Annotated in this window: 42 protein-coding genes and 1 riboswitch (1 of these 43 running past the window's edge); of the genes, 27 read left to right on the plus strand and 15 right to left on the minus strand. The window is 58.4% G+C overall.

Annotated features, from left to right (window positions below):
• Nucleotides 1-83: 83 nt before the first annotated feature.
• The 7 genes from HMPREF2927_RS05215 to HMPREF2927_RS09040 all read right to left on the minus strand — a co-directional run bounded on the left by HMPREF2927_RS05215 (nt 84) and on the right by HMPREF2927_RS09040 (nt 9,546).
• A complete protein-coding gene (locus HMPREF2927_RS05215; protein ID WP_070686158.1) occupies nt 84-1,334 on the minus strand; it encodes a multidrug effflux MFS transporter in 1,251 nt (416 codons plus the stop codon).
• A 321-nt stretch (nt 1,335-1,655) separates the two neighbouring features.
• Nucleotides 1,656-2,324, minus strand: coding sequence for a nucleoside/nucleotide kinase family protein (locus HMPREF2927_RS05220; RefSeq protein ID WP_070686160.1), 669 nt, complete (start codon nt 2,322-2,324; stop codon nt 1,656-1,658).
• Nucleotides 2,321-2,800, minus strand: a complete 480-nt coding sequence (locus HMPREF2927_RS05225) for a low molecular weight protein-tyrosine-phosphatase (RefSeq protein WP_246827363.1) — start codon at nt 2,798-2,800, stop codon at nt 2,321-2,323. Before HMPREF2927_RS05225 ends, HMPREF2927_RS05220 begins: the two co-directional genes overlap by 4 nt.
• Nucleotides 2,801-3,001: 201 nt before the next feature.
• Nucleotides 3,002-4,372: a pentapeptide repeat-containing protein gene (locus tag HMPREF2927_RS05230; protein WP_070686164.1), complete on the minus strand. Its 1,371-nt coding sequence runs from the start codon at nt 4,370-4,372 to the stop codon at nt 3,002-3,004.
• Between the two features lie 239 nt (nt 4,373-4,611).
• The gene (locus HMPREF2927_RS05235) at nt 4,612-5,784 is read right to left on the minus strand and encodes a pentapeptide repeat-containing protein (RefSeq protein WP_005506770.1); all 1,173 of its coding nucleotides are present in this window, start codon (nt 5,782-5,784) and stop codon (nt 4,612-4,614) included.
• 173 nt (nt 5,785-5,957) lie between these two features.
• Nucleotides 5,958-8,021 carry a pentapeptide repeat-containing protein gene (locus tag HMPREF2927_RS05240; protein WP_083311190.1) on the minus strand — a complete coding sequence of 688 codons (2,064 nt, stop codon included), beginning with the start codon at nt 8,019-8,021 and terminating at the stop codon, nt 5,958-5,960.
• A 133-nt stretch (nt 8,022-8,154) separates the two neighbouring features.
• The gene (locus HMPREF2927_RS09040; protein WP_141754881.1) at nt 8,155-9,546 is read right to left on the minus strand and encodes a hypothetical protein; all 1,392 of its coding nucleotides are present in this window, start codon (nt 9,544-9,546) and stop codon (nt 8,155-8,157) included.
• A 662-nt stretch (nt 9,547-10,208) separates the two neighbouring features.
• Between HMPREF2927_RS09040 and dnaK the strand changes: the two genes are divergently transcribed.
• From dnaK to HMPREF2927_RS05275, 7 genes are all read left to right on the plus strand, one after another.
• On the plus strand, nt 10,209-12,041 hold the full coding sequence (gene dnaK, locus HMPREF2927_RS05245; protein WP_070686166.1) for a molecular chaperone DnaK: 1,833 nt from the start codon (nt 10,209-10,211) through the stop codon (nt 12,039-12,041).
• Between the two features lie 2 nt (nt 12,042-12,043).
• Nucleotides 12,044-12,622, plus strand: coding sequence for a nucleotide exchange factor GrpE (locus HMPREF2927_RS05250; protein WP_070686168.1), 579 nt, complete (start codon nt 12,044-12,046; stop codon nt 12,620-12,622).
• A gap of 342 nt (nt 12,623-12,964) precedes the next feature.
• Complete coding sequence (locus HMPREF2927_RS05255; RefSeq protein WP_070686170.1) at nt 12,965-13,942, plus strand: DnaJ domain-containing protein; 978 nt, start codon at nt 12,965-12,967, stop codon at nt 13,940-13,942.
• Nucleotides 13,943-13,945: 3 nt separating this feature from the next.
• Nucleotides 13,946-14,452 carry a heat shock protein transcriptional repressor HspR gene (locus HMPREF2927_RS05260; protein WP_070686172.1) on the plus strand — a complete coding sequence of 169 codons (507 nt, stop codon included), beginning with the start codon at nt 13,946-13,948 and terminating at the stop codon, nt 14,450-14,452.
• 419 nt (nt 14,453-14,871) lie between these two features.
• On the plus strand, nt 14,872-15,423 hold the full coding sequence (locus HMPREF2927_RS05265) for a Pycsar system effector family protein (RefSeq protein WP_070686174.1): 552 nt from the start codon (nt 14,872-14,874) through the stop codon (nt 15,421-15,423).
• Between the two features lie 10 nt (nt 15,424-15,433).
• Nucleotides 15,434-15,955 (plus strand): ImmA/IrrE family metallo-endopeptidase, encoded by a 522-nt coding sequence (locus tag HMPREF2927_RS05270; RefSeq protein WP_083311192.1) that lies wholly within the window; start codon nt 15,434-15,436, stop codon nt 15,953-15,955.
• Nucleotides 15,948-17,024, plus strand: coding sequence for a hypothetical protein (locus HMPREF2927_RS05275; protein WP_070686178.1), 1,077 nt, complete (start codon nt 15,948-15,950; stop codon nt 17,022-17,024). The genes HMPREF2927_RS05270 and HMPREF2927_RS05275 overlap by 8 nt, the downstream gene beginning before the upstream one ends.
• Nucleotides 17,025-17,240: 216 nt before the next feature.
• Here HMPREF2927_RS05275 and trmB read toward each other — a convergent pair whose 3' ends face one another.
• Complete coding sequence (trmB, locus tag HMPREF2927_RS05280) at nt 17,241-18,047, minus strand: tRNA (guanosine(46)-N7)-methyltransferase TrmB (protein ID WP_070686180.1); 807 nt, start codon at nt 18,045-18,047, stop codon at nt 17,241-17,243.
• A 498-nt stretch (nt 18,048-18,545) separates the two neighbouring features.
• On the opposite strand from trmB, the gene HMPREF2927_RS05285 reads away from it, so the two are divergent.
• Together HMPREF2927_RS05285 and HMPREF2927_RS05290 are read left to right on the plus strand one after the other, a co-directional pair.
• Nucleotides 18,546-20,012: an amino acid permease gene (locus HMPREF2927_RS05285; protein WP_070686182.1), complete on the plus strand. Its 1,467-nt coding sequence runs from the start codon at nt 18,546-18,548 to the stop codon at nt 20,010-20,012.
• Between the two features lie 461 nt (nt 20,013-20,473).
• Nucleotides 20,474-21,949, plus strand: coding sequence for an amino acid permease (locus HMPREF2927_RS05290; RefSeq protein ID WP_070686184.1), 1,476 nt, complete (start codon nt 20,474-20,476; stop codon nt 21,947-21,949).
• A gap of 145 nt (nt 21,950-22,094) precedes the next feature.
• On the opposite strand, the gene HMPREF2927_RS05295 is transcribed toward HMPREF2927_RS05290, so the two are convergent.
• On the minus strand, nt 22,095-23,714 hold the full coding sequence (locus HMPREF2927_RS05295) for a dehydrogenase (protein WP_070686186.1): 1,620 nt from the start codon (nt 23,712-23,714) through the stop codon (nt 22,095-22,097).
• Nucleotides 23,715-24,126: 412 nt separating this feature from the next.
• On the opposite strand from HMPREF2927_RS05295, the gene HMPREF2927_RS05300 reads away from it, so the two are divergent.
• Nucleotides 24,127-26,661 carry a helix-hairpin-helix domain-containing protein gene (locus HMPREF2927_RS05300; protein WP_210399826.1) on the plus strand — a complete coding sequence of 845 codons (2,535 nt, stop codon included), beginning with the start codon at nt 24,127-24,129 and terminating at the stop codon, nt 26,659-26,661.
• A 166-nt stretch (nt 26,662-26,827) separates the two neighbouring features.
• Here HMPREF2927_RS05300 and HMPREF2927_RS05305 read toward each other — a convergent pair whose 3' ends face one another.
• Both HMPREF2927_RS05305 and HMPREF2927_RS05310 read right to left on the minus strand, forming a co-directional pair.
• On the minus strand, nt 26,828-27,664 hold the full coding sequence (locus HMPREF2927_RS05305; protein ID WP_070686188.1) for an aldo/keto reductase: 837 nt from the start codon (nt 27,662-27,664) through the stop codon (nt 26,828-26,830).
• Between the two features lie 195 nt (nt 27,665-27,859).
• A complete protein-coding gene (locus HMPREF2927_RS05310) occupies nt 27,860-31,999 on the minus strand; it encodes a DEAD/DEAH box helicase (RefSeq protein ID WP_070686190.1) in 4,140 nt (1,379 codons plus the stop codon).
• A gap of 254 nt (nt 32,000-32,253) precedes the next feature.
• Nucleotides 32,254-32,388: riboswitch (SAM riboswitch) on the plus strand.
• Nucleotides 32,389-32,423: 35 nt separating this feature from the next.
• Between HMPREF2927_RS05310 and HMPREF2927_RS05315 the strand changes: the two genes are divergently transcribed.
• From HMPREF2927_RS05315 to HMPREF2927_RS05325, 3 genes are all read left to right on the plus strand, one after another.
• Nucleotides 32,424-32,651: a hypothetical protein gene (locus HMPREF2927_RS05315; RefSeq protein ID WP_005506796.1), complete on the plus strand. Its 228-nt coding sequence runs from the start codon at nt 32,424-32,426 to the stop codon at nt 32,649-32,651.
• A 10-nt stretch (nt 32,652-32,661) separates the two neighbouring features.
• Nucleotides 32,662-33,096: a PIN domain-containing protein gene (locus HMPREF2927_RS05320; protein WP_070686192.1), complete on the plus strand. Its 435-nt coding sequence runs from the start codon at nt 32,662-32,664 to the stop codon at nt 33,094-33,096.
• 118 nt (nt 33,097-33,214) lie between these two features.
• Nucleotides 33,215-35,635 (plus strand): cell division protein PerM, encoded by a 2,421-nt coding sequence (locus tag HMPREF2927_RS05325; protein ID WP_070686194.1) that lies wholly within the window; start codon nt 33,215-33,217, stop codon nt 35,633-35,635.
• Between the two features lie 12 nt (nt 35,636-35,647).
• Here HMPREF2927_RS05325 and HMPREF2927_RS05330 read toward each other — a convergent pair whose 3' ends face one another.
• Complete coding sequence (locus tag HMPREF2927_RS05330) at nt 35,648-36,220, minus strand: 4-hydroxyphenylpyruvate dioxygenase (protein ID WP_070686196.1); 573 nt, start codon at nt 36,218-36,220, stop codon at nt 35,648-35,650.
• 202 nt (nt 36,221-36,422) lie between these two features.
• On the opposite strand from HMPREF2927_RS05330, the gene purN reads away from it, so the two are divergent.
• The 5 genes from purN (at nt 36,423) to HMPREF2927_RS05355 (ending at nt 42,282) form a co-directional block, all read left to right on the plus strand.
• Complete coding sequence (gene purN, locus HMPREF2927_RS05335) at nt 36,423-37,004, plus strand: phosphoribosylglycinamide formyltransferase (RefSeq protein ID WP_070686198.1); 582 nt, start codon at nt 36,423-36,425, stop codon at nt 37,002-37,004.
• Between the two features lie 212 nt (nt 37,005-37,216).
• On the plus strand, nt 37,217-38,827 hold the full coding sequence (gene purH / locus HMPREF2927_RS05340) for a bifunctional phosphoribosylaminoimidazolecarboxamide formyltransferase/IMP cyclohydrolase (RefSeq protein WP_070686200.1): 1,611 nt from the start codon (nt 37,217-37,219) through the stop codon (nt 38,825-38,827).
• 225 nt (nt 38,828-39,052) lie between these two features.
• The gene (locus HMPREF2927_RS05345) at nt 39,053-39,634 is read left to right on the plus strand and encodes a TetR/AcrR family transcriptional regulator (protein ID WP_070686202.1); all 582 of its coding nucleotides are present in this window, start codon (nt 39,053-39,055) and stop codon (nt 39,632-39,634) included.
• 289 nt (nt 39,635-39,923) lie between these two features.
• On the plus strand, nt 39,924-41,198 hold the full coding sequence (gene glyA, locus HMPREF2927_RS05350; protein ID WP_070686204.1) for a serine hydroxymethyltransferase: 1,275 nt from the start codon (nt 39,924-39,926) through the stop codon (nt 41,196-41,198).
• A 205-nt stretch (nt 41,199-41,403) separates the two neighbouring features.
• Nucleotides 41,404-42,282: a bifunctional methylenetetrahydrofolate dehydrogenase/methenyltetrahydrofolate cyclohydrolase gene (locus HMPREF2927_RS05355; protein WP_070686206.1), complete on the plus strand. Its 879-nt coding sequence runs from the start codon at nt 41,404-41,406 to the stop codon at nt 42,280-42,282.
• 104 nt (nt 42,283-42,386) lie between these two features.
• Here HMPREF2927_RS05355 and HMPREF2927_RS05360 read toward each other — a convergent pair whose 3' ends face one another.
• Complete coding sequence (locus HMPREF2927_RS05360) at nt 42,387-43,220, minus strand: GntR family transcriptional regulator (protein WP_070686208.1); 834 nt, start codon at nt 43,218-43,220, stop codon at nt 42,387-42,389.
• Between the two features lie 80 nt (nt 43,221-43,300).
• On the opposite strand from HMPREF2927_RS05360, the gene HMPREF2927_RS05365 reads away from it, so the two are divergent.
• From HMPREF2927_RS05365 to HMPREF2927_RS05375, 3 genes are all read left to right on the plus strand, one after another.
• Complete coding sequence (locus tag HMPREF2927_RS05365) at nt 43,301-44,176, plus strand: exodeoxyribonuclease III (RefSeq protein WP_070686210.1); 876 nt, start codon at nt 43,301-43,303, stop codon at nt 44,174-44,176.
• An 86-nt stretch (nt 44,177-44,262) separates the two neighbouring features.
• Complete coding sequence (trpS, locus tag HMPREF2927_RS05370; RefSeq protein WP_070686212.1) at nt 44,263-45,327, plus strand: tryptophan--tRNA ligase; 1,065 nt, start codon at nt 44,263-44,265, stop codon at nt 45,325-45,327.
• 51 nt (nt 45,328-45,378) lie between these two features.
• On the plus strand, nt 45,379-45,957 hold the full coding sequence (locus HMPREF2927_RS05375) for a 2'-5' RNA ligase family protein (RefSeq protein WP_070686214.1): 579 nt from the start codon (nt 45,379-45,381) through the stop codon (nt 45,955-45,957).
• 104 nt (nt 45,958-46,061) lie between these two features.
• Here the strand turns inward: HMPREF2927_RS05375 and HMPREF2927_RS05380 are convergent, their stop codons facing one another.
• A complete protein-coding gene (locus tag HMPREF2927_RS05380) occupies nt 46,062-47,489 on the minus strand; it encodes a hypothetical protein (RefSeq protein ID WP_246827366.1) in 1,428 nt (475 codons plus the stop codon).
• Nucleotides 47,490-47,802: 313 nt separating this feature from the next.
• On the minus strand, nt 47,803-48,912 hold the full coding sequence (locus HMPREF2927_RS05385) for a mannose-1-phosphate guanylyltransferase (RefSeq protein WP_070686407.1): 1,110 nt from the start codon (nt 48,910-48,912) through the stop codon (nt 47,803-47,805).
• Nucleotides 48,913-49,258: 346 nt separating this feature from the next.
• On the opposite strand from HMPREF2927_RS05385, the gene sdhC reads away from it, so the two are divergent.
• The 6 genes from sdhC to HMPREF2927_RS05415 form a co-directional block, all read left to right on the plus strand.
• A complete protein-coding gene (gene sdhC / locus HMPREF2927_RS05390; protein WP_005506819.1) occupies nt 49,259-49,717 on the plus strand; it encodes a succinate dehydrogenase, cytochrome b556 subunit in 459 nt (152 codons plus the stop codon).
• A 3-nt stretch (nt 49,718-49,720) separates the two neighbouring features.
• On the plus strand, nt 49,721-50,206 hold the full coding sequence (locus HMPREF2927_RS05395; RefSeq protein WP_049338686.1) for a succinate dehydrogenase hydrophobic membrane anchor subunit: 486 nt from the start codon (nt 49,721-49,723) through the stop codon (nt 50,204-50,206).
• A gap of 51 nt (nt 50,207-50,257) precedes the next feature.
• Nucleotides 50,258-52,021, plus strand: coding sequence for a succinate dehydrogenase flavoprotein subunit (sdhA, locus tag HMPREF2927_RS05400; protein WP_070686218.1), 1,764 nt, complete (start codon nt 50,258-50,260; stop codon nt 52,019-52,021).
• Between the two features lies 1 nt (nt 52,022).
• A complete protein-coding gene (locus HMPREF2927_RS05405) occupies nt 52,023-52,811 on the plus strand; it encodes a succinate dehydrogenase iron-sulfur subunit (RefSeq protein WP_005508960.1) in 789 nt (262 codons plus the stop codon).
• A gap of 240 nt (nt 52,812-53,051) precedes the next feature.
• Nucleotides 53,052-54,302 carry an amidohydrolase gene (locus HMPREF2927_RS05410; RefSeq protein ID WP_070686220.1) on the plus strand — a complete coding sequence of 417 codons (1,251 nt, stop codon included), beginning with the start codon at nt 53,052-53,054 and terminating at the stop codon, nt 54,300-54,302.
• 248 nt (nt 54,303-54,550) lie between these two features.
• Nucleotides 54,551-57,671 carry the 5' portion of an ornithinee aminotransferase gene (locus HMPREF2927_RS05415; protein ID WP_070686222.1) on the plus strand. Its footprint extends 755 nt past the window's final position, so the window shows 3,121 of its 3,876 coding nt (coding positions 1-3,121); it begins with the start codon at nt 54,551-54,553; its stop codon lies off the right edge, out of view.

Here is a 57,671-nt window from a genome sequence, read left to right on the forward strand (position 1 = left end):
GTTTTGATGTCCAAGAAACGGGAGGCAGTTCACTTAGCAGGTCGCCCATCCGGGGCTTTAGCTACACAAAAATCAGCAACAGGCTAGTGGCCCGCCGCCGGGGCCTCGTGGCTCTCGCCGTCAGCCGAGTAGTCCGAATCCTTACGCGGCGTAGTCCACAGCACCAGCGCCGTCAGGACCGCGAAACCCAGAATGGAGAAGCCCATCGGCAGGTACTCATGCTCACCGGCAAACGACACCAGCGGCGCCGCCAACGCACCCAGCATCGCCTGAACTGTACCCATCACCGCTGAAGCACTACCCGCCATGTGGCGCGCCTCGTTCAACGCCAACGCCGAAGCATTACCAAAAATCAGGCCGCACGAGCTGGTCAGCAGGAACAGCAGAACCAGCGTGGGCACCAGCGAAATACCGACAAAGAAGCTGACCAACAGCAGCGAAGACACCGCCAACAGGCTAACCACGCCGACATTCACAATGTGACGCTGCGCCACACGACCAACCAGCTTCGTCGCAATCGCGCTGAACAGCACAATACCAATCGAGTTCACACCGAACACGATCGTGAACTCAGTCTCGGACATGCCCAGAATCTTCTGCAACACAAACGTCGAACCGGAAATATACGAGAACAGTGCACCAAACGCGAAGCACATCGTCAGCATGAAACCCAGGTAGCGGCGAATCTTGAAGACCTTCGGCAGTTCCGAGTACACGCTCAGGGCGGTACCCTGGTAGCGTTCCTCCACCGGCAGGGTCTCCTTAATAACGAAGATCACACCGAGCATCATGATCGCGGTAATCACGCCCAGCACATGGAAAATATCGCGCCAGCTACCCCACGACAGCACCCAGCCACCAAACAGCGGCGCAAGCACCGGCGCGAAGCCGTTAATCATCATCATGACGCCCATGAGCTTAGCGGTCGCCAGACCCTCAGTCGTATCAGCCACGATGGAACGCGCCAGCACCGCACCAATCGAACCGGCGAAACCCATCATGAAACGCGCAAAAATCAGCAGCTCAATATTCGGCGCGAAACCACACGCCACCGTCGCAATGAAACAGATGACCGCACCGATCAGCAGCGGCTTGCGGCGGCCCGTCTTATCCGACAGCGGACCCACGACCAGCTGGCCGAGCGCCATACCCACCATGAACCCGCTCAACGTCAGCGATGCGTTCGTGCTGGTAGTGTTCAGGTTCTCAGCGACTGCAGGCAGCGCCGCCAGGTACATGTCCGTAGCCAGCGGTGCGATAGCAGTCAGCAACGCCAAAACAACAATGAAAAGGGGCGATAGCCCGAAGGAGGTCTTAGTCGACTTCGAAGACATTAGTCTTAGTTTTTCTTTCTGCGTGATGCGCGTGCAACGGCGCCTGCGGCTCTACAAGACGTGGATGCGGCGGTACCGCCCCGGGGATGAGCTTGCGCAGGCTGGAGGCACAACTTGTTCACGGTAGCAGAATCGGGGGTGGCTTCGTAAGTTAAACGTTTGACATTTTTTAATTTGGGAGCGGGACGGGTACGCAGAGGGTATGCAGAAGGGACGGTGTTATCCACGCTCCTACAGGGGCACCCGTCCTCGCTTCGCTTCGGACACCCTGATGTCGCTTACGGATAACACCGCCCCTTCTTGGCGGTTACCGTGCGGCTGCTACTGCGCCGCGCTGTCGTAGATGAAGTCCACGGTCGCGTAGTCCTCCGGGATTTCGGCGAGCAGCGCCTCCTCCTGTGCCGCCCAGCGTTCCCAGTGCGGGCGGAACGTGTCACCGTCACGAGCCATGGCGCGTTCGTAACGCACCTCGTCCGGGGCGGTGGCGAGAATACGCACCTCGCAGGCGCCCGCAATGGCGCCGACACCCTCACAGATGATGACCTGCGTAGCCGCCGGGTCGACGGTGCGCACCTCACCGGGGGCGCCCGCCTCCCAATCCCACGGGGTGTAGGTTCCGGCAATACCTTCGGTCAGCTGCACGGATAGCGCGTCCCACGCCTCCACGCCGTCGAAGAGGCCGTCCCAGCCGGGGTAGAAGTCGTCCAGGTGCAGCACGTGCACGCTGTGCCCGGCGGCGGTGAGCTCCTGCTCAAGCTGCGCGGCGAGGCTGGTCTTACCGGTGCCGCTACGGCCGTCAATGCCGATAATCAGCGGGATCTGCGCGAAGTCCGCGAGGAACTGCTCACGGAATTCGGTGAATTCGGCGGTGTCCATGTCAAAGTCGTTGCCGATGCCGTGCTCCAGGCGCAGCATGTCTTTGCAGAGTTCCAGGATTTCGGTGGTGCCGGTGACGCGGCGGTTCTGGTTCAGGGGAATACGCTGACTCACTGCGCGTCGCCTTCCTGCTTGAGGTGGTTGATGAGGCCACGTGCGGCGGCGTCAATGAGTTCGGTGGTGTACACGAAGTCGCGTTCGCTACCGTACCAGGGGTCGTAGATGCCGAGCTGGTCCAGGTGGGTGGTGGTGACCTTCGGGTCGAAGCTGCGCATCATGCGGATCTTGGCCTTGTCGGCCTCGTTGCGGGCGAGGGCTTTGAGGCGCAGGTAGTGGGGTGCGTCCATGGCGAGGATGAGGTCGTTGCGGTCGAAGTCCTCGACAGTGTAGACGCTGGCGCGGTGCGCGGACGGGTCGATGCCGCGGGTGGTGAGCTGCGCGGCGGCGCGCGGGTCGATGGGGTTGCCTTCTTCTTCGTTGCTGATGCCGCTGGAGGTGACGGTGACGGGCACGCCGGCTTCTTGGGCGTGCTGGCGGATGAGGTATTCGCCGACGGGGGAGCGGCAGATGTTGCCGGTGCAGACAGTCATGATTCGGTACATGGTTCTAGTGTATCGGTGGGGTGCCGGGTGATTGGGCGTGGTGGGTGCTTGGGGCGGTTCTTTGGGGAAGGCGATGACGGGTGGAGGTGCTCGCCGCCGGGTGCTGCCGGTACCGGGTCCGGGCGCGCGAGGGTACGCGAAAGCCCCGCCGGTGTGGAGCCGACGGGGCCTTTTTAATGGTGAGCCTATTTAGTTGGTTTTTTCTTCCTCTGCATCGGAATCCTCAATTGGTTTTGCCGGCTCGCTGACACGAGTATATTTCTGCTTTTCTTCATCCCACGAATCAGGGTCGAAGAGGAAAGAATTTATTGGAAGAATTTTGGTAACTACCTCATTATTAGGCATAATAAGACTTGCAATTCCATACTTTGTTTCGGGCTTATATTTTTTCATTACAAATTGCCAGATATGTTTGCAATTGTGTGGAAAATAGGATTTTGAAAAATCCATATCATTTATGAATGATCCCCCAAAGTTTACACAACCTGTAAATTTTGAGTTGATGAAGTCGGCACCTTCTTCAAAAGTTGTGTCTGAAAAATCTGCTCCTTCATTAAAATATGCATTGTTAAATCCAATACCGTCGTTAAAATGCCCACCTGTAAAAGATGTTCTGCGAAGGAACTGTGATGATTCAAAACTTGTATCTCCAATAAATATTGCGAATGAAAAATCGGCTCCCGAAAAATACAAGTTTCTGAGCGGATAAAAAATTACTGACCTGGAAAAATCGTATGAAAAATTATTCCAATATTTTTGGTTATTTATGCTGAGATTTTCGTTGTGTATTCTTGAGCTTATCTCTTTAAATATGGATATTCTAGTGTCTTGTTCATCAATAAGTCTTGCTTGGTCTGCTCTATAATCTCCTTCGTAATCTTCTGGAGGCATATCGTAATTGATTCCGTCATAGGCCATAATATTGCCATCGATAGCGAGAGAGAAAGGCGAACGAATATAAGAGCAGAGACTATTGATAATAACCTGGCCTTCCTTTCGCTGATTTTCTGGGGTGAGAGTATCATCAGCAAGCCATTCATCTACCAGACCAACGAGTGTGTAAACGCCGCCTAAACGGATAGCGACTTTCTCGTCGCCTAACTGCTCTACGGCTTTGGCGTACCGGCTACGACGTTCACTCTGCACCTGACGAATATGGTCACGCTCGCTTTTTTGGGCATCAACCTCATTCTTCTTGATGTCAGCTTCAACCTTTTGGCGGTCGACTTGGTTCTTCCAGTTAGTCTGTAGAAGGGTAAGAATCGCAATAATTCCACCCGTGATGTAGAGGAAGTGCAAACGCAAATCTGAGATAGACTTCTGCTCTGCTTCGCCTGATAATCCACTTTGGCGTAGCCAACCGGTGTTGGACGGGATTAAAAGAGCAGCCGCTCCTCCAACAAGCCCGAGTGTGACGAGTATTGGGAAGAAATGACGAATATAAAATGGGGGTCCGCAGAAGAAGAACCGATAGACTGCGGGAAATTTGCTGTGAATCAATTTCTTGACACGGTAAAAGCAACTTTCCTGTTGCTCTGAACAAAATCTGTCGTTGTACAAAGTTATCTCCTATCTTCACTGAGAGAAACGGTCTCGTTTTAGAATAATTCAAATTGTCACATGTGAATCTGTGACCTGAAGAGGCATCAAAAATTCAGTGTAAAGTGAATTGCTTGCACATATTATAGATGGTTAATATATGTTGATTTCCTATTGTATGTATTGCTAGAAAATTTAGTGTAAATATAATCCATGTATCTTTGGCATTACATATAAGATATATTTGGCCTAAAAAAGTGTTATAAGTTGGCTTCAGGGTCATTAAAGTCCGTGGGCTTGCTTAGTGGTTCATGGTATTTCATGCTGGATATTTGGTATTTTGTTAACCTTTCTCCAATTCCAGGGATCACAATATTTTCGAAATTGCAGTCTGATATAAATATGGAACCTTTAAAGAATGATATAAGTCCCCTGTCGGTAGCCTCTGAAAAATTGTTGAGCTCATCTGGTGTTTCAGGCTTATGAGTTTCAGAAAGATTGATCTTTGTATTGCTTCTGGAGAAAATAGAGTTTGAAAATATTGCAGTTGAGCTGAATATTGAGTTTGAAAAGTATGTAAGTCCAGAGAATGTTGAATTAAAAAAGTTTGCAACCCCATAAAAATTGGAATTTCTGAAATCTGCGTTTTCGAAATTTAGATTATCGAGGGGGTAGAAAATTGTCGATTTTTTAAAATTAAATTTAAGGTCGCTCCATTTGCCTGGGACTATACTATACTCTTCGTCGAATTTGCTGACGTGATTGCTGATTTCATCGAAGATAGTACGGCGTACTTCCTGCTCCTCATAGAGTTTTGCTTGATCAGCTGAAAAATCTCCGATGTATCCTTCTGCAAGATCTGCAGATTCAAGGACGCTACGTTTGCTGGCAAGAGCAAATGGAGAGCGGATATAAGCGCAGAGGTTATTGATAATAACCTGACCCTCTTTTAGCCGTTCTTCAGAATTGAGGGTTTCATCAGCGAGCCACTCATCAATCAAGCCCACAAGAGTATAGATTCCGCCCAGACGGACAGTCGCTTTCTCATCAGCTAGCTGCTCGACAGCCTTGGTGTAGCGGCTACGGCGTTCAGCATAGACTTGGCGGGTATGGTCGTTTTCGTTTTTCTCTTTTTCCTGGCTATTCTTTCGGTGACTCTCGCCGAGGGTGATAACACCTAGGACACCACCAGTGGTGTAGAGAATGAGCTGCCTGAGAACCCGACCGTCATCGTCCTTACCGAAACCAGAGTTGAGCGCGATGGGCAGGAGGAAAGCTAATGCTCCGCCAAAGATAGCGATTGCCCCAATCCAACTGTAGAACAGGGGTATATTCTTCTTTAGGTTGATGAGATGTGCACAGAGCAAGAAGCCGGCAACTACGCCTGCGCATATAAAGAGTAACTGCCAGGCTTCGGCTGAATTTAGGAACATATGTCTGGTTCTCCTGTCATCGTTGAAAGGGGCGGGTCATACCCAGCATAAGGTAAAGCTGCTGGGCTTGGGCGATTGCCGGTCAAAAGCATGAACCCCGCCAGCACTGGATGCACGGGCGGGGTCTGTGCGTGTGTGTGGGCGCTTCCCCAACGGTGGGGGAGAGCTAGGTTTTATTGCGCAGGCTCACTGATGCGGGTGTAATCCTGTTGCTCTTCGTCCCAGGAATCCGGGTCGTACAGCACAGCACCGAGAGGGAGAATGAACGTTCTATTAAGAAGCTCTGCTGTACCCAGCGGAATAGGCTGGCTACCCTCATACACCGCGAAGTTATGCCCCTCCTGACCGGTAGACTCCGAAACGGCAGGCAGGGCAGCGAACCGTGCCCGGCACATTTCACCCGACTCAACATTCTTAGCCGCGAAGACCGGCGGGGTCTTCACGAAAGACACATTGCAGAAATCTGCAACGCCCATAAAGGTTGCCCCAGAGAACTCCGTGCCTGCCTCAAAGGTGGCTTCACTGAACCACGCGAGCCTCTCGAACGCAACCCCGCAGAAGTTGGCATCACCGCTGAAAGCCGCCGTGCTGAACCCGGCATACCCCTCAAAGATCGCCTCACAGAACTCTGCAGTCCCCGCAAAATCCGTCCTAAAGAAGCTCGCATTACCGCCGAACGATGCCCTGCAGAACCCCGTGTTTCCACCAAAGGACGCGCCACTAAACCGAACATCCGCCGCAAATGCCGCGTCGTGGAAGTCCGCGTGCCCTCTAAAAGAAGCCTCGTGGAATTCCGCATTAGCGTTGAAGGTCGCATTCGCGAAGCTCGCACTATGGTTGAACGTCGAAGAGTCAAAGTCCGCGCCCTGACCGAATGTCGCATTCGCGAAGTAAGCGCCCTCAAAGCTCGCCCCATTGAAGCTCACCGCCCGCGCGAACGTCGCCTTGTAGAAGCCGACATGCGCCGTGAACGTCGCCTCACTAAAGTCGGCATCCTGCGCGAAGGCCGCGTTACTGAAGTTCGCTTGCTGCGGGAAGTCCATCTCATAGCGCGTCCTCGGAAGCGCAATAAAAGACGCCCGGCTGAACGTGGCGTCGCCGTCGAACCACGCCCTACCAAAATCCTCGTACTGCGTGAAAGACGCCCCGCTAAAGTCCGCCGCGCTCGCAAAGCGTACGTTGCTGAACATAGCGGACTGCTTGGTGACTACACCGGCAAAGCGCGCGGCCCCGCCGAACAGCGACTTGGAGAACACTGTCGGCTGGTTGAAGACCGACGCGGCGAAGTGCGCTTCATCGTGGAACGTGGAGGCGGTGAATACTGCCTTTCCGCCGAAGGTGACCGCCGCGAAGCTGGCTATGCCCGCGGTGTTCAAGCGTGAAAAGTTGGCGTCGGACTCGAAGGAGGCTACCGCGAAGTCAGCCGCAGCTGAAAAGACGGCGTCTGAGAAGTCAGTCTCGCCGGTGAAGGTTACGGTTGCGAAGCTTGCTGCATCCGCAAAATATGCCCCGCTGAACTCTGCTGTGCCCGCGAAGTGTGCGGCGCTGAACCCCATCCAGTCGGTGAAGTTCGCGCTGTTGAAGGATGCGTCAGCCGTGAACTGTGCCGCGGAAAAGCTGGTGTCACCGTGGAAGGTTGCGCCGAAGAAATCCGCCGGGCCGTAGAAGGCTGCGGAGGCGAAATCGGCGTTCTGAAAGTACAGCTGCTGTAGCGGGTAGAAGATGGGTGCTCCGCCAAAATCGAAGCGCAAATCAGCCCATGTGGGTGATATTGGCGGCACCGCGTGGTGGCTTTCCTCGTTGCCAGTCTTGTTGTTCTCGGCGGCGGCGGCGAGGCGGCGGCTGAACTCCATGAAGACGGTGCGGCGCACTAGCTGCTCTTCGCGTAGTGCCTCCTGATCGCGCGTAAAGTCGCCTTCGTACCCTTCGGGGGCTTCGTCTGATTCTAGGATCTGCCGTTTCTGTGCGAGGGGGTAGGGTGTACGGATGCACCCGGTCAGCGTGTCGATAATGGCTTGGGCTTCTTCGCGGCGTACCTGCTCGGGGAGGGACGCGTCGGTGAGCCACTCGTCGATGAGGCTCGCGAGCGTGTACGCCCCGCCTAGGCGTACGGCGGGCTGCCCGTCGAGGAATTGTTCGAGGGCGTGCGTGTAGCGTTCGCGCCGCCCGGCCTGCTGGTTGTGCGCCGGGGTGTTTTTGCGTTGCCGTAGCGCAGTTAAGAGTTTGTTGAGGTTCATAGCGGTGTGCCCTTCCTGCTCCGGTGCTGGCTTATAACCAGCATAGGGGAGAGCCCCACCCTGGCGCGCTCGCGCTGGTTAAAGAAGAAGCCCCGCCTGCGTATCTCACGCAGGCGGGGCTGGCAACAAATGTTTAATACTTACGAGGAGGCCGATTCTGATTTTCCTGGTTATTTATAATAATTGAATATCGGGTTTCAGTGTATTCACATTTTCCTGTGGATATATTGTAGTGATGTTTTATACTGTTAAATTTTTCAATATGGTATCCAGTAGGGATTTTTATTTGAGTCTCTACTAGCGGATTTAAATCAATCCATCCACTATCGTGTTGCTTGCCGTATGTCATATTTCCATGATTGTATTCTGGAGTAAAGATGTGAATTGAATCTGGTTTCGATTCGGCAACTACCCCAAATGCAATGGATGTCTTAGATTTATTGTCGTTTGAGAAAATGCAGGAGTAGTCAGACCTTGTGGAATCGAGTGTTTCTCCAGGGCTGGCGGCAATATCGCTTATATTTTTAATAATTCCATTCATGAAACTATTTAGGCTAGCAATAGCAACTGCTGACATTAGTAGAATAGCAATAAATTGCTGTACTTTTTCTCGCCATGCAGGGGTGTCTTTATTCGAGTTAATGTTCTGTTCTCGCGTAAAATTACACGATTTGATAAATATGTCTTTTATTGAGTAAATGCAAATCGTATAAGACATTGCAATTAATAAGAACAGAATTATAAACTTTTCCCTGCCGGATACTATTTTTAATATCTGATATTCAATGTAGGAGACGGGAAGTAAAAGACCTATAGTTATTGAATTGAGCCTGAAGAGTATGCTGAGTGATCTTTTATAGTTGTCCCTTGAGTGGGCTTGCCCTGAGGAGCTTAATATGGCTTTATTGATGGAAAGAAGGAGGAATGCGGGTATAATTGCAATGTAGAACAGGGCTATAAAGGTAATTACTATTGTTGTCCATGAGTATTTATTGTCGGTAAATTGGATTGCTGTAATTTGAATAGCCGTTCCAAGGTCGCCTTTCGTTAGGTCTTTATTGTGAATGAGGGCGATTATAAAAACTACGGAAGCGCTAAGTGGAATTGTTGATAAAGTGTATTTTAGCTGAAGGGACAATAAATCTCGAATGCCATTTTTAGGCCCCTGCTTGTCTTTGTATTTAATTCTCGGCTTAGTTGCTGTCTTGCGTATTTTATATAGTGTATCTGCAATTGATTTTGCCGGAGAATAGTTGATTATTGAAAATAGTAAGATATAAACAATAAGTTCAGGAATATTTAGATTATTTAAGGCCCTTAGATTATTGTCTGATATAAATACTGCGAGTATGCATATAGCGATTGAATATAAGAATGGAAGAATGCATACTTTTCCCCAGTGCCATAGGTAAAAAAGCGCTATTGATAAACGTGATGAATTTGCAAGCGGGTTGGAGTCCTCGGAAGTGAGATGAGCTGTGGTAGCGGGGAAGCCTTTGGATGCTGGTGTATTTTTCTGTGGCACAGGGGTCTCCTGTCTGCTCTGATAGCAATGGTCATCACTAGGATACGGCAGAGGTTCATCCTCAGGCGAAGAGTTAGAGTGCTCGGTCTGGGCGAGTGAACACAAACGGAAAGATTGCTCCGGGTTGTGCTCGGCAGGGGATAAGTCAAAGGAGACGTATGGGGTGATGTCCTACCGTCAATGAGGACACTCCCAGTCCTATATAAGGTGCCCTCGGGTCACCTTCCAGCAGCTCTTGCACCCCCATTTTTGGGTTTTTTACCCCTTTTTTAAAAATTTTTTCGCCCAATCGCCCCGGTACTGTCCGCCGTGCGCTGAATCGCCTCGCCATACCCTTGCCCAGCCCGAAACCCCCGGAATTCCGCGGCAGAACCGCCCATTCGCGCCTCGCCGCCACCCCAAAATCCCCCGCAAAACGCCGCCCCAGAACCCCGAAAAACCCGCCCCTAACACACATCCGCGAAAAAAAGTTGAGTAAAGTTCGCTCAACTCTATTGACAGTCCCTTCGAGAGGGTGCATACTTGAGTACATGAGGCTCAAGGAGTCGCGCAGGCCACCCCACACGGGGCGGCATGCGCAGCACCGACCGCCTCCAAAACTTTCAAACTAACCCGCCTCGCATTAGAAGAAGCGGGGCACTAATCACAAGGAGTGAATAAATATGGCACGTGCAGTAGGCATTGACCTCGGTACCACCAACTCTGTCGTTTCGGTTCTCGAAGGCGGCGACCCCGTAGTTATCGCCAACGCAGAAGGCACCCGCACCACCCCCTCCGTCGTCGCATTCTCCAAGGACGGCGAGGTTCTGGTCGGTAGCGTCGCAAAGCGTCAGGCAGTAACCAACGTCGACCGCACCATCTCCTCCGTCAAGCGCCACATGGGCACCGACTGGACCACCGAGATCGACGGCAAGAAGTACACCCCGCAGGAAATCTCCGCACGAACCCTCATGAAGCTGAAGGGCGACGCAGAGGCATTCCTGAACGACACCGTCACCGACGCTGTCATCACCGTCCCGGCATACTTCAACGACGCTGAGCGTCAGGCAACCAAGGAAGCCGGCGAGATCGCAGGTCTGAACGTCCTGCGTATCGTCAACGAGCCCACCGCCGCAGCACTCGCATACGGCCTGGACAAGGGCAAGGAAGACGAGCTCATCCTGGTCTTCGACCTCGGTGGCGGTACCTTCGACGTCTCCCTGCTGGAAGTTGGCAAGGACGACGACGGCTTCTCCACCATCCAGGTTCGCGCAACCAGCGGTGACAACCGCCTCGGTGGCGACGACTGGGACCAGCGCGTAGTCGAGTGGCTGCTCGCACAGGTGAAGGCAAACACCGGCGCAGACCTGTCCAAGGACAAGATCGCGCTGCAGCGTCTGCAGGAAGCAGCTGAGCAGGCTAAGAAGGAACTGTCCAGCGCAACCAGCACCAACATCTCCCTGCAGTACCTGTCCGTCACCCCCGAGGGCCCCATCCACCTGGATGAGAAGCTGACCCGCGCAAAGTTCGAGGAACTGACCCGCGACCTGCTCGAGCGCACCAAGAAGCCCGTGCTCGACGTAATCAAGGAAGCTGGCGTGTCCATCTCCGAGATTTCCGAGGTCGTTCTGGTCGGTGGCTCCACCCGTATGCCCGCCGTCGCTGAGCTCGTCAAGGAGCTCACCGGTCGCGAGCCCAACAAGGGCGTGAACCCCGACGAGGTTGTGGCAATGGGTGCAGCACTGCAGGCAGGCGTGCTGAAGGGCGACCGCAAGGACGTTCTGCTGATCGACGTCACCCCCCTCTCCCTCGGTATCGAGACCAAGGGCGGCGTGATGACCAAGCTGATCGAGCGCAACACCGCAATCCCGACCAAGCGTTCCGAGACCTTCACCACCGCAGAGGACAACCAGCCCTCCGTGACCATTCAGGTCTTCCAGGGTGAGCGTGAGTTCACTCGCGACAACAAGAACCTGGGTACCTTCGAGCTGACCGGCATCGCCCCCGCACCCCGCGGCGTGCCCCAGATTGAGGTTACCTTCGACATCGACGCAAACGGCATCGTCCACGTCTCCGCAAAGGACAAGGGTACCGGTGTTGAGCAGTCCATGACCATCACCGGCGGCACCTCCCTCTCCAAGGACGACATCGACCGCATGGTCAAGGATGCAGAGGCACACGCTGAGCAGGACAAGGCACGCCGCGAGGCTGCTGACACCCGCAACGCAGCTGAGTCCGTCGCATACTCCGTCGAGAAGCTCCTGAAGGAGAACGGCGACAAGCTGCCCGAGGACGTCAAGACTGAGGTTCAGAGCGATGTCGACGAGCTGAAGAAGGCACTCGAGGGCGACGACGACGCAGCAGTGAAGTCCGCATTCGAGAAGCTGCAGGCATCCCAGTCCAAGCTGGGCGAGGCACTCTACGCAGCAGCACAGGCTGAGGCATCCGAGTCCAAGCCCGCCGCTGACGAGGACGTTGTCGACGCCGAGGTCATCGACGAAGACGAGAAGAAGTAATCATGGCTGAGCAGGAAAACATCACCCCCGACCCGCTGGAGGAGGCATTCAACGCCCCCGCAGCGGAAGGCCACCCCGAAGCTGAATCGGCCGAAAGCCCCGAGGAAGCTGCGGAAGCCGTCGAGGCTGAGCTCCAGGATGCCGTAGAAGCAGAATCTGCGGATGCGGCACTCGCCGCAGAGCGCCTGGACTCCCTGCTTCGCCTGCAGGCAGAGTTCACCAACTACAAGAACCGCACCGCCCGCGAAAAGGAGCAGCTGCGAAACTTCGTAATCGGTGACCTGGTCGGTGCACTGCTGCCGGTGCTCGACGACATTGACGCCGCACGCAAGCACGGCGACCTGCAGGACGGTCCCTTCGCCTCCATCGCTGCGAAGCTCGAAGAGCTGCTCAGCAAGCAGGGCGTGGAGCGCTTCGGTGAAGTAGGCGACGCCTTCGACCCGAACATCCACGAAGCTGTACTGCAGCAGCCCACCGACGAGGTGGCTGAGGATCATGTCTCCATGGTTCTGCGTTACGGCTACCGCGTGAACGACCGTGTGGTTCGTACCGCTCAGGTGGCTGTGGCTGTCGCACCGTAAGGTGGTCGGCTCAGCAATGGCTGAATAACTAACGACGGGCGGGTGCTCTCCCTAGTGGGGAGTGCCCGCCCTGTTGTTTGCCAGGGTTATTTATCCGGGCTGTTCTGCCTGGCGCGCCTGATCTGCCGGGGCTGCTTTACCCGGTTGTTGGCGCGGGTTTTGGCTCGTAGCAGTGGCGGTTAAAAGGCTTGTAGGGGCGCTATTTTTTGGGCTCAGCCCTTTCAAAATTGAGTCAAGTAGACTAAACTTTTATATAGAGCATTAAGACAAGCACGCGGTGCCCCTGCAAGCCGTCCCGTAACCGAGGAGGGCGGCGCATCACCGCAGAAGGAGAAACACAACATGGCAAGTGAAAACTGGCTAACCGACGACTTTTATAAGGCACTGGGTGTCAGCGAAGACGCAAGCGAAAGCGACATCAAGAAGGCGTACCGCAAGCTCTCCCGCAAGTACCACCCGGACCTGAACCCCGGCGACGCCGCAGCAGAGAAGAAGTTCAAGGAAATCTCGGAAGCATACGACGTGCTCTCCGACAAGAAGCAGCGCGAAGAGTACGACCAGATCCGCCGCTACGGTGCCGCAGGCATGGGCGGATTCGGCGGCGGCAGCTACACCGGCTACCCCGGCGCGGATGCATTCGGCGGCTTCAGCAGCGGCGGCGCAGGCATCAACATTGACGACCTGCTCGGCGGCCTCTTCAGCGGTAGCGCCGGCGGCTCCCGACGCTCCGCAGGCTTCACGAGCGCCGACTTTGGCGGCATGGGCGGCGGCGGTTTCGGCAGCGCACAGCACGCGGCACCCGAAGAAAGCACTACCAGCACCCGCATCAGCCTCGTCCAGGCATACACCGGTGCGACCGTGACCGTGTTCCTGCCGGATGGCTCCCACACCGAGGCACGCATTCCCGCAGGCATTAAGGACGGTCAGAAGGTCCGCCTGCGCGGCAAGGGCCTGCGCGGCGGCGACCTGAAGGTCACCGTGCGCGTCTCCGATGACTCCCTGTACTCCCGCGAGGGCAACAACCTGATTTTGCGTGCACCCGTCACCCTCGCCGAGGCTGTCGACGGCGCAGTGATTGAGGTGCCCCTGCCCGACGCATCCACCGTGAAGCTGCGCCTGGCACCCGGTCAGGTCGGTCGCCGATTGCGCGCTAAGGGTCGCGGCTTCAAGGCTAAGGGCGGCGACGGCGATCTGCTGGTCATCCCGGAGATTGTACTGCCCACCGAGCTGAGCGCAGAGGCGCAGGAGGCATTCGATAAGTTCGTAAAACTGGCACCGCAGGAGAACCCGCGTAAGGATCTGTTGAAGAAGGCGAAGTAAACCATGGCATCTCGAGAATCATCATCTAAGTCCCGTAGCGGCAAGCCGTTGCACAGTGTGGACCTGCCGGTTTTCGTGATTTCTGTGGCGGCTGAGCTGGCGGGCATGCACCCGCAGACCCTGCGCCAGTACGACCGCATCGGCTTGGTCCAGCCTTCGCGTGCGCCCGGTAAGGCGCGCCGCTATTCGCAGCGTGACGTGAACCGTCTGCAGCAGATTCAGCAGCTCTCGCAGGAGGGCGTCTCCCTGGAGGGTATTCGCCGCATTATTGAGCTGGAGTCCCTCGTGGAGGAGCAGCAGGAGCAGATTGCGGCGCTGCAGCGTCAGGTTGATGATGCGAAGGTGAAGCTGGGCTTGGCGGAGCGCGTGTTCGCCGCCGGTACCAGCGGCGACGTGGTGCATATTGCCCGCGGTACCCGCCCGGCGGCGCGTCAGCGTTCCTCGGCGGTGGTGCTATACCGTCAGCGTCACCAGCCGGCTGCGGCGGATGATACGAAGCCGCAGCGCTAAACCGGTTAAACCCGCTACACTTGGTTAAACGGCTCGGCTGTTCTAGCTCATTTGAGCTGGTCAGCCGCCCATATAGGCTTGTGCGTCTTAGCGTCATACGAAGCGAGGGAGGGTAGACCCCCGCCCCGCATGCACTTGGACCCACACACAAGGAGGTGAGGCTCCCCGAACGACCGGGGAGCCTCACCTCCTTAACGTATAAGTCGCGTACTAACGCTACCCCGCTTACTTGCGGCGGTAAGTCAGGTCGTGCGCGCGGCGGCCCGCCTTGAAAAACTCGGATAACGAATGAATTCTATCTCGAAATGACCAATTTTAGAGCAGAGTGGGCTTAGAACAGGATAGAGTGGTAATACAGGGATAGAACTAATGGGTTCTTCTCATCGGTAAGATATCTCAGGTAACTAAGGAGGATAATTATGTGCAGGAAGCCTTCGAAGGTCGTTAAGGAGACCGCAGATCTTTCGCTGGGCTTGGACTTTGACCAAAGATGGCAGATCATCCAGCATTTCACTGATTGGATTAAACACGGTGATTCAAAAATTCAGATGCTTCTGACTGTTCAAGGCGTTATTGTTGCTGCCTATGCTACGTTCGCTCCTAAAATTCTCTCTGATATGGCGGAGCGAGGTGGCTGGGAATGGTATACATGGGTAGCTGTGGTTGTATGTTCATTGCTTTTGTTGGGATCTTTTATAATTGGTTTCTTAGCTTTGCAACCGTATACTAAATCGTATAACAGCGCTGATGGGAACTTATTCTTTTACGGAACATACAAAATGGGTGAAAAAAATCAGTGTATGGAATCTGTAAGCGAAAAAGTATGTTTAGAATATTTAAGCGAACAAATTGCTGTACTTGGAAAAGTTGCCTGGAATAAGTTTTTTGCCGTAGTTATATTGCAGTGGGTAGTTTTTTCTAACGTTCTTATCCTTTTAATTATTGTGATTTTGTCTAGTTTTTGGAAGTAGGTGTGTAGAAATGGCAAATATGAAATATGTGCAGTCTGTAGCGGAGCGGCTGAATGATATATTTATGTCTAGATATTCGTCTAATAATTCCCTGAATCTTGATATCCTTGAACTAGTGGAAAAGTTAGGTGGATCTGTTTATGAAGTTGGTTATCTAGAGGCAAATGGAAATTCAATGGTTATAAATGATTCGGATGATTCATTCAAGATATATGTCTCTGCAATGGACGGGAAAAATCGACAGAAATTCACTATAGCTCACGAAATAGGTCATTATTTTATTCATTATAAGGATGGGAATCCGGAAGATCGAGAAACTGTATATCGCAGGACAAATCATGCTTATGGTGGGTTTACTGAATATGAAGCAAATGTTTTTGCTGCAAGCCTATTGATGCCCGAGAATAAGTTTAAAAAATCTTTTGAAATCCGGGGCGGAGACTTGGATTTAGTTGCTAATGATTTTGGGGTATCTATCGCGGCTGCTGAAGTCCGTGCACGCACGCTAGGACTATTGGATAACAATGGCTGACAAAAAAATTAGCGATGTATCTGGAAATGAAGCACAGCCTGAGGATAAGGTACCTCAGGCTGTGCTTGTATGCGGGGTTGACATTGATGAATCTACCGCTTTAAAAGTTAAGAATCCTTTAGTAAATATAGGTATATCTAGATTTATGCGCGAATTTGATAGGCAGTTGCGTAAGCTGGATTCTGAGGATGGTGATTCGGCAAGAGATGACTGGGTTCTATGGCGTGTGCGCGGTGATGAGCTTGTTTATTTTAGAGTAATTCCTATTAGTGAGAGTAAAAGTATAGACTATCAGTCTGTTCGCAGGTATATAGACCAGTTTATAAAGGTTATGGAAATTGAACATATAGTTCCAGTGGGTCTAGAAAGTAATATGCATTTAGGGTTACATGGGTATGCGTTTTTGCTGCATGCAGAAGATGAGTGGGACTTTTCGTGGAATCTAATAGGTAAAGACTGGGAATATAAAACTGAGAAGCAAGAGCAGGTGGAAAAAGAAGAAGGAGACCCGGTGGATAACACGTCAGTTATTTTTGGAGTTTATAGAAACTCTATCCGGGAGATTCAAAATGATTACTTTATAGATTTTATTGGTCGTGATGTTGATCTTGGGTTTCGTGTTGCTGAGTACTCTCGACCTCATTTTTTTGTGCTGTCGCCAAAGCTGGCAAGATGTATCCTAAATGGTGGCAAAAATAAGGGTGAATTGGATAGGGATGTTTTATTTTTTGGTTTTCATGAAATGAAAGGCTGTTCAATCGGTGATGGGGGTCCTGATAGATTTCCGTTGTACTTTTTGCCTATTGAGAATAAGGGTAGGAGTATAAATCAGGAAATGTTAAATAATTACAGGCTCTTTAATATTGGAGATGCCGAGGAAAAATTAATTAATTTTGAAAAATATGAACGCGAATCGTGTGAAATTATATTCAAAAGAGTCAGTGAGCAGCAGAAACCTGTCGTGGGGGCTGGTCAGGGTCAAGGAGCAAAAGATGAGGGTTCACCTATTGTGGGTGAAATGATGAAAGATATGGAAGAACTGAAGCAACATTCAGAAGGAGAAAAATAGTGAAGAAAATATAATTACCAGCGGAGCAGCAACAGGGGGTATAGGAATAGGGCAACCTAGAAAAATAAGTATGCCAAAAATGTGTAAAGGCCTGAATTCTGGTGCTGACTGTGGAGGTGAGGCTCCCCGAATGATCGGGGAGCCTCACCTGCTTTAACCTATATGCACTTTGCGCGCTGGAGGGAAACCACCTGGCGGTAACTGGCGCTGCCTCGCTTACTTGCGGCGGTAGGTCAGATCGTGCGCGCGGCGGCCCGCCTCCTGAGCCTTACGCTCAAAGCTGGTGAGGGTACGACCCTCCCAACGCGGAGCCCAACCACCCAGCGGATCCTCCTCGGTCGCACCGGCGCCGGGGTTCACGTTCTCAAAGTCGGGGTGCGCCTCTAGAACCTCACGCATGACCAGGGCGTACTCCTCCCAGTCAGTCGCCAGACGCCAAATGCCGCCGGGCTTAAGCACGCGCGCAACCTTATCAGCGAACACCGGGGACACCAGGCGGCGCTTGTGGTGGCGGGACTTGTGCCAGGGATCCGGGAAGAACACCCACAGCTCGTCCACGGAGTTCTCCTCAAGCATGTTGTCGAGCAGTTCGGGTGCGTTCGCCTGAGCCACACGCACGTTCTCCACGCCGGCGTTGCCCATCTTCAGCAGCAGGTCCGCAATGCCGGGGGTGTACACCTCAACGGCGAGGAAGTTCGCCTCGGGTACCTCAGCTGCGCGGTGCACGATCGCCTCGCCCAGACCGGAACCGATCTCGACGACCTGGTACGCCTCACGGCCGTAAATCTTGACCGGGTCGAAGGTCGCCTCGGGTGCGACGGAGGTGTCGGTGCGCAGGCGCGGAATGTCCAGCACGTGGGTGGGGGAGTAGGTGTCCCACGCCTTCTGACGGCGTGCGGTGAGGCGGTCACCGCGGCGGACGAAGGAGTAGGGCTGGCGGAAGAACTCCTCGGGAACCGGCTTCATGGCCTTTTCTTCGGTGGATTCGGGTGCCTGGCTAGGCTGCGTGTTCTCAGTAGACATACCTAAAAGAATAGCGTAGCGCCGCTGTACCGTGCGGTTTCGCAGTGTGCGGGGCTGGCGTGACGCTGAACTAGCCGGGCGTATGCCGGTCTGAGAAACACAGAAATTCAACGCGCAGACAAAAGTGCGGCGGCTCAGGGGTGATGCGGGGCGTGTTGCGGGTGGGGGTTGAGAGATGTCACAGACTCGCCCCGTCTCAATCGCCCCGTCTCAAAAATTTGGTGATGTTGTATTCCTTGTACTTGTGTGGGTATGAGGGGGTAAAATTTGAAATTATGCATTCTCTGCATAACCTTTTATCGGCGATGCAAGAAATCGGAAGCCCCGCGAAATCGGAGCCCACAAGCCCAAGCGCACCGCGCCGGCTCGGGAAGCGCGGGAACCGCCTCCTGGCGCGCCGTTCAGGATTATGCACGAATACCAACCACCCGGACTCGCCCCCGAGTGAAATTTAGGGCGAATCGACGCAGGAAAGAGAAACACGTGACACAGCAGCCAATGCACCACAACTCCGTCACTGGCCTAGACTCCGAAGCTGAGCACTCTAAGCTTCAGCGCGGACTAAGCTACCGACACATCCAGCTGATCGCTATTGGCGGCGCCATCGGCACCGGCCTTTTCCTTGGTTCGGCAAAGACTATCGCCCTGACCGGCCCCTCCATCGTCTTGGTGTACGCCATTATCGGTAGCGTCATCTACTTTGTTCTGCGCGCCATGGGCGAGATTCTGCTCTCCAACCCCAAGTACAAGTCCTTCACCGACTTCATTACCGACATTCTCGGTCTGCGCGCCGGCTTCTTCGTCGGCTGGTCGTACTGGTTCTTCTGGGTTGTCACAGGTATCGCGGACGTCATCGCGATTACCGGCTACGTGCAATACTGGCTACCCGACATGCCCAAATTCATCCCGGCGTTGACCGTTATCGTGGCTCTGCTGCTGCTGAACCTGCCCTCGGTAAAGAACTTCGGTGAAATCGAATTCTGGTTCGCAGTCATTAAGATCGTCGCGATTGTCGCCCTCATTATTGTTGGTGCGCTCATGGTCGCCTTCAGCTTCACCAGCCCCGACGGTACTACCGCCTCCGTAACCCATCTGTGGGACCACCCCGGCCCCTCCGGTAGCGGTATCTTCACCCAGGGCGTGACCGGCTTCCTGGGCTCCTTCCAGATTGCTCTCTTCGCCTTCGTGGGTGCTGAGCTCGTCGGTACCGCTGTGGCTGAGACCAAGCACCCCGAACGTACCCTGCCCAAGGCTATTAACGCTGTGCCCTTCCGCATTGCGCTCTTCTACGCTGTACCGCTGATGACCATCCTCGCCGTGACCCCCTGGGACAAGCTGGATAAGTCCATGAGCCCCTTCGTGGGCATGTTCTCCCTGGCGGGCATTGCTGTTGCGGCATCGCTGGTGAACTTCGTGGTGCTGACCTCCGCGGCATCTTCTGCGAACTCCGGTATCTTCTCGACCTCCCGCATGGTCTACGGTCTGGCACACGACGGCGCCGCACCCTCCGCGCTGGGCAAGCTCACCAAGAACGGTGTGCCCGCCAACGCCCTGTACCTGACCACCGTGCTGCTGCTGTTCAGCCTGGTCATGCTGTACGCCGGTAGCGGCATTATGGAGGCGTTCACCGTGGTGACCTCCGTGGCGTCGATGATGGGTATCTTCACCTGGAGTATGATCCTGATTGCGTACCTGGTCTACCGTAAGAAGTTCCCCGAACGCCACGAGGCATCCGTATACAAGATGCCCTGGGGTATCGGCATGAGCTGGTTTGGTCTGGTCTTCTTCGCCATTATGGTCTACGCCCTGAGCCTGTACCCGGACACCGCAATCGGTCTGGCGCTGACCCCCATCTGGTTCATTGCTCTGGCTATTGGCTACGAGATTCTGACCCGCCGTCACGCGGCGAAGCGTGCTCGTGTGCTGGCTATTGAAAACGCTGCTGACAAGGCTGGTCAGCAGTAGTTTCTGTTCTTTCTGCGGCGTTTATGTAGTATTTCTGCGGCGCTGTTGGTAAGCCCCGTTTCTGCATTCTTTTAGGATGCGGAGGCGGGGCTTTCGCGTGCCCTCGTGCCTGCCTGTTTACGTTCCGGGCGGCATTTTTTTACACCGCTTGATATGACGTAAATAATAGAAACAGGTCACATTTTTGCCGTAAATCCTGTTTTCTTGCCCTTAACACCTGTAGAATAACTATCCAAGTAGCTGTGAGAGCTCTCAGAAAAACTCCGCGTCAATCGATAGCGTGACACTTCCGAATGCCGCGTGGTATTTGATAGAGCCCTAGCCTCGCCCCGAAATCCGGGGACGCCCCGCAAGCTAATGGCCGCATATTCATACAGTGACCGTGCCTGCTGCGATCTAGCGATTCTTATTCCAGTAACGGCACATGCGGTACGGGGTACAACCGCTGAAAAGAGGACGTCGTGACTGAACAGAACAACGTCACCCTGAATCCTAAAGCTCCCGAACAGGGAGAGCGACTGCACCGCGGTCTAAGCAACCGCCACATCCAGCTCATCGCAATCGGCGGTGCCATCGGTACCGGCCTGTTCATGGGCTCCGGCCGTGCCATCTCCATGGCTGGTCCCTCAGTTATTTTCGTGTATATGCTCATCGGCGCCGTCATCTTCCTGGTACTGCGAGCTATGGGCGAGATTCTGCTCTCCAACCTGAGGTACAAGTCCTTCTCTGACTTCACCACCGACCTCGTCGGCCCCATGGCGGGCTTCTTCCTCGGCTGGTCCTACTGGTTTATGTGGGTGGTCACCGCCGTCGCGGATATCATCGCAATCGTCGGCTACCTGCACATGTGGTGGCCCGATCTGCAGGCATGGATCCCGGCGCTCGCTGTCATCGGCGTGCTGCTGACCCTGAACCTGGTCTCCGTGAAGAACTTCGGCGAAATCGAATTCTGGTTCTCCATGATTAAGATTGTCGCCATCGTCGCCCTGATTATCGTTGGCGGCGGCATGATCGCGGTCGGCTTCACCTCGCCCAGTGGCGCGCAGGCATCCGTCGCAAACCTCTGGAACGATGGCGGAATGTTCCCCAACCACCTGATTGGCTTCCTCGGCGCGTTCCAGATTGCCGTCTTCGCGTTCATGGGCTCAGAGCTCGTCGGTACCACCGCCGCAGAAACCCAGGACCCCGAAAAGACCCTGCCCAAGGCAATTAACGCCGTGCCGGTACGTATTATGGTCTTCTACGTGGGCGCGCTCGCCGTGATTCTGATGGTCACCCCCTGGCGCCTGGTCAGCCCCGATAAGAGCCCCTTCGTCGCCATGTTCACTCTGGCGGGCCTGGGTATCGCCGCGCACATCATTAACTTTGTGGTGATTACCAGCGCGACATCCTCGGCGAACTCCGGTATTTTCTCCACCTCGCGTATGGCATTCGGCCTGGCACGCGAGCGCAGTGCACCGCAGTTCCTGGGCAAGATTTCCAAGAACGGCGTGCCGCGTAACGCGCTATTCCTCTCCGCCGTGATGCTGCTGTCCTCGATTGTGATGCTCTATGCGGGCGACTCGATCTCTCGTGCGTTCAACCTGGTCACCACCGTGGCTGCGGTGCTCGTGATTTTTGCGTGGACCATGATTATGGTCAGCTACCTGATGTACCGCAAGAAGTTCCCCTCGCGCCACAGGAAGTCGAAGTTCCGTCTGCCCGGCGGCCGTTTCTCCGCATGGCTGGCTCTGGCGTTCTTCGCTTTTACCATTGGTGTGCTGACCATGAACGAGGAAACCCTCATGGGTCTGCTCGCGATGCCCATCTGGTTCGTGATTCTGGGTATCGGCTGGGTCTTCAAGCGCCGCGCTGATGCACGCCGCGAAGAGGCAATCTCGACCCTCACCGCGCAGATTGCGATTGTGGAGGCGTCCGAGATTTTCTCGGCACGCTAAGCCACGCCGGCTATCGGTGCCGGTTATCTCGGTACCGGCTATCAGCGCATGCGTAAAGCCCGCGTCACCTGCTCCTTTCAGGGAGCGGGGACGCGGGCTTTCACTGTCTCCAGGGATGAACCCGAGAGGCTGCGGGAGTGCGCGCTTAGAGGGGCGTCGCCTCCGCCTCTTCGGCAAGCGGGTCGTTGTCATCATCGGTGCGGTAGAAATCCCAGCGTTCACAACCGCAACCGGAACGCATCGCCTCAATGACGGCGGCAGCTGCCTCCAGCGGATCGAGCGCGTGCAGATTCCATAGCGCATGCACCGGTACCGGGTGCCTCCAGCCGTGCTCCTGCAGGAACTCCGGGTCGAAGGCGGGCAACGCCTCGACGGTGGGTTCAAGCTCGCAGAGGAAACCGGTGGGGGAGCGGAAAACCGTCACCACGGGGGTCGGGTCGGCATCTTCCAGGCAGGCTCCATCGAAGAAGTAGTAGGTGCTCAGGCGGCGGTTCCAGGCAAGCTGCGCGAGGCGTTCGCCGAAGACTTCCACCGTCTGCTCCCACCGAGTGCGGTGGTACGCCGCCAGGTCGGTGTGGGCGGTCTGCACCACGCCGATGCCCTGCTCGGTGAGTTCGCGGGCGCTCAGACGCGCGGGCTCTGCCGGTTCTGCCAGTTCTGCGGGAGCGCCCGCAGGGGAGCCGTCCGGGGTATCCGGCTCTGCTAGTTCTGTTTCGGGGAGCTCAGCGTCAGCGTTAGTTAGCTTAGCATCGAGGAGCTCAAGCTCCTCAGCGGCACTCGACTCAGCAACGCTCGCCTCGGCCTCGTTCGACTCAGCGGCACCCGACTCCAGGGCAGCTGCGTTGGCTTCGTTCCTCGTCCACAGTCGCAGCTCGCGGGCAATCTGCGTGCGTCCGCGGTGCAGGGTCGTCTGCCAGGAGCCGAACTTGGCGCGTACCGCACCCAGGGGCGGCACCTGCTCAATGAGCGTGGGAATGGTAGACCAGTAGCCGTAGTTCAGCGCCGTCGGCTCGCGGTCGTAGCGGGCGCAATAGCTCAAAAAGAGGCTCAGAGTCTTCGGTGCAAAATCCTCGGGTACCGCCGCGGCGTCGATATACCACTCGTTCTCGAGTGCCTCCGCCGGGTAGATGCCGGTGCGGAGCATGCCCAGGGACCAGTCGCCGTCACCGAGGTAATCGTTGACGGTCTGAACCGGTGCCGGCCACGCGGATTCGCCCTCCATACTGGAGGCGAGCAGGGTGTACAGGCTACCGCCCTCGGTGCCGATTTCTTTCACGCCGCGTAGCCTGATGTCCTCGAGGGTCTGCGCGTAGGCTTCTTCCTCCAGCTGGGAGTAGGGGTGTGCGGCAAGGTACTTGAGCGTTGCGCCAATCTTCGCCAGAACGTGAGCAATGTCTTCGTTGTTGAAGTGGCGTGCCTCCAGCGCGGACGGCAGGTCGTGAATAATATCGCAATCAAGAATTAGTGCCGCGTACTCGGGCTCCGGAGGCAGATCGTAGGCTTCCGCGAAAACGTACCAGAGGCCGCAGGCGAGCACCGTGTAGCTCGGGGCGTCTGCCGTGACCGGGCCAAACTGCCAGATGCCGGAGTCCAGCGCATAGTTCAGGTGCTTCTTGTTGATGTGCGGGTACAGAAAGTTGAGGCGGTGGAGAACCTGGGTAGGGGTGAACCCCAGCGCGGCGAGTTCGGCGATGAGTTCCGCGTACTCGTCGTGAAAATCTAAGTAGCCCTCCGGGGCGTTTGATAGCGCGGCTTGTTCGCGCATGGGTCCCTCTTTCATCTGCAGGATGTGGCGGCACCATGTCGTACCGTGCCGCCGAAACCCTGAACGTGTGCACGCAGATAAGGGTGTTTGCGTGGTGTGAGTCCAGCTCTTATCTGCACGAATAAGCGATATTTTTTCAAAAAAATATGCTCTTTTATCTAAATTTATCGCTGAAACTAAGCACTATTCAAATATGTGAACCCCTAACACGGTTTCTTTCGGAAAGATGACAATGTTTAGCGCATCCACAGGGCAAAATGTGCGTAAAGACTCGTAATCTGCACTAGAAGATGCGATAGAAAATACGCTTACCCGCACCCGCACAGGCGAGCAAAATACGCCCCGCACTGACTCTTTTCTCAGCATTACCGGTCAACCCATGAGCCGCGGTGAAATATGCGAAACTGGAAGGATGAGCGAACACCCCCTCCCGAGCAGCATCCGCCCGCGCGCGGATCGAGCTGCAGACCCCGCGCCCAGTAGCGCCGCCGGCAACGAACCCAGCAGCGCCGCACACCGCGAAAAACACGAAACCGGCGGCAAGACTGAGCAGCCCGCCGAGCACCTCATCAACGCGCTCGCCGTAGAAACCGGCATCGCGCCGCACCGCATCCGCGCAGCCGTGGCGCTGCTCGACGCCGACAACTCCGTACCCTTCATCGCCCGCTACCGCAAAGAAGCAACGGGCGCACTCACCGACACCCAGCTGCGCACCATCCAGTCGCGCCTGGGCCAGCTCCGTGCCCTCGAAGAGTGCCGCAACCGCGTGCTCGAAGCGCTCGCCGAACGCGCCGACGAAGGCCTCATCGACCCGCTCACCCTGCTGCAGCTGCGTTCCTCGCTCATGAACGCCGCCACCATTGCAGACGTGAACGCCATCTACGCCCCGTACCGCAGCGAGCGTGTGACCCGCGCCCAGATGGCGCGTGCCGCCGGGCTTGATTCCCTCGTCGAAGACCTGCTGGAGGTGCCCCTCGCCGAGGCACACGCCATTGCCGCCGCGTACATTACCGACGGCACCGAAGAGGATGAAGACGAGGGCATTGAGGCCGCTGAGGCAGACGAAGCCCTGCAGATTCACAGCGCCGAAGAAGCCCTTGACAGTGCCCGTGCGATCCTGGTTGACCGTGCTCTCACCGACCCGGTGCTGAGCGAAAAGCTCCTCAAGCGCCTGCGTGAAGGCGGCGTGATCGAGTCCCGCGTGATTGCCGGTCAGGAAAGCATCGGTGCGAAGTTCTCCGACTATTTCGCCTTCTCGGACCGTATTCGTTCTATTCCGCCGCACCGCGTGTTGGCGCTGCACCGCGCCAAGGACGCCGGCGTGGTGCGCCTCAAGGTGGATGTGGCACCCGCCCCCGTGGCGCTCAGCCGCCTGCGTGGTGCCGCCCGTGCCGAAGCTGAGGCTGCCGCCGAAAATTACGAGAACGTCCGTTCTGCATACGAGCGTGAAGTCGCCGCCGCACTGCGCATCCCCGTGCAGGTGCTCAACACCGTCGACGACGAAGACCGCGTGCTCGGCTGGCTCGCCGCCACCGTGCGCACCGCATGGCGCAGCCACCTGCGCCCGCGCCTTGCCGAACACATCCGCCACCAGCTACTCGACGCCGCCGCACAGCACGCAACCGAGGTGTTCGCCTCCAACCTGCGCGATATTCTGCTCGCCGCACCCGCCGGACACAAGACCACCCTCGGCCTGGACCCGGGCCTGCGCCACGGCGTGAAATACGCCGTAGTCGACGGCACCGGTGAGCCGCTGCGCGTGGGTACCGTCTACCCGCACGCCCCGCGCAACCAGTGGGCAGAAGCCCTGCGCGAGCTCGCCGCCGCCTGCCGCGAGCACGGCGTGGAACTCATCGCCATTGGCAACGGCACCGCAAGCCGCGAAACCGACAAACTCGCCAGCGAACTGATCCGCACCCTGCGAGAGGAAGGCACAGAAGCACCCCAGAAGGTGACCGTCTCCGAGGCGGGCGCCTCCGTCTACTCCGCCTCCGCGCTCGCAGCCGCCGAGCTGCCCGACTACGACGTGACCGTACGCGGCGCCGTCTCCATTGCCCGCCGCCTGCAGGACCCGCTTGCCGAGCTCGTCAAAATCGACCCGCAGTCCATCGGCGTGGGCCAGTACCAGCACGACGTGCCGCCCGCCGCCCTGCGCCGCGCCCTCAATGACACCGTCGAAGACTGCGTGAACGCCGTGGGTGTGAACCTCAATAGCGCCTCCGTGCAGCTGCTCGCGCACGTGGCGGGCGTGGGCACCGCAACCGCCGAACGCATCGTCGCCTACCGCACCGAACACGGTCCCTTCGCGAACCGTCAGCAGCTGATGAACGTGCCGCGACTGGGCGCGAAAACCTTCCGCCAGGCGGCAGGATTCATCCGCATCCGTGGCGGTGAGGAGCCGCTGGACGCCTCCGCCGTGCATCCGGAAGCGTACCCGCTCGCGCGCCGCATTATTGCTGACGCGCAGGCGCGCAACGGCGCCCACTGGGTTGCCGGCGCCCTGGGTACCTCGGATGGAACTGACCCGCTCGCCGGGCTGAACCCCGCCGACTACGTGCAGGACAGCCACGAACAGGGCAGTGCGGAAGAAAGCATCGCCGGCGTGTACACGGTCGAGGACATCTTCGCCGAGCTGCGCCGCCCCGGCCTGGACCCGCGCGGTAGCTTCCGCACCGCCCGATTCTCCGAGTCCGTCTCGCATTTCGAGGACGTACGCCCCGGCATGGTGCTCGAGGGCACCGTCTCGAATGTGGCGGCATTCGGCGCGTTCGTGGATATTGGCGTGCACCAGGACGGCCTCGTACACATCTCGCAGATGAGCCGCGGCTACGTGGCGAACCCGCACGACATTGTGCGCAGCGGCGACATCGTGCAGGTGCGTGTGGTGGAGGTCGACCCGGCGCGCCGCCGCATCTCCCTCTCCCTGCTGGTAGAGGACGAGAACTAGCGGGCGAGAGCTAGATACAGAGCGCTCGCCGACTTATTGAGCAATCCGAGAACGTACGTTCGCTAAAAACTCAAGCCTGAGAACACAATAAAGCCCCGACAGGCACAGATAGTGCTTGTCGGGGCTTTATGTAGGTGTGTATCGAGCTATACGCCCGAGCTATACCTTAGAAGTCGATGTTCGCCGGGTCAGCGCCAATACGACCCTCGGGGGTGGAAAGCGCATCCACGGCCGCGATGTCCTCGGCGGTCAGCTTCACGTTCACTGACGCCAGGTTCTCCTCAATGCGGGAAGGGGTCACAGACTTCGGGATAGCCACGGTGCCCTTAGCCAAGTGCCACGCCAGCACAACCTGCGCGGGGGTCGCGCCGTGGCGCTCCGCAATCTCAGCCAGCACGGGGTTCTGCAGCAGGTCGCTGCCGTTGCCCAGCGGGCTCCACGCCTGAGTCGCGATGCCGTACTCGGCGTGAACGGCGCGCAGCGCCTCCTGCGAGAAGTAGGGGTGTAACTCAATCTGGTGGATGACCGGAACCACGCCGGTCTCCTCGATAATCTCGCGCAGCTGCTCCTCGGGGAAGTTCGAAACACCAATGGAACGGACCTTACCCTGCTTCTGCAGCTCAATCAGCGCACGCCAGGAATCCAGGTACAGGCCCTGCTGCGGCTTAGCCCAGTGAATCAGGTACAGGTCAACGTAGTCGGTGCCCAGCTTCTCCAGGGAAGCCTCGAACGCCTCGAAAGCGCGCTCGTAGCCCTGGTCAGAGTTCCACAGCTTAGTGGTGAGGAAGATGTCTTCGCGAGCCACGTCGGAGTTAGCGATAGCGCGGCCTACGCCCGCCTCGTTGCCGTAAATAGCGGCGGTGTCGATGTGGCGGTAGCCGGTCTCCAGGGTGGTGCCCACAACCTTCTCGGCGACCTCGTCCTCAACCTGCCACACGCCGTAGCCCAGCTGCGGAATGGATCGGCCGTCGTTGAACTTTACGTTGGGTACGTTGTAGCTCATGATGCTCCTTTGGAATCTATGGGGAGGCGGCGCCTCCGTAAGTAGTCTTTCAAGGCTACGCCTCAGAGCCCCCGTTGAGAAGGGCCGGGCCAGAATCGGGCGTGAATCTAGCCGGAGGCGTAACCAAATGACAAAAATGACGGGGGCCATAAATACTGCTCAGACTCGAGGGCTACCGCTCAGGCTGGAGGGTGGCTACCGCTCGACAGCCGGCGCGAAGAGCTCACGCACATCCTCAGCCGTCACCGCCGCGGAGGCGAACTCGCCCTCACCGACCACCGCATCGAAGAGCGCGGCCTTCGACTCCTTGAGCTGCATGACCTTCTCCTCAATCGTGCCCTCGGCAACCAGACGGTAGACGTGCACCTCCTTGTCCTGGCCGATGCGGTGAATACGGTCCACTGCCTGCTGCTCAGCGGCGGGGTTCCACCACGGATCCATGATGAACACGTGATCCGCCTCGGTCAGGTTCAGACCGAAACCGCCAGCCTTGAGCGAAATGAGGAACACCGGCTCCTGACCGCTCGTGAACGCCTCAATAACCTCGGCGCGGTTGCGGGTCGAACCGTCCAGGTACAGGTGGCCGATGCCCTCCTCAGCCAAGCGCACCGAAATGCTCTTGAGATAGCCGGTGAACTGGCTGAACACCAGCACACGGTGGCCCTTCTCGAGCAGATCGGGTAGCTGCTGAACCAGGTAGTCGCGCTTGACCGACGATACCCCGGCGTAGGCGTCCGGATCAATCAGCGCGGCATCAAGCGCCAGGCGGCGTAGCAGGGTCAGCGACTGGAAGATCGTGAACCGGTTCTTGTCCATATCCTCCAGCAGACCCAGCACCTTCTGACGTTCACGCTGCAGATGCGTGTCATAGATGCGGCGGTGACCGGGAGCCAGCGGCAGGTTCACGCGCGTATCGTTCTTCGCCGGAAGCTCCGCCGCCACCAGCTCCTTGGTACGGCGCAACATGAGCGGGCGGATGCGCCGGCGCAGACGAGCAGCCGTCGCCGCGGTGTGCGCCGGGTTCTCGCCGGATTCCGCCGGGCGAGCGTACAGGTCACGGAACGCGCGGGCGGAGGGGAACAGACCGTCCGCCACAATCGCCAGCAGCGCCCACAGCTCCATGAGGTTGTTCTCAATGGGCGTGCCGGTCATCGCAATCTTGGTGCGGGCGGGCATTGCGCGGGCGATGGACCAGGCGCGGGTGCCGGTGTTTTTGACGAATTGCGCCTCGTCCAGCAGGAGCGCACCCCAGCCTTCGGGGGCGGACTGCTCGCCCGTGAATTCGTCAACGGTGCCACCCAGCGTGCGGGCGTAGCCGGTGTAGGCCTCCTCGTCCATGCGCAGCAGTGTGTAGCTGGTTAGCACCAGGTGCGCCCCGGCAACCCGCTCGGCCAGCGGGGTCTTACCGGCGGTGGTTTCGGTGATGGTCACGACCTTCGCCTCGGGCAGGAAGCGTTCCGCCTCCGTAGCCCAGTTGGTGATGACGGAGGTCGGGGCAACCACGAGGAAGGGCGCGAACGGCTCGACGCTCTCACCGCGCTCGGTGGTACGTTCGGAGGCTGCACGATGCTCCTCAATCGCGTGGGCGAGCAGGGCGAGAGCCTGCACGGTCTTACCCAGACCCATATCGTCGGCGAGAATACCGCCCAGCCGCTGCTCGTACAGGAACGACAGCCACTGGAAACCCTCCACCTGGTAGGGGCGTAGGGTCGCTTGCAAGCCGGTGGGTACCGGGCGCTGAGCGATAATCTGGCGGGACGCTTTCTGGGGTGCGGGGGAATCCTGAGTGCCCTTGTCGAGTGCTTTTTCAGTGCCCTTTTCGGTGCTCTCTTCAGTATCCTCCAGGCCCTCAACCAGCTGCAGCAGCGAGCGCACCTGAGCATCCCAGCGCGCGGTCGTATGCACGCTCGCTGCCAGCGACTCCATCTCAGAGAACAGCCCCGCCTGGTGACGGTTAATGCGCAGCTTACCGCCCGCATCGTCGAGTTCGCGAGCCTCCGCGATGAGGGTGCGCAGGGTCTTAAACTCGGGTCGACGCAGCGAGAAATAGGTGCCATTACCGAGCAGAATACGGTCCGCTCCGCGGTCGAGCGCCTCAAAAATCTGTGCGAACGGCACGGTCCAATTGTTGACCTTCACCGCAATGCCCAGGCCGAACCAGTCGCGAGAATTGCCCTCGCTCACGGTGATTTCAATCAGCGCGTCGGTTGCCTCCACGAACTGTGGCGGGGTGCCGTTAAAACGCACCTGAACAGCGGAAACACGGCGAAGCTTCGGCAGAACCGCACTGAGCAGCTCGCGGGTCTCCCAGCCTTCGATGCGGCGCTCCTCCAGCCCGGAAAGCGCCGGGTGGGCGGCAAGAATGGCGCGCACCGAACGCAGTACGCGCGCCTCAAAACGCTCATCGCGAACCTCGCCACCCTCTTCACCGGGGTAACCGAAAACGGGCAGGGAGTAAACATCGGAGCCCGCCGCAGGATTCTGGGTGCTCGCCTCCTCTGCGCTCGCCTCATCCACGCTGTCCTCAGCGAAGGGGTTCAGCGGGTACTCCCAACGCCAGCTCAGCTGCGCGTCGTGGCGTACCTGCTCGTCAAAGCTGATGTCAAGCACCAGATGCGGTGGCTTCACGCGAGGTAGTGCCAGCGCCGGATCGGGGGTCAGCGAGGGAATGGAGCGGCTGAGCGCGGGCAGGTACTCCTTCTGGAACGTGGCGCGTTCCGCGGCGGGAATGTGCACGGTTCCGGCGCTAATGAGCGATTCGGAGGCGGCATCGAGCGGCTCGACCAGGGGGATGAGCGCCAGCTCCACGCCCTCGGGCAGTTCGGGCACGGCGGGGGAGTAGCGCACCCGTTCACCCTGTACTGGGGCAATCGTCGGTGCGCTATTCTCAGCTTCCTCAGTCGGCGCCTCCTGCGCGTCCTTTTGCACGAAAGATTCGCGCCCCACTTCATCCAGTGCGCCGGGGCGCACGGTCTTCCAGTGCACCGCCTTTGCCGCCTGCTCGTACTCCTGCTGGGCGAGCCCGCCCAGGGCAAAGAAGCCGGTGCGCGGGGTGCCGATGGGGTGGCAGTGCGCGGCGGGCAGCCAGAGCTGGCGCAGTAGTTCGCCTTCGCGTCCTTCCCAGCTGAGCGCGGCTTGAAGCTGCAGCCCGGTACCTTCTGCGTGTTTCTCTTCGCTGGCGGCGGCGTGTAGGCGCACCTGCGCGGGGCTCAGCACGGCGTAGTTCACTTCGCGACCGTTGACGAGCAGAGGCAGGCCAATATCCTCCGCGCGGGCGAGTACATCCCAGAGCAGAGTGGAGGCAGAAGCGCTGATTGAGATCCAGTCGCGGTGTGAGGAATACATGTTTTGCCAGGGGCGGGCAATCGAGTAGAGCTCGGCGAAGAATCGTTCGTGTTCGGGGTAGATTTCGTGCCGCCCGACGGGTCCGCCCACGCTGGAGGCGAAGGTTTCCCAGCTGAGTCCGCCCTTGATCCAGCGCCCGGTTTTGGACGCCATGAGCGGGCGGGCGAGCAGGTTAATGCTGGGGGTTGCGCCGGGCATATTGCGGCCGCGCGCGTAGGAACCGGAGACACTCAGCGAGAAATCCAGGGCACCGCTCACACGCATCGAATCAATGCCCGCAAGGTCCTGACGTGCGGAAAGAACGGAGGAGAGGTCGCGTCGCCATGCCGAGATTTTGGTGGCGGATGCCTCTGCCTGCAGGCTCGGGGAGGTGCCTAGCTCGTTGAGCGCAAAGCTTCCCTGGGGGTTTTCAGGCTCGGCAGTCGCTGCCTCGGGTGCGGGCAGTTTTGCCGCGGTGGTGAGTGCACCGGAGGCGCGTAGCGCCGCGAGCGGGTCGGCGGCTTTCTTCGCCTCCGCAACGTCCGCGCTCTTTGAATCTGCGGATCCCTTTGCCTCTGTCGCCTCCTTTGCCTCGGCACCGGGCACACCGACCGGTCCGGGGTGTTCGCTGAGTGCCTTTTTCGCTACGGAGGCGCGGTCGAGCGCGGTGAGCATGAGCGCTACAGCGTGCTTGCAGTCGGTGAGCACGGGGCAGGTGCAGCGGGCGGTGAAGGTTGCGGAGCCGCTGACGGCGGGGAAGAAGCGAATGGTCACTTCGTAGGGGATGATGGTGCTTCCGTTGACGAGCCCGGTGAGGGTTCGCTCGTCTTCGTCGTAGCTGTAGCGGATGACTTCGCGGTTGCGCTGGTAGGCGACACCGCGCTGGTAGGTGCGGTGCCCGGCCTGGCGAATGATCTGCGGTACGGTGACGGGAATTTCGGGGAAGGGGATGTTGGCGCTCACCAGCTCATTATCGCGTATTGTGCGGGTATGCGCCTTGTTGCCGGTCATTTGCTGGCTGCTGTCGGGCTGACAGCCGGGCTGGCTGCCGGGGCGACTATTGAGCGGTGGTTTAGGGCGTATTTCGTATTTGTGGTGGGGGAGTTTTTAACGCATAAAAACACCGGTATTCACATAAGATATTCCGCGCAGTATCAAAAATTCCCGCTATTAAAAACGTTTCTACAAGCCAAAATGCTAATAATCTAAATCTCTTTCAAAAAACGCTTTACTTAACTTGAGAAAATGCTGTAAGCTAAACCCAGCTTCAAGAGTTTCGACTGATAAGCTCCGACTATGGTCGAACGCCAACCCCATGTTCACGGGTGGCTCGGATGACGAAGCGGTTTGTATTCACCACCGGAATAACCGGTGGTATTTGGTACAGACAAGAGCAATGCGAAAGGATCGCGCCACTCACGGCGCAGGTTGTCACATGTACAACGGCTCTGCAACCGAAGCAGCAATCTCTCTGAACCCCTCCCGCTCCTACCAGGAAAGCCTGCGTGCCGCAGCTGTCCCCGCGCGAGGCGGATACACCGCAGTCAGCATTGACGATTACTCCCGCATTTCTTCTAAGCGCGACGAGTTCCTGAACTTCCTTCTTCTGCCGAACCCCGAGGGTATCCCCGCTATTGAGTACGCCGGTCTGCGTGTAGCGTAGCATTAGGAGTATGAATTTCTCCGGTATGCTCCTGGACTCCGACGTTTTGGCAGAGATCCGTAAGGCGGATCCTGACCCCGCCGTGGTCGCTTTTCTACGCCGCCGCTCGTTCCGACATATGTACATTTCTGTGCTGAGTATTGGCGAGCTGAAGGGTCTGTACCCCTACCCGGAAACTGATCGTTGGATTACCGAACTTCTTGAGCGATTTGGCGACCACGTTATTAATGTGGATGCGCGTGTGAGCCTCGAGTGGGCTGGTCGTCAGGCGCCGCTCGGCGTGCATGCCGTGGGTCGTGATGATGCCGGTCCGTTGCCTACCGCCGCCCTGGAGGGTCTGATGGCGGCGAGCGCGAGTGCTTATGATTTGGAGCTGATTTCTTCTAAAGCTCAGGTGTACCGCGCCTGGGGTGTTCAGGCTTCCAACCCGTGGACTGAGGAGTAAAACTTTGCCGGATACGCGTCCTTGCGTGCATCCCTGTGCGAATAGTTGTGAGAACCCGCTTTTGAGTGTTATTTCGAAGGCGGGTTTCGTTGTTAATTCGTGGCATGATTGAAGGACGATGAAAAGCACCTCACCTATCTCGCGTTATTCCATGCCCATGCCTCTGTGGCTTCAGGGTGTTGTTGAGCTAATTGTTACTGCCCTGTGCTCTGCTGTTGCAGTGTTTGCGGCGATGTCTGCCGTGTGGGCGACCAAGGGTTTTGGCGACATGGAGTTCTCCTCCGTGGCCGCCATGTCGGCGCACCTGTGGCTTCTGATTCACGGTGTTCCTTTAGACCTTACGGCAGCTTTTGGTGCTTCTACCGGCACGATGACGCTGGTGCCTCTGGGTTTGAGTATTCTGCCTCTGATGCTCTGTTATCGTTCGGGTCGTCGCCTGGCGCGCGCCTCGTATGAGGGCGAGTTTTTGATTCCGGTGCTGTCTGGTTCGGTCACCTATGCGCTGATTAGTTCGGTGATGTACGGTTGGGCGAGCCCGCATCCGCAGCCTCTTCATGCGTTGAATGCTGCCCTGGTGCCTTTGGGTATTGTGGTGGCTGGTCTGATGTGGGGCGGCTACCGTGAGGCGCGTTCGCTCTCGCGCATGGTGGGGGTTGATACCGCGGAGCAGATTTCGCAGATGAGTCAGTATTCGCGTTGGGCGGGTTCGTACGCCTGGGCTGTGGTGCGTGCTGCGGTGGTTGCTTTTGTTGCGCTGATTGGTCTGGGTGCGGTGCTTTTGGGCATCGGTATTTTGGCGGGCTGGTCGCAGATTATTGCCACCTACCAGGAGCTGCACGCGGGTGCTGTGGGTGATACTGCGGTGACTCTGCTGCAGCTGGGTTTCTTGCCAAACCTGGTGATTTATGCGATGGCATGGTCGACCGGTGCCGGTTTCTCTTTTGGTGCGGGCACCTCGGTTGGTTTGACCAGTAGTGATGCTGGTACTTTGCCGATCCTTCCGATTTTGGGTGCTGTGCCCGAGTCGATGGGTGCATTCGGTCTGGTGGGTCTGCTGGTGCCGCTGGGTGCCGGTGCGATTGCTGGCTGGTGGTTCTTGCGTGAGGGTGAGGATCACCTGGATGAGTGGGTTGCTCTGAAGGTTCCGTTCCGCCCGCTGTCTGCGCTGATTTCTGCCGTGGTGCTGGGCGTGATGACCGGTATTCTGACCTCGTTTGGTGCCCTATGGTTGGGCTGGATTTCGTACGGTTCTCTGGGTATTGGCCGTTTTACGGAGGTTGGTGCTGAGCCGCTGACCTTTGCGGTGCATACCGCGTTGACTGTGGGTGCAGGCGTGACTTTCGGTATGTTGCTGAGCCGCGCCCTGGTGCCGGATAGCAGTCGTGAGCTGCCTCGTTTTGCGGATGAGAGCCCGAACCTGGGTGAGCGTCTGATGAGTTTTACTGCCTCGACCCGTGAGCATTTTGCACGGGGTCGTGAGCGTTTTGCGCAGCGTCGTGAGCAGCGTGCCCAGGAGCGCGCGGAGCGTGCGCAGCGTGAGGCTGAGGAAGCCGCCGAACGTGAAGCTGCAGAGCGTGAAGCTGAGGAGGTGGCACGCGTGCAGACTTCTGAGAACGTTGTTGAGGCCGAGCTGTCTATGGTATCTGAGCAGTCTGTTGTATCTGAGGTGGCGACCGGTCATGTTCCGGTGCATCCGCAGGAGCCTGTGGTTGCCGTCCCGGTGGAGGCAACTGAGCAGCTAGCGCAGCGTGCGGCGGCGGACGCTTTCGCTGAGATTATTGCAGAGCGCGAAGAGGCGGCTGAAGAGCCTGTAGAAGCAGAATCCACTGCGAACGCTGCACAGGATTCTGTCTCCGAAGAAGCTACTACTGAAGAGAGCTCCGCTGAGGAGTACGAGCCTATTGAGGCCGTTCAGCAGGTCGGTGACCTGGACTCTGCGCATGCTGAGGATTACGAGAGTATCGAAGCATCTGTTGAGCCTGCCTCTAGCGAGCACGCTACTTATGAACACACTGCCTATGATTCCGCTCTGTACGCTCATGACCCCTCCGATGAGGAGACCCGCGAGCTGATTCAGGAGCCCGTCTACGAGGCTACTGAACCTGTAGTAGTTGAGCGTGAGGGCGCTGTCGAAGAGCCCGCAGAGCAGGCGCCGCGTTCGAAGGGCCGCGCGAGCCGCATCATGGCGTACTTCGGCTTTGGTCTTGAGCAGCCCGCCGCAGCGCAGGATTCTGCTCGGGATCGTGCCAGCGACCACCGTGCGTATGAGCGTGAGCAGAAGCGCGAGGCGAAGAAGGCAGCTAAGGCGGCACGCAAGAAGCAGAAGAATGATTCAGAGCGCGACTTTGTGGATCGCGAGCTGGATGTTCTCTCTGCTGATCAGGCGATGAAGCGCATCTTTGGGGTCCGTAGCCAGACCGGCGTGCTTCCGCTGGTGACCGATGAGGCGTCTACCGTGGAGCTGTCCCCGCTGGATGTCAGCTCCTCGAAGTCCCAGGACTCTAGCGGCCATGGTTCTAACGCGCGCGAGAAGAACTAGCGCACTGCATTCTTAGCGCGCGGAATAAGGACTGGACGCGCCGGTGAGCTTGTCCATCGTGCCCTGGAACTTCTCATCGCAGGTGTACCTGTCGGTTTGGGTTAGTGCGGAGGCTCGGCACTCACGGTATTCCTGCGCGCCGGGTATGAAGGCGAGGCCCATGCCGCCGAGCAGAGTCATGGCGCCGTAGATGATACTGACGCCCGCGGCAATGTAGAAGAACCAGGGGCCGCGGTAGACTGCGGTGCGCACGATCGCAATAATGCTCAAGGTGATGCCGGCGAGCGCGAAGAGGAAGAGCGCCAAGAAAAGCGGCATCGTGGAGAGCACGAAGGAAGACGCCGCAAAAATCACCAGCGCGGCAACAATGAGCATGAACGCGGTGCGAATATTTGCTCTCTGCTGTTCACCCGGGTCGATGGGCTTGCGCGGCTTCTTGCCCTGAGGTCCCCGAGGCTGCGGCATCATGTTCTGCGGTGCCTGCTGAGGCGCTCGCGGCGGAACATGTTGGTTCTGGGGTGCACCGTTGTTCGGGGTGGGCTGCTGCGGGGTGTCGTTCGGAGTGTTCTGCGGGGGAGTAGACATACCTATAAGGGTACCGCCCTGTCTGCCCGTGACCTATTGAGTTAGCGACCTGTTGAGTTTGCGCCCGGTGAACCCCTGTGAGGATTTGTCCCGCCGGGGTTTCTTTGTGCTCGCCTTTGGGCTTTGGGTGTGTTGTGAACCTCTTACTCCCTTTGGATAAGAGTGTGAGACGGGTTATACTAGTGGGGTGCGAATTGTGGTTATGGTATCCGGATCCGGAACGAATCTTCAGTCCATCCTCGACGCTGTAGCAGCGGGCGAGCTTCCCCTCGACATTGCGGCAGTGGGTGCCGACAAGCCCTGTCTGGGCATTGAACGTGCCCAGGCGGCGGGTGTACCCACCTTCCTGGTGCAACCCGGCAACTACGCCGACCGCCCCTCCTGGAACCGCGCGCTGGAAGAAAAGATCGCTTCCTACACCCCCGATTACATTGTGTTCGCTGGCTTCATGCGCATTGTTGACGCGCAGCTGGTCGAGCGTTTCAGCAACCGCATTATTAACACCCACCCCGCTCTGCTACCCTCCTTCCCGGGTGCGCACGGCGTGCGTGATGCCTTGGCGCACGGTGTGAAGATTACCGGCCTGACCGTCCACTTTGTGGATGCGGGCGTTGACACCGGCCCCATCCTCGCCCAGGCGGCAGTGCCCGTTCTGGATGACGACACCGAAGAGACCCTGCACGAACGCATTAAGGTGCAGGAGCGCCGCCTGCTTGTGCAGACCATCGCATCCCTGGCTGAATCCCATAGCGCTGCATCTCACGGCGCTGTATCCGACAGCTAAATCCGCCTACTCAATAATCCGCGGCGGAATGAGCCGAGCTCAAACCCCGCTGCCCACACACGTTCCGTTGTGGCACCCGAGTACCCATGAGGGGAAGGTGCACAACGGCGGGGAATACCCCCACACATATCCTGTCTATTCTGGCAGGCTACGTCCATCCACCAGCTGTGCCGCCGAGATTCGGCGTGCACGTCTAAAGCATCGGAGTATTTGTGTCTCTCATTGAGCTCAATCGCGTGCCCCTGCGCCGCGCCCTCATTTCCGTCTACGACAAGACCGGTCTGGAGGAGTTCGCCCGCGGCCTGCACGAGGCTGGCGTCGCGCTGGTCTCCACCGGCTCCACGGCATCCACTATCGCGGCAGCAGGCGTACCCGTCACCGAGGTCACCGAAGTCACCGGTTTCCCCGAGTGCCTCGAAGGCCGCGTGAAGACCCTGCACCCGCGCATCCACGCCGGTATTCTGGCTGACCGCCGCAAGCAGGAGCACATTGACACCCTCGACGAGCTGGATGTTGAGGTATTCGACCTGGTGGTCGTGAACCTGTACCCCTTCGTTGAGACCGTTGCTTCAGGTGCCGGTCAGGACGCCATCATTGAGAAGATCGATATTGGTGGCCCTTCGATGGTTCGCGCTGCGGCGAAGAACCACGACGCTGTGGCCATTGTGGTGGACCCCGCCGACTACGCGCGCACCGTTGAGGCTGCTAAGAACGGTGGCTTCTGCCTGGATGAGCGCCGCCGCCTTGCTGCTGGCGCATTCGCCCACACCGCCGCATACGATACCGCTGTGGCTACCTGGACTGCATCCCAGTTCCTGCAGGATGAGGACGCTAACTTCTGGCCCCCGTACGCCGGCCTGGGCTTCGAGCGCAGCGAGACCCTGCGTTACGGCGAGAACCCGCACCAGCGTGCTGCCCTGTACTCTGACCCCGCTGCTGCCCCCGGCATTGCTCAGGCAGAGCAGCTGCACGGTAAGGCGATGAGCTACAACAACTACGTTGATGCTGACGCTGCTCTGCGTGCCGCTTACGACTTCGACGAGCCTGCTGTTGCCGTTATCAAGCACAATAACCCCTGCGGTATTGCCGTGGCAACCCCCGGTGCGGCTGACCCGATTGCGGACGCTCACGCGAAGGCGCATGCTTGCGACCCGCTGTCCGCATACGGCGGCGTGATTGCTGCTAACCGCCCGGTGACTGCCGCTATGGCTCAGACCGTCAAGGGCATCTTCACCGAGGTGATTGTGGCTCCCGACTTTGAGCCCGAGGCGCTGGAGATTCTGCGCGAGAAGAAGAACCTGCGCCTGCTGGTTCTGCCCGAGGACTTTGCCCGCGAGGCCATCGAGTACCGCCCCATTTCCGGTGGCGCACTCTTCCAGGAAGCTGACCGCCTGCAGGCTGAGGGCGACGACCCGAAGAACTGGACCCTGGTTGCCGGTGAGGCAGCTGATGAGGCAACCCTGCGCGACCTCGAGTTCGCGTGGCGTGCACTGCGTTCGCCCAAGTCCAACGCTATTCTGCTTGCCGATAATGGTGCCGCTGTGGGCATCGGCATGGGTCAGGTGAACCGCGTGGATTCCTGCAAGCTCTCGGTGGAGCGTGCGAACACTCTTGGCGGTGAAGGTAACGAGCGTGCCCGCGGTGCGGTTGCCGCATCCGATGCGTTCTTCCCCTTCGCTGACGGCCTGCAGGTGCTGCTGGACGCTGGCGTGCGTGCCGTTGTGCACCCGGGCGGTTCGATCCGCGACGAGGAAGTTATCGAAGCGGCTGAGGATGCTGGCGTGACCATGTACCTGACCGGTACCCGCCACTTCTTCCACTAAAAATGTGTAGCGGGCTCAGCATGCGCTGAGCTACCCGCTGTGAGCGGGGTATTCTGGGGTGAACCCGGGGGGCCCCGCTTTTATACCGGGTGCCCGTGCATCCGTATTGTGGGCAGTCGTATTTATAGAATTTTTGCTCTATTTTGCGCCGGATTTACGCATGAGGGCGCGTCAACGGCGACCAGGATGCGCACGGATTGGCTAAAAATTCGCTAGGATTAGGTTGTGCCTAAAGTCAGCGAAGAATACAAAAAGAACAGGCGTTCTCAGATTGTAGAGACCGCCCGCGAATGCTTCATCAAGCACGGTTATCAAAAGGCTTCGATGAGCGAGATTATTGCGGCCACCGGCCTGTCTGCCGGAGCGATTTATAACCACTTCTCTTCCAAGGATGAGATCATCCTGGCGGCAGCCCGTATGGACATGGCGCCCTTCGACCGCATCCGCGCCGAACAGCCCTGGGACTACGTGTTCGGGTGCCTGAAGGTGCTGGACACTCCCAAGATTCGCCGTCACCTGCTCGTCACCTGGGGCGAGGCTGTGGCAATGCCGCAGCTGGCGACCGTCGTCTCTGAGCAGCTGAGCTACCTGCGCGATCAGTCCCTGGAACGCTACCGCGCCTGGGGTGCCGCTGAGCTGGACTTCACCGAAGAGGAGCTTGAAGAGTGGCTGACCGTTATCGGTGCCGCGGTGCTGTCGGTGCTGACCGGTTACGTGGTGCAGACCCAGCTGGTGGCTGGCGGTAAGAAGGAGAGCGCTCGCGAGGCGTACCTGGAGTATGCTTCCGCTATCCTGCGTCAGGCGTAGGATTTGTAGACCCACTTAACGGCCGCCGATCAGCCTGCCGGGGTGTGTTCTATGCCCCTCGCTGGTGTCGCGCCGACGCCGTAAAAACTTCATCGTGATGCTTTGTAAAGCCCGTTTTCCTTCTCGAAGGAAAGCGGGCTTTACGGTATTATGAGGTGTAGCTCATATTTTTTCATTCAGGGTTTTCAACTGGAGGCGCCCGCCGCCTCCTGAAGACCGCCCGGCGTACGCAGCGGCAGCCCCGATGATGAGCGACCGAAGATAACGAAAAAACACTCCCAGGAGCGTAATGTCCGAGCAGAAGATCCTCGAGATGCCCCTCGCCGACCTCGACCCCGAGGTTGCAGAAGCCATTGAGCTGGAGCGCAAGCGCCAGCAGAACACCCTCGAGATGATTGCATCCGAGAACTTCGTCCCCCGTGCCGTCCTCGAAAGCCAGGGCTCGGTACTGACCAACAAGTACGCTGAGGGCTACCCCGGCCGCCGCTACTACGGCGGCTGCGAATTCGTTGACATCGTTGAGTCCCTCGCTATTTCCCGCGTGAAGGAACTCTTCGGTGCTGAGCACGCCAACGTTCAGCCCCACTCCGGTGCGCAGGCGAACAACGCCGTCATGCATGCACTGCTGAACCCCGGCGACACCATCATGGGTCTGTCCCTGGCACACGGTGGCCACCTGACCCACGGCATGAAGCTGAACGTCTCCGGCAAGCTGTACCACGTCGTGGCGTACGGTGTGGATGAGTCCGGTCGCGTTGACATGGAGCAGGTGCGTGAACTGGCTCTTGCCGAGCGTCCCAAGGTCATTATTGCCGGCTGGTCCGCGTACCCCCGTCAGCTGGACTTCGCTGCGTTCCGCGCGATTGCTGACGAAATCGGCGCGTACCTGTGGGTGGACATGGCTCACTTCGCGGGCCTGGTGGCTGCGGGTCTGCACCCGAACCCCGTCCCGCACGCACACGTGGTCTCCTCCACCGTGCACAAGACCCTGGGTGGCCCCCGTTCCGGCTTCATCCTCTGCACCGAGGAGCTGAAGAAGAAGATTGACTCCGCAGTGTTCCCCGGCCAGCAGGGCGGCCCGCTCATGCACGTTATTGCTGCGAAGGCTACCGCGTTCAAGGTCGCCGCATCTGACGCGTTCAAGGATCGTCAGAAGCGCACCGTTGAGGGCGCACAGATCCTGGCGAACCGCCTGCTGCAGCAGGACATGAAGGACGCCGGCGTGTCGATCGCATCCGGCGGTACCGACGTTCACCTGGTGCTCGTTGACCTGCGCGACCACGCCCTCAACGGCAAGGAAGCAGAGGACCTGTTGCACGCCGCTGGCATTACCGTCAACCGTAACGCCGTGCCGAACGACCCGCGCCCGCCGATGGTGACCTCCGGTCTGCGTATCGGTACTCCCGCGCTGGCGACCCGCGGCTTCGACGCCGAGGGCTTCACCGAGGTAGCCAACATTATCGCTTCCGTACTGCTGCCGAACCCGGACATCGCTGCGCTGCGTGCCCGCGTTGAGGTACTGTGCGCCAAGTACCCCCTCTACCAGGGCAGCGAGAACTGGTAGACCCATGAATGACCCCGTTCGCTCAGCATCCCTTCGTAGGTGCTGAGCGGGCGGGGTTATTTCGCCCTCTTACTTTTACCGCCCTGCCCGCTACACCCGTTCAGGGACGTAGCGGGGGAGTGGTACCTCTAGGGGCACACCCTAGAACCCAACACACAGACCATCCGTTTCGGCGAACCCGCCGCAATCTATGGAAGGAAAAATAATGCCCCAGATTCTAGACGGTAACGCAACCGCCGCAGCCATCAAGGAAGAGCTGAAGGAGCGCGTCGATGCGCTCAAGGCTAAGGGTATTACCCCCGGCCTTGGTACCGTGCTGGTCGGTGACGACCCCGCATCCCGCTCATACGTGGGCGCTAAGCACCGCGACTGCGCAGAGATTGGTATTAACTCCATCCGTGTGGACCTGCCCGGTGACATCACTCAGGAAGAGCTCGACGCAGAGATCGACAAGCTGAACAACGACCCGGCGTGCACCAGCTACATTGTGCAGCTGCCCCTGCCCAAGCACCTGGACACCAACCGTGTGCTGGAGCGCATCGCCCCCGAGAAGGATGCTGACGGCCTGCACCCGACCAACCTCGGCAAGCTCGTGCTGAACGTTTCTGAGCCGCTGGACTCCCCGCTGCCATGCACCCCCAACGGTGTCATTGAACTGGTCAAGCGCCACGGCATCGACTGGAACGGTAAGAACGTTGTGGTGCTCGGCCGCGGCATTACCGTGGGTCGCCCGCTGGGTCTGCTGCTGACCCGCCGCGAGGTGAACGCGACCGCAACCCTGGCGCACACCGGTACCGAGAACCTGGACGAGGTGCTGCGCGAGGCTGACGTCATTGTTGCCGCTGTGGGTGTTCCTCACGTGCTGAAGGCTCACCAGGTCAAGGACGGCGCAATCCTGCTGGACGTTGGTGTTTCCCGCGCTGAGGACCCGGAGACCGGCAAGAAGAAGCTCTTCGGTGACGTCTCCCCGGAGGCTGCGCAGAAGGCGTCCTGGGTTTCCCCGAACCCCGGAGGCGTGGGCCCGATGACCCGCGCGGAGCTGCTGGTGAACGTGGTTGAGACTGCGGAGCGTCAGGCGGCGTAAGGCTCGCAACATTTCAGAGCTAATAACTCAAAAGGGCGGTGCCCCGGTAGAACAATCTACCGGGGCACCGCCCTTCACACTGTCATCACAAGAAAAGGCAGATGCTAGAGAATCATCTCGTAGAAGTAGGCATCAGCGAGGTACAGGGTCTCTGAGTACTCGACCGGGCTACCTTCTTCGGTGTAGCCGGTCGTGCAGACCTTGAATGCCGCCTCGCCCACGGGAACCTGGTGGTTGAACGCCTCGGCGTCCGCGTCGGTGAAGAGCCCCGCGCTGGTGCGTACGCGGGCGTGCTTAATGGCGTTGGGGGTGTCGGCAAGCTGGTCGAAGGAGCTCGAAGCACCGGACATTTCCGCCATCATGGCGTCCAGGATGCTGCTTGCGGCAGCCTTCACAAAGTAGGAACGCTCAAAGCCAATGACTTCGTGGTCGGCAAGACGCAGACGGCGCACGAACAGCACCTGCTCGCCCACCGGCACGGATAGGTGGGTGGAAATTTCTTCGGTGGCGTCCATCCAACGGGTCGCAATCATGCGGGTGGAGCCTTCAAAACCGCGGCGGCGCATATCGTCGACGAAGGTGCCCACGCGCGGAATGTAGGTGGCTTCGGTGTGCTCGGCAACGTAGGTGCCCGAGCCCTGCACGTTGTAGATCAGGCCGCGTTCAATCAGAACCTTCAGGGCGCTACGAACCGTCTGGCGGCTCACCCCAAAGTTCTGCTGAATCATGCGCTCGGTGGGTAGCTTATCGCCGGGCTTGCCGGGAATAATGTAGCGCTGCTCAATGTAGTGGATGACCTGCTCGTACTTCGGGCCGGGAATCGGGGGTAACTCGTAGCGGCTCTCAGCGTTGTGAGCAGCACTTTCGGATGCGGTGGTGCCCGCAGAATGTGAGGGGGCACCGTGGTCGGTGGTCTGTGAGGAGTGTGAATTCATCACCCAATAGTTTACCGTTCAGTCAGAGAAAAAACGCGCATGAGTGAAAATTTCTCTTCCCTCAAACTGGCATAATTAAGACTATGCATTTTTCTAACACCCCTGCACCGCGCCCGAGCGGGCTGCTTCGCGTGGCGAGCGTGAATGTGAACGGTATCCGAGCCGCCTACAAGAAGGATATGGCGGCGTGGTTGGCGAGCCGTGACATCGACATTCTCTGCCTGCAGGAGGTGCGCGCCCCCGACGCTATCGTGCGTGAGCTGCTGGACGAATCCCAGTGGCATATTCTGCACACGGAGGCGGCAGCGAAGGGCCGTGCGGGCGTGCTGGTGGCGACCCGACGCACCCCGAACTCAGCCGGTGAACTCCTGGAGAACCAGCCGGTAGCGACCCGCTCGAATATTGGCGAAGAGTACTTTGACGATTCGGGTCGCTGGGTTGAGGCGGACTACGTTCTGCCCAACGGCAAGACCCTTACCGTGGTCAGTGCCTACGTTCACTCCGGCGAGGTCGGCACTCAGAAGCAGGACGATAAGTACCGCTTCCTGGAGCGCATGCTGGTGCGCATGCCTGAACTGGCAAAGCACTCGGACCACGTGCTCATTGTGGGCGATTTGAACGTGGGCCACACCGAGCTGGACATTAAGAACTGGAAGGCTAACCAGAAGCGTGCCGGCTTCCTGCCGGAGGAACGCGCCTACTTTGACCGCTTCTTCGGCGATATCGGCTACCGCGATGTGGCTCGTGAGCTGGCGGGTCAGGTGTCCGGCCCCTACACCTGGTGGTCTTACCGCGGCAAGGCGTTCGATAATGACGCAGGCTGGCGTATCGACTACCACATGGCGACCCCGGCGCTCGCCGAAAGCGCCATGGAAGCGGTCGTGGACCGCGCGGCAAGCTACGATGAGCGTTTCAGCGATCACGCGCCGCTAGTGATTGACTACCGCATCGGTGAGTAAGACGCGGACCCACCTACAGATAAGTTTTTGAAGATGTGCTGCACCGTCCGCAGCACCGCACAGGAAGAACTGCACAGGAAATAACTATGGCAGACGAAAAGAAGCAGGATAAGTCCCTCATCCCTAACGCCTCTCAGCAGAAGGCACGTATCTACTCGGGTGCGCAGCCGTCGGCTGATTCGATGCACCTGGGTAACTACATTGGTGCTGTAAACAACTGGGTGGCGTTGCAGGACGACCCGAATAACGAATGCCTGTTCTTTATCCCGGATATGCACGCCATCACCGTTCCTCAGAACCCCGAGGAGCTGCGTGAGCGTACCCGCCTGACCGCGGCGCAGTACATCGCCTCCGGCATTGACCCGACCCGCACCCCGCTGTTCGTGCAGTCGCACGTGCCCGAGCACGCCCAGCTGGCGTGGATTCTGAACTGCTTCACCGGCTTCGGTGAGGCCTCCCGTATGACCCAGTTCAAGGACAAGTCCCAGAAGCAGGGTGCCGAGAACGCCTCCGTGGGTCTGTTCACCTACCCGATTCTGATGGCTGCCGACATCCTGCTCTACCAGGTGGACGGCGTGCCCGTGGGTGAGGATCAGCGTCAGCACCTGGAGCTGACCCGTAACCTGGCTCAGCGTTTCAACTCCCGTTTCGGTGAGACCTTCGTGGTTCCCGAGCCGGTGATTCTGAAGGAAACCGCTAAGATTTACGACCTGCAGGACCCGACCTCGAAGATGTCCAAGTCTGCAGCCACCGACAAGGGCTTGATCAAGCTTCTGGACACCCCCAAGACAACCCAGAAGAAGATTAAGTCCGCCGTGACCGATGACGGCTCCGTCATCGCCTACGACCGCGAGGCTAAGCCCGGCGTCTCCAACCTGCTCTCCATCTACTCGGCAATGACCGGCGAGAGCATCGACGAGATCGTGGCACGCTACGAGGGCAAGATGTACGGCCACCTGAAGGTTGATCTTGCCGATATCGTGGTGGAGCGCCTCAACCCGGTGCGTGAGCGTACCCTCGAGCTGATGGACGACCCCGCCGAGCTGGATCGCCTGCTGGCTGTGGGCGCATCCGCTGCCCGCGAGATCGCTACGGTCACCATTGAGAACGTGTACAAGAAGGTTGGCTTCCTGCCTGCCGCTGCAATCTAGCCCGCTGTTCAGCCAGTTCGGCTGAGGCGCCGCATTACCTGCACGATTGAGATGACAGCACAAGAGAACTCTTCGAGCCCCACGACGGCTCCTGTATCCCCGACCCTGAAACCTGGCCGCCGCTACCTGAGCGTTATTGCGCACGTGAGCGGTGAGAATGTTCAGCGCCTGGAAGAGTGGAAGCGTTCGGTAGTTGGTGGTGCGGTGGCGCCTATCAGCACCCACGTGACCGTGTACCTGACAGAGCTGAACGAGTCTCTATTGGCTGCGGTGCACTCCCCGCAGTTCCGCGAGGCGCTGGACACGCCGCGTTTTGAGGCGCGCTGGGGTTCCGTGCACTCCTTCCGCCCGGTAACCGAGGTGGAGTACCTGAACCTGGAGGCGGGCAAGGCCGAGTTCGAGCAGATTCACCAGAAGCTGGTTGAGCTATTCGGTGCCGGTGCGGCGTCCTTCCCCTATGTGCCGCACGTGACATTAGGCCACGGGCTCACGGAAGAGCAGGTGACGAACGCCCGTGAGGTGTTTGATGCTCTGCCCGCTGAGCAGCGCACCTTCACCGTGGATCACCTGCACTGCTACTCCTACGACGGGCAGAACTGGGAAGAGATGACGGTTCTGCCGCTGCGTTAGTAGCTGGCGTATAAACCTGGAAAACATAAAGAGAGATGCGACCGATAACCTATCGGTCGCATCTCTCTTTATGTTTTCGCTAGGTTTATCTCAGCGTGAGAGTCCTAGTGGGAGTGGCCCTCGTGAGCCTCGCCGGACTCGTGATCATGAGCCTCGCTGGACTCGTGCGCGTCAGCCGAAGCCGAGGAGGAAGCAGCGCCGTACGCCGCAGATCCGTGTGCCTCAGCCTCAACCGGTGCAGCGTTCGAGGAGGAAACACCCAGGATCTCGTTCGGGGTCTTCGGAAGCTCCACGCTCATCAGCTCCTTCGGAGCCGCCGGGTTCGACAGGGACACCGCAATGAGCTTCTTGGTCGCCGGATCGGTCACGTAGGCGGTCTTACCGTCCACCCATAGCGCCGGACGCTCGTCCTGCCAAGTCTCAGACTCGGTCCACGCCTCCATGAGCTGTACGGAGCCGAGCTTGGCACCGGTCGCCGGATCGAAGACGCGCAGCTTACCGTCGGTGGTCAGCAGTAGCGCCTCACCCTGGGGGCCGCGAGCCAGCGAACGGAAGGTGTAGCTCACGCCAGAAGGCAGGGAGTAGACGGTGCGGGTTGCTGCAACGGTGTCGATAATGGAGAACTTCTCGGGGCGCTCCAGCTTAGAGTCCTTGTCGGTCTTGTAGTCCGCCAGAACGTACTGGGAGTCAGCCTTACCAGCCTGGTTGCCCGAGCGCGAGTACGGGTCCTTAGGGTTGGTGATCTTGGTGAACTTACCGTCCTTGTAGACCAGCGCGCCGTCGGTGCAGCCGATGGAGAATGCGCCGTCCTTGGCGATAGCTTCACCGTGAACGCCGGGGCAGGCGGGGCTCTCGGTGACGGTCTTGCCCTGCGCATCCACAACAGCGGCGCCGGTGCGGGTCTTCGAGTCGCCGACCGCTACCAGGTACTGGTCATTGGGCAGCGGGATTGCGAAGCCGTGGTGCGGCTTCGGCAGGGTGACGGTGGTGGTCTCCAGGGAGGAGGCGGTGCGCTTGTCGTGGGTCAGCTTCGCCGGGTCGTACACGGCGAAGGAGCCGGTGCCGTCAGCGAATGCCGCGACCTTGCCGTTGTCCTTGATGACGTGACCGGTGTGGTCAGCCGCCAGAGACAGCGAGGACAGCGACGGGGAAGTGGTGTAGTAGTGCGAGTGGTCGCCGTGCGCTACGGACCATACGCCGGTGTCCAGGAAGGTGTAGCTGTTGCCGTCTGCAACGACGAGGTGGCGGTTATCGCCAGCGTCGGAGAGGCGCAGGAAGCCTTCCTTGGGGATGTCTGCGAGCAGCTTCATGTCCTTGGCGTCGTAAACGAGCACGCCACCGTCGTAGGTGATGGCGACGCGGCTTGCCGCGCCCTTGCCTTCGGTGATGGGTGCGGCGGTTGCGCTCGCGGAGGTGGAGGTGCTGGGGCTGGTCTGTGTATTCTGGCCGGTCTGGGCACCGCATGCGGTCAGGGCGAGGGCGGCTACTGCGCCGAGTGCGCCGGCGCGGGTGAGGAAAAACTTACGAGTCATGTGCATCCACCAAGAGTAACATGAGAATGATTCTCTATATAGGATGATTCTTGGTGTGTCAGAGTCTGGAAGTGCTGTCTATGCGGGATGCGTAAGGTATTCTGCCGCTCCTGCCCAGCCGCAGGGAGCGTTCTTTCGTGCCCCGCTAGGCAAAAGCCTTGAACCCACCCGTGAAATGACCCATCAGGCATAATCATCGGGGCATAAAAACCGGCTCCCTTCCAAAAAGAAGAGAGCCGGTTCCTTAGAGGTATCTTTTGCTCGAGCAGGGCTCAAGTATCTACTCAGAGCTAGCTGCTCAGGGGCCAAAAATTTAGAGGAGGGTGTTCAGGCCTCGTGCCTTGACCTCACCCACTGCATCCTTGACAGCCTGTGCCTTGGAGCGCGGAACGACCAATAGGGCGTCGGGGGTATCCACCACAACGATATCGTCGAGGCCAATGATAGAGATCTTGCGGTCGGTGTTCGCGATAATAATACCGGAGCAACCGTGGTTCATGACGTTATCCTTCTTGCCGAGAATGGTCAGCTCTTCGCCGCTCTTCTCGGTGTTCAGGCGTGCCACAGCGTCGAAGTCTCCCACATCGTCCCAGCTGAAGGAGCCGGGAACCATTGCAACGTCGCCTGCTGCCGCTGCGGGCTCAGCCACAGCGTAGTCGATAGCAGTCTTGGGTAGGGTCTCCCAGATGCGGTCCATAACAGCCTCACGCTCAGGGGTGTCCCAAGCGTTAGCAATTTCCATGATGCCTGCGTACAGTTCGGGCTCGTTCGCCTCGAGGTGCTTGAGCATCAGGGCCGCCGGTGCCACGAACATGCCTGCGTTCCAGGTGTACTCACCGGAATCCAGGTACTTCTGCGCGGTAGCGGCATCGGGCTTCTCCACGAAGGTGTCCACGGCCTGAGCGTTGGGAGCGTCCTCAATGCCCAGGGACTCGCTGGCGTGAATGTAGCCAAACGCGCTGGAGGGCTCGGTGGGAGTAATGCCGATGGTGACAATCTTGCCGGTTGCCGCGGTGATGACAGCTTCGGTAACCATACGGTGGAATTCATCCACGGGGCTGATTACGTGGTCAGCTGCGAAGGAGCCGATGATGGCGTCCGGTTCGCGGCGGTGGATGATAGCGCAAGCCAGACCGATAGCGGCAGCCGAATCCTTGGGGGAGGGCTCCAGTACCAGGTCAGCGGCACGCAGTTCAGGAATCTGCTGGGTGACCGCATTGGCGTGCGAAGTGCCAGTAACTACCATGACGGAACCGTTGCTGAGATCGATGAGACGGTCGTAGGTGTCGCGCAACAGAGAATTGCCCGACGAAGTGAGGTCGAGCAGGAATTTCGGGGCATGCGCGCGGGATAGAGGCCACAAACGCGAGCCAACACCGCCGGCGGGAATGAGCGGGCGGAATCGAGTGAGTGCAGTATTCATCGATTCAAGAATAGCTTGTGAATTTGTCATATATCGAATTCTTTTACGTTTTGACAGAAAGTGTCAGGGGACTCTCAGTGTTGTGATGTTTGAGGTTAGGATAAGGTAAGTTCCCCACAAACACAGGGGAGTAGACGGTATAGTAAGAAAAATATGCCCTAATTCACTTTTGGAAGCTGTAAAAAACCCCCGAACAGGGTGTCAATAAGCTGTGAATTTACCTGATATCTTGGAAATAACAGACGAACAAAAGCAGTCGGTGAGCACACAGCTGTGCCTGGAATCTGGGGCCTAAAAATGCGGCACCAGAACCCAGACGCTCACCGTCGCAGCAGGAGGTTATTCAGTGTTGAATGGTTCTAAAGGAACCCTTTACCGCGGCCGCTGGGGCATGTGGTCCTGGGTTGCTCATCGCATTACCGGTATCGCGATTTTCTTCTTCCTTCTTGTACATATCCTGGATACTGCCGTCGTGCGTATCTCTCCGGAGGCCTACAATGGCGTACTGAGCCTGTACAAGAACCCCATCATGGGTCTGGGTGAGACCGCCCTTGTCGCCGCCATCGTCTACCACGCGTTCAACGGTATCCGCATTATCCTCATTGACTTCTGGGGTAAGGCAACCAACTCGCACGTGGAGCACATCCAGGCGAAGAACAAGGACGGCAACGTCGAAATCAGCCAGAAGGCAACCTACACGCACATCAAGATTCTTTGGGTTGTGCTTTTCCTCTGGGCAATTACCGTTGCTGGCTTCGCCGCACGTCACCTGCCGATCGTTTTCTCGCACATGGGAGGTCACTAAACAATGGCTACTCCGCTCAAGCCCCGCACCTATGTACCCCGTCTGCGTGACAACCGCATCGACGGCGTAAAGTACAACCGCTCCTCCTCCAAGCGCAACAACTTTGAGATGTTCGCTTGGCTCGGTATGCGCCTGTCTGGCGTTGTACTCGTCGTGCTGATTTTCGGCCACCTCTTCTCCAACCTCATGGTCGGCGACGGTATCCACGCCATCGACTTCGGCTTCGTGGGCGGCAAGTGGGCGAACCCCTTCTGGCAGGTCTGGGATCTGCTGCTGCTCTGGCTGGCTATGCTGCACGGTGCAAACGGCATCCGCGTCATCATCGATGACTACGCTGAGAAGGACCGCCTGCGCGTTTGGCTGAAGATCATCCTCTTCGCAGCATGCGCATTTGTCCTGCTGATTGGTACCCTCACCATCTTCGCGTTCGACCCCTGCCCCTCCGGCGCAGCGGCTGAACTGCTCCCCAGCTTCTGCTCGGCACGCTAACGGCGACGTATCCGAGACAAACGAAAACATCTAAAACACAGAAAGAACATCATGCAGGTACATAAGTACGATGTAGTGATCGTCGGTGCCGGCGGCGCAGGTATGCGTGCCGCCATTGAGGCCGGCCAGCGAGTTCGCACCGCGGTACTGACCAAGCTATACCCCACCCGCTCCCACACCGGTGCGGCACAGGGTGGCATGTGCGCCGCTCTGGCAAACGTTGAAGAGGACAACTGGGAGTGGCACACCTTTGACACCGTCAAGGGTGGCGACTACCTGGTTGACCAGGATGCAGCAGAAATCATGGCTAAGGAAGCTATTGACGCTGTGCTCGACCTGGAAAAGATGGGTCTCCCCTTCAACCGAACCCCCGAAGGCCGCATTGACCAGCGCCGCTTCGGCGGTCACACCCGTGACCACGGTAAGGCTGCTGTGCGCCGCGCATGCTACGCAGCTGACCGTACCGGCCACATGATTCTGCAGACCCTCTACCAGAACTGCGTTCGACACAACGTGGAGTTCTACAACGAGTTCTACGTTCTCGACCTGATCCTGGTCAAGGACGAAGAGGGTAAGCCCCGCCCCGCCGGCGTCGTCTCCTACGACCTGGCAACCGGCGAGGTCCACGTCTTCCAGGCTAAGTCCGTGATTTTCGCATCCGGCGGCTGTGGCAAGATCTTCAAGACCACCTCCAACGCACACACCCTCACCGGTGACGGCATGGCTATCGCATTGCGTGCAGGCCTGCCCCTGGAGGACATGGAGTTCGTTCAGTTCCACCCGACCGGCCTGGCTGGTCTGGGCATTCTCGTCACCGAGGGTGCTCGTGGTGAAGGTGGTATTCTCCGTAATGCTGACGGTGAGCGCTTCATGGAGCGCTACGCACCCACCATTAAGGACCTCGCACCCCGCGATATCGTGGCACGTGCAATGGCAAACGAGGTGCGCGAAGGCCGCGGTTGCGGTCCCCACAAGGACTACGTGCTGCTGGACCTGACTCACCTGGAGCCCTCCCACATCGACGAGAAGCTGCCGGACATTACCGAGTTCGCTCGTACCTACCTGGCAGTGGAACCGCACCACCAGCCCATCCCGGTGTTCCCCACCGCGCACTACGCAATGGGCGGTATCCCCACCAACAACGAGACCGAGGTCTACCGCAACAGCGAAGAGACCATCCCCGGACTCTACGCAGCTGGTGAGGTTGCTTGTGTGTCCGTCCACGGTGCAAACCGTCTGGGCACCAACTCCCTGCTGGACATCAATGTGTTCGGTAAGCGTGCAGGCCGCAAGGCAGCAGAGTACGCAGCATCCGCTGAGTTCGTACCGGTTCCGGACGACGCAGCAGATCGCGTTCTCAGCATGCTCAACGGCATCCTCGAAGGTAAGGGCACCGAGAAGGTCGGCGCTATCCGCGCAGACCTGCAGAAGGCTATGGAAGCTGACATGCAGGTGTTCCGTACCGACGAGACCATCCGCGCAGCACTGGCAACTATTGCTGAACTGGAAGAGCGCTACAAGAACATCGCTATCCAGGACAAGGGCAAGCGCTTCAACCTCGACCTGCTTGAGGCTGTTGAGCTCGGCTTCCTGATCGAGCTGGCAAAGGTCATGTCCGTTGGCGCACTGCACCGTAAGGAATCCCGTGGTGGTCACTACCGCGAGGACTTCCCGAAGCGTGACGACGTCAACTTCATGGAGCATTCGATGGTCTACCTCGATCCCGAATCCGAGTTTGAGGGTGTCAAGGGTCTGCGATTCGAAACCAAGCCCGTTATCTACACCCGCTACGAGCCGAAGGAGCGTAAGTACTAAAATGGCTGAAAACGAACTCCCCGAACCGGAATCCGTCAAGCTGTTTGAGGGTATGACCGGCGGCGACTCCGACTCCATCCCCACGTACGATGTGGTCATCAAGATTCGTCGCTACAACCCGGAAGTTTCCTCCGAGGCGTACTGGGATGAATTCCCGCTGACCATGTACCGCACCGACCGCGTGCTGGATGCTCTGCACAAGATCAAGTGGGAAGTAGACGGTTCCGTCTCCTTCCGCCGCTCCTGCGCACACGGCATCTGTGGCTCGGACGCTATGCGCATCAACGGCCGTAACCGCCTGGCTTGCAAGACCCTGCTGAAGGACCTTGACCTGACCAAGCCGATTACCGTTGAGCCTATCAAGGGTCTGCCCTGCGAAAAGGACCTCATCGTTGACATGGAGCCCTTCTTCCAGGCATACCGCGAAATCATGCCGTTCTTCATCAACGATTCGAACGAGCCTGAGCGTGAGCGTCTGCAGACCATTGAGGACCGTGCACGTTTCGATGACACCACCAAGTGCATCCTCTGTGCAGCATGTACCTCGTCCTGCCCGGTCTTCTGGACCGACGGTCAGTACTTCGGCCCCTCCGCTATCGTGAACGCACACCGCTTCATCTTCGACTCGCGCGATGATGCAGGCGACCTGCGTCTGGAGATCCTCAACGACAAGGAAGGCGTATGGCGTTGCCGTACCACCTTCAACTGCACCGAGGCTTGCCCCCGTGGCATCCAGATTACCAAGGCTATTGCCGAGGTGAAGCAGGCAATCCTGAGCCGCTCGCTCTAATCTGAGTACGCGGTATCAGCAGATACAGCATTGACGATTCAAGCCGTCACCCATACCGGGTGGCGGCTTGAATCTTTTTAACAGAAAAGGACCGGAATTCGTGGGGGCAGAGCATTTTCGGGGCTTCGGCGGGCAGGAGTACTCTTCACAATCTGTCATAAAGTCATAGATATTCTCGAGGGCTGTCAGAAAGGGGCAACGGGTAGGTAAACCCCGGCGGACGGCGTTATTCTACTGTGTATGGTTTTCGCTAATTCTCGCTACGATTTGTCCACCCCCGTCTTCGACGACTGGGTGGAGCGCACGATGGGTACCCTCGTGCAGTTCCGCCGCGAAGTGCACGCCAACCCGGAACTTTCCTTCCGCGAAGTGGCGACTACTGAGCGCCTCATGAACCGACTGCGAGAAGCCGGCATGAACCCCGTCGCCTGCGAAGGCACCGGCTGCTACGTAGATATCGGGAACGGCCCCTTTGCCGTGGCTCTGCGCGCCGATATTGACGCTCTGCCCATTGTTGAGCAGACCGATCTGCCTTACGCTTCTACCGTGCCCGGCGTGATGCACGCCTGCGGCCACGATATTCACCAGACCGTCATGCTCGGTGTGGCGCTGGCACTGCACGAGCTGAACGAGAAGACCCCGCTGGGCCGTAGCGTCCGTATTCTCTTCCAGCCCGCTGAGGAACAGCTGCCCGGCGGCGCCGTGCAGATGATTTCGCAGGGCCTGCTGCAGGACATTCCGCGCGCCTTTGCCCTGCACTGCGACCCGAAGGTGGACCTGGGCCAGATTGGTACCCGTATCGGTGCGATTACTAGCGCATCCGACACCATCAAGATTCACCTGAGCGGTCACGGCGGCCACACTTCCCGCCCGCACCTGACCGAGGACCTCATCTACGCCATGAGCCAGATTGCTGTGCAGGTTCCCGCCGTGTTGACCCGCCGTACCGACGTGCGTTCGGGCGTGCTGGTCGCCTGGGGTCAGGTCAGTGCTGGTGTTGCTCCCAACGCTATCCCTGCCGAGGGCTACCTGGCGGGCACCATGCGTTGCCTGGATGTTGAGGTTTGGCGTCAGGCAGGCAATATGCTGGATGAAGTCATCGAGCAGGTCGCTGTACCTTTCGGCGTGAACGCGCGCGTGGAGCACATCCGCGGTGTGCCCCCGGTCGTCAACACCGACCTGGAAACCACCATGCTGGAGAACGCGGCTCGCGCCGAGCTGGGCGAAGACTCCATTGTGCTGGTTGAGCAGTCCATGGGCGGCGAAGACTTCGCCTGGATGCTGCAGGAAGTTCCCGGCTCCATGTTCCGTCTGGGTACCCGTGCCCTCGGTGACCCCACCTATGATCTGCATCAGGGCGATTACGCCCCGAGCGAGCAGGCGATCGGCATTGGTGTGCGTGTTATGGCGGCAACCGCATTGCGCGCTGTCCGTTTTGAGTTGGCGAAGGCTGCGAAGGCGGCGAACCCCATCCGCGATGAGGCACGCTAGAGAGCTTTTCGAAAGCATATGCTGCAGTCTTGAAGGCACAACTCTATAGCCGCGTTAAGCCTTGAAAACTGTACAAGTTTCACCCCGTTACCTCTCACCGAGTAGCGGGGTGAAACTCTATGCACGCGATAGAATTAAAAGGATTATGAGGACATCTGCGCCATGTTCCCGACCCCGTGCCCACACACCTGCGGAGGTTGAAGGAGATGGCGCATCATCACACGGCGCACGCCGGAGGAGGACACCCAATGAGCTTCTTTGGAATCGGCAAGAAGAAGTTGGATGAGCAGTCGCGCGAAGAACAGAGCGCCGAAACTGTTAGGGTCCAGAAGGAACAGGCAAGCGAAGACGCTCCTACGAGCGCGCGACTGAGTCAGAAGATTATGGAACAGCAGCAGTGGGAGGACTCCCTGCGCCGCTTCGTGAAGTCTGAAAGCGCACGCCACCAGAACCAGAACCACGACGAAGAGCAGAACGAAGAGCACCGCGCTGTTGAGGACCTCAAGCGTGCCCTCTTGCACGGCGATGAGAAGGTTGAAGAATCTTCCGCTACTGATGAGCTGACTGAGGAACAGGCTGAGGAGCAGGAGCGTCGTAGCTTGTTGGCTGCGCTTGGCGTTTTCCCTCAGGAATCTGAGGAGCCTGTTGAGGCCGAGCAGGTAGCTGAGGACCAGGACGTTGAAGAAGACGCCGCCCCGGTTGCTGAGGCTGCTCAGCCCGCTACCCCCGCGTTCCTGCGCGATGACGAAGAGGCTGAAGCTGAGGACGCATCTGTCGAGGTGCAGGAGTCTAAGGACGTCGCAGCGGAGGCACGTTCCCAGTTTGAGGAGCACCTGCGTGCTCTGCGTGCCCAGAACACCGAAGATACTGCCGCTGAGGTCGCTGAGATTGCTGAAGCGACTGCAGACGAGGCAGAGGATAGCGAAGAGCTTGAGGTTGCCGACGCTGTTGTAGAAGCTACCGAGAACAAGTCTGAGAACGCTCAATCTGCATCTGCAGCTGAGGACGCATCCGCAGGTGCTGAGGACTCCCTGACCGCAGAAGACCTGAAGGCTAACGGCACCGGAGCCGCTGTCACCGAGACGCAGAACGCCGGTCTGGACAATCTGGCTGCCGCCTACGCTGCTCGACTGGGCATCACCCTCGACAGCGAAGAAGAGACTTTCAGCGAGGTTGCTGCCGATGAGGTAGTCGCTGAAGAAGCTACTGCTGATGAGGTAGCAGACTCCGCTGAAGCTACCGGGGTTTCAGAGATTACTGAGGCTACCGAGGATGCCGAGGCTACTGCCGATGCACCCGAAATTTTTGAGGCTGCTGAAGCTGAAGAAACCGCTGACCTCACCGCTGCTGTAGCAGAAGCTGATGAGCCTGTTGCCGCCGTTGAGGAAGAGCCGATTGAGGCCGTCGTTGAGGCGCCCGAGCTGCTGGCATCTGAACTTACTGAGGAAGAAAACAACGCTGAGACTGAGCAGATGGCTACTGTGGCTGTTGATGAGAAGGGCTCCGTATCTGTCTCTGATGCACTCGAAGCGGAGACCCCCGAGGCTGAAGACTTCGACGCCGAAGAGGAGAACACCGCCGAGCTGATCTTCGATGCCTCCGCTACGGAAGAAACCGCTGTGGTAGAAGCCGAAGAGAAGACCCCCGCACCGGTAGCAACCGCTACCGAGGTTGAGGACTCTGAAGTTGAGAACCTCGTGGCTGAGGCTACTGCTTCTGAAGAAGACGAGCCCGCCAAGAGCTTCTCTGTAGCTCCTGCGCTTGCCGCTGCTGCCGCCCCTGTGGTTGCTGCAGTTGCCGTTGCCTCTGCCGCAAAGGCTGAAAAGGCTGAGGAGAAGACCGAAAAGGGTACCTCTCAAGGCATCGCTCTGACCGCAGAGGGCATCGATAAGAAGGAAGCAGAGAAGCACGAATCCGCTGCTCGTGAAGAGTCCGTTGCTGAGCTGAAGGAAACTGAGCAGAAGCTCAGCGAAGATGAAGCTGAACTGGTTGCTGAATCCATCATCCTGAGTGAGCCCGTTGAGGGCGCTGCAACCCTGCCCGTTCTGCCCAAGGAACGCGCTCTCTACAGCCTGGCGGAGCTCATGCGCACCCGTGGTTCGGGCACCATGAGCCTGGAACTGCGCCAGGTTGATGAGGATATGCACTACCGTCTGCTGCACCGCGGCCGTGAGGTTGAAACCGGCATTGTCGTGCCCGGTGTTGACTGGTTCGCACCCGTTGCGGCGCTGTACACCGAGGCTCAGCAGGCCGGCGCAACCTGGAACCGGGCGGCTGTCTCTCTGAAGCCGCGTCTGGGCGACAGTCTGGAGGTTCACGCATCCTACCTGGGTGCTGTGGACGGTCAGACTACCGGCGAAATCTTCCTGCTGGAAGGCTCCGCTGTCGAGGCTAAGCCCGTTGCGACCACTGAGGCTACCTCGCAGGATGAGCCTCAGGAAGCTGCTGCTCAGAGCGTCGACTCGGTTGAGGCTGAACGTGAAGCTATTGAGCGTGAGCTTGAGGCGGAACTCGCCAAGAAGCAGGCTGCAAATGAGGCTGAGGCTACTGTTGAAGCCGCTGAAGAGCCTGTAGTTGAGACTGCTGAAGAGGGTACCTCTTCGGGTCTGCTGACCGCTGCTGGTCTTGCCGCTGCCGGTACCGCTGTGGCTGGTTCTGCCGCTGCTGCGCAGGAGAAGGAAGACGTAGAGGAGGCTGTTGAAGCTTCTGACGAGCCTGTCCAGACTGAGTTTGCGCCGCTTGAAGCTGAGTTCGAGTACGACTACGAGAATGACCCTGTCTTCGGCGCGGCTACCGTAGAGTCTGAAACTGCGCAGGCTGAAGAGCTCGCAGCCGAAGCATCTGATATTTCTGAGACCTCTGCCCTGGAGTCTGATGAGTCTGGCGAAGATATGGAAGCCGCCTTGGCTACCATCGTTGCCAACGCTCAGAAGAAGCTGGACGCTGAGGAAGCCGCAGCCCCCGTAGCTGTTGAGGAAGCACCTGCTGAGGAAGCTTCGGCTGTCGAGGAGCAGAAGGCTGCCGCCCCCGTGGTTGCAGAGTCCTTCACCCTGGATCGCACCCAGCCCGTTGAAGCAGCTGCAGATGAGCCGGTCGCAGAGAGCGCCGAAGAGCCCGCCCTGCCCGCGTTCCTGGACGACTCTGAACTGCTGCCCGAGAAGGAAACCTCCGCTGCTTCCGCTGAAGCGCCGGCCGAGGAACCTGCCCTCGTAGACGTTGAGCCTGCCGCTGAGAGTGCATCTGTGGCTCCCGGCTTGGCTGGTGCTCTTGCTGCAGCTGCCGCAGTGGGTACCGCCGGTGCTGCTGCGAAGGCTACCGAGGCAAAGGCTGCTGGCGTTCAGGAAGAGCCCGCTGAGAAGGTTGCTGAGC

The organism is Rothia sp. HMSC061E04 (assembly GCF_001813685.1).
GTDB classification, from domain to species: Bacteria; Actinomycetota; Actinomycetes; order Actinomycetales; family Micrococcaceae; genus Rothia; species Rothia mucilaginosa.

Coding starts and splice junctions, on each gene's coding strand:
- HMPREF2927_RS05215 (WP_070686158.1), bottom strand. CDS start 1,334: ATGTCTTCGAAGTCGACTAAGACCTCCTTCGGGCTATCGCCCCTTTTC.
- HMPREF2927_RS05225 (WP_246827363.1), bottom strand. CDS start 2,800: ATGACTGTCTGCACCGGCAACATCTGCCGCTCCCCCGTCGGCGAATAC.
- HMPREF2927_RS05235 (WP_005506770.1), bottom strand. CDS start 5,784: ATGTTCCTAAATTCAGCCGAAGCCTGGCAGTTACTCTTTATATGCGCA.
- HMPREF2927_RS05240 (WP_083311190.1), bottom strand. CDS start 8,021: ATGAACCTCAACAAACTCTTAACTGCGCTACGGCAACGCAAAAACACC.
- dnaK (WP_070686166.1), top strand. CDS start 10,209: ATGGCACGTGCAGTAGGCATTGACCTCGGTACCACCAACTCTGTCGTT.
- HMPREF2927_RS05250 (WP_070686168.1), top strand. CDS start 12,044: ATGGCTGAGCAGGAAAACATCACCCCCGACCCGCTGGAGGAGGCATTC.
- HMPREF2927_RS05255 (WP_070686170.1), top strand. CDS start 12,965: ATGGCAAGTGAAAACTGGCTAACCGACGACTTTTATAAGGCACTGGGT.
- HMPREF2927_RS05260 (WP_070686172.1), top strand. CDS start 13,946: ATGGCATCTCGAGAATCATCATCTAAGTCCCGTAGCGGCAAGCCGTTG.
- HMPREF2927_RS05265 (WP_070686174.1), top strand. CDS start 14,872: ATGTGCAGGAAGCCTTCGAAGGTCGTTAAGGAGACCGCAGATCTTTCG.
- HMPREF2927_RS05270 (WP_083311192.1), top strand. CDS start 15,434: ATGGCAAATATGAAATATGTGCAGTCTGTAGCGGAGCGGCTGAATGAT.
- HMPREF2927_RS05275 (WP_070686178.1), top strand. CDS start 15,948: ATGGCTGACAAAAAAATTAGCGATGTATCTGGAAATGAAGCACAGCCT.
- trmB (WP_070686180.1), bottom strand. CDS start 18,047: ATGTCTACTGAGAACACGCAGCCTAGCCAGGCACCCGAATCCACCGAA.
- HMPREF2927_RS05285 (WP_070686182.1), top strand. CDS start 18,546: ATGCACCACAACTCCGTCACTGGCCTAGACTCCGAAGCTGAGCACTCT.
- HMPREF2927_RS05295 (WP_070686186.1), bottom strand. CDS start 23,714: ATGCGCGAACAAGCCGCGCTATCAAACGCCCCGGAGGGCTACTTAGAT.
- HMPREF2927_RS05300 (WP_210399826.1), top strand. CDS start 24,127: ATGAGCGAACACCCCCTCCCGAGCAGCATCCGCCCGCGCGCGGATCGA.
- HMPREF2927_RS05305 (WP_070686188.1), bottom strand. CDS start 27,664: ATGAGCTACAACGTACCCAACGTAAAGTTCAACGACGGCCGATCCATT.
- HMPREF2927_RS05310 (WP_070686190.1), bottom strand. CDS start 31,999: ATGACCGGCAACAAGGCGCATACCCGCACAATACGCGATAATGAGCTG.
- HMPREF2927_RS05315 (WP_005506796.1), top strand. CDS start 32,424: ATGTACAACGGCTCTGCAACCGAAGCAGCAATCTCTCTGAACCCCTCC.
- HMPREF2927_RS05320 (WP_070686192.1), top strand. CDS start 32,662: ATGAATTTCTCCGGTATGCTCCTGGACTCCGACGTTTTGGCAGAGATC.
- HMPREF2927_RS05325 (WP_070686194.1), top strand. CDS start 33,215: ATGAAAAGCACCTCACCTATCTCGCGTTATTCCATGCCCATGCCTCTG.
- HMPREF2927_RS05330 (WP_070686196.1), bottom strand. CDS start 36,220: ATGTCTACTCCCCCGCAGAACACTCCGAACGACACCCCGCAGCAGCCC.
- purN (WP_070686198.1), top strand. CDS start 36,423: ATGGTATCCGGATCCGGAACGAATCTTCAGTCCATCCTCGACGCTGTA.
- glyA (WP_070686204.1), top strand. CDS start 39,924: ATGTCCGAGCAGAAGATCCTCGAGATGCCCCTCGCCGACCTCGACCCC.
- HMPREF2927_RS05355 (WP_070686206.1), top strand. CDS start 41,404: ATGCCCCAGATTCTAGACGGTAACGCAACCGCCGCAGCCATCAAGGAA.
- HMPREF2927_RS05365 (WP_070686210.1), top strand. CDS start 43,301: ATGCATTTTTCTAACACCCCTGCACCGCGCCCGAGCGGGCTGCTTCGC.
- trpS (WP_070686212.1), top strand. CDS start 44,263: ATGGCAGACGAAAAGAAGCAGGATAAGTCCCTCATCCCTAACGCCTCT.
- HMPREF2927_RS05375 (WP_070686214.1), top strand. CDS start 45,379: ATGACAGCACAAGAGAACTCTTCGAGCCCCACGACGGCTCCTGTATCC.
- HMPREF2927_RS05380 (WP_246827366.1), bottom strand. CDS start 47,489: ATGACTCGTAAGTTTTTCCTCACCCGCGCCGGCGCACTCGGCGCAGTA.
- HMPREF2927_RS05385 (WP_070686407.1), bottom strand. CDS start 48,912: ATGAATACTGCACTCACTCGATTCCGCCCGCTCATTCCCGCCGGCGGT.
- HMPREF2927_RS05395 (WP_049338686.1), top strand. CDS start 49,721: ATGGCTACTCCGCTCAAGCCCCGCACCTATGTACCCCGTCTGCGTGAC.
- sdhA (WP_070686218.1), top strand. CDS start 50,258: ATGCAGGTACATAAGTACGATGTAGTGATCGTCGGTGCCGGCGGCGCA.
- HMPREF2927_RS05405 (WP_005508960.1), top strand. CDS start 52,023: ATGGCTGAAAACGAACTCCCCGAACCGGAATCCGTCAAGCTGTTTGAG.
- HMPREF2927_RS05410 (WP_070686220.1), top strand. CDS start 53,052: ATGGTTTTCGCTAATTCTCGCTACGATTTGTCCACCCCCGTCTTCGAC.